Annotated in this window: 56 protein-coding genes and 2 pseudogenes (1 of these 58 running past the window's edge); 23 read left to right on the forward strand and 35 right to left on the reverse strand. The window is 29.2% G+C overall.

Annotated elements, in window-relative coordinates; translation table 11 throughout:
- From L8V79_RS06085 to L8V79_RS06140, 12 genes and pseudogenes are all read right to left on the reverse strand, one after another.
- A pseudogene (locus L8V79_RS06085) lies at positions 1-1,635 on the reverse strand (hypothetical protein); the annotation flags it as partial.
- A 505-nt stretch (positions 1,636-2,140) separates the two neighbouring features.
- On the reverse strand, positions 2,141-2,731 hold the full coding sequence (locus tag L8V79_RS06090; protein ID WP_263702882.1) for a bacteriohemerythrin: 591 nt from the start codon (positions 2,729-2,731) through the stop codon (positions 2,141-2,143).
- Between the two features lie 8 nt (positions 2,732-2,739).
- On the reverse strand, positions 2,740-3,330 hold the full coding sequence (locus tag L8V79_RS06095; RefSeq protein WP_263664140.1) for a bacteriohemerythrin: 591 nt from the start codon (positions 3,328-3,330) through the stop codon (positions 2,740-2,742).
- 184 nt (positions 3,331-3,514) lie between these two features.
- On the reverse strand, positions 3,515-4,219 hold the full coding sequence (cmoA, locus tag L8V79_RS06100) for a carboxy-S-adenosyl-L-methionine synthase CmoA (protein WP_263683142.1): 705 nt from the start codon (positions 4,217-4,219) through the stop codon (positions 3,515-3,517).
- Positions 4,209-5,060, reverse strand: a complete 852-nt coding sequence (locus tag L8V79_RS06105; RefSeq protein WP_263702884.1) for a bifunctional riboflavin kinase/FAD synthetase — start codon at positions 5,058-5,060, stop codon at positions 4,209-4,211. Before L8V79_RS06105 ends, cmoA begins: the two co-directional genes overlap by 11 nt.
- Positions 5,026-5,748: a TlyA family RNA methyltransferase gene (locus L8V79_RS06110; protein ID WP_263702949.1), complete on the reverse strand. Its 723-nt coding sequence runs from the start codon at positions 5,746-5,748 to the stop codon at positions 5,026-5,028. The genes L8V79_RS06105 and L8V79_RS06110 overlap by 35 nt, the downstream gene beginning before the upstream one ends.
- Positions 5,738-7,693, reverse strand: a complete 1,956-nt coding sequence (gene ligA / locus L8V79_RS06115) for an NAD-dependent DNA ligase LigA (RefSeq protein WP_263702886.1) — start codon at positions 7,691-7,693, stop codon at positions 5,738-5,740. Before ligA ends, L8V79_RS06110 begins: the two co-directional genes overlap by 11 nt.
- 2 nt (positions 7,694-7,695) lie before the next feature.
- Positions 7,696-8,838, reverse strand: a complete 1,143-nt coding sequence (gene folP / locus L8V79_RS06120) for a dihydropteroate synthase (RefSeq protein ID WP_263702888.1) — start codon at positions 8,836-8,838, stop codon at positions 7,696-7,698.
- Positions 8,825-9,436: a DNA polymerase III subunit delta' gene (locus L8V79_RS06125; protein WP_263702950.1), complete on the reverse strand. Its 612-nt coding sequence runs from the start codon at positions 9,434-9,436 to the stop codon at positions 8,825-8,827. The genes folP and L8V79_RS06125 overlap by 14 nt, the downstream gene beginning before the upstream one ends.
- A 41-nt stretch (positions 9,437-9,477) precedes the next feature.
- A complete protein-coding gene (locus L8V79_RS06130; RefSeq protein WP_263683147.1) occupies positions 9,478-10,014 on the reverse strand; it encodes a HobA family DNA replication regulator in 537 nt (178 codons plus the stop codon).
- A complete protein-coding gene (locus L8V79_RS06135; protein WP_263702889.1) occupies positions 10,015-11,217 on the reverse strand; it encodes an aspartate kinase in 1,203 nt (400 codons plus the stop codon).
- Entirely contained in the window at positions 11,217-11,687 is a 471-nt protein-coding gene (locus L8V79_RS06140) for an RNA pyrophosphohydrolase (protein WP_263702891.1), read from the reverse strand. The genes L8V79_RS06135 and L8V79_RS06140 overlap by 1 nt, the downstream gene beginning before the upstream one ends.
- 80 nt (positions 11,688-11,767) lie before the next feature.
- Here L8V79_RS06140 and hemW point away from each other — a divergent pair, with 80 nt between their 5' ends.
- A complete protein-coding gene (hemW, locus tag L8V79_RS06145) occupies positions 11,768-12,817 on the forward strand; it encodes a radical SAM family heme chaperone HemW (protein ID WP_263702893.1) in 1,050 nt (349 codons plus the stop codon).
- Here hemW and L8V79_RS06150 read toward each other — a convergent pair.
- Complete coding sequence (locus L8V79_RS06150; protein ID WP_263702895.1) at positions 12,814-13,131, reverse strand: ArsR/SmtB family transcription factor; 318 nt, start codon at positions 13,129-13,131, stop codon at positions 12,814-12,816. The two genes, hemW and L8V79_RS06150, sit on opposite strands and share 4 nt — an antisense overlap.
- A gap of 8 nt (positions 13,132-13,139) precedes the next feature.
- Positions 13,140-14,114, reverse strand: coding sequence for a permease (locus tag L8V79_RS06155; protein WP_263702897.1), 975 nt, complete (start codon positions 14,112-14,114; stop codon positions 13,140-13,142).
- 150 nt (positions 14,115-14,264) lie between these two features.
- On the opposite strand from L8V79_RS06155, the gene tatB reads away from it, so the two are divergent.
- From tatB to queA, 3 genes are read left to right on the forward strand one after another with little or no spacing between them, the layout of a single operon-like run.
- Positions 14,265-14,657: a Sec-independent protein translocase protein TatB gene (gene tatB / locus L8V79_RS06160; protein WP_039618091.1), complete on the forward strand. Its 393-nt coding sequence runs from the start codon at positions 14,265-14,267 to the stop codon at positions 14,655-14,657.
- 2 nt (positions 14,658-14,659) lie between these two features.
- A complete protein-coding gene (tatC, locus tag L8V79_RS06165) occupies positions 14,660-15,400 on the forward strand; it encodes a twin-arginine translocase subunit TatC (protein ID WP_039628251.1) in 741 nt (246 codons plus the stop codon).
- Entirely contained in the window at positions 15,387-16,415 is a 1,029-nt protein-coding gene (gene queA / locus L8V79_RS06170; protein WP_263702898.1) for a tRNA preQ1(34) S-adenosylmethionine ribosyltransferase-isomerase QueA, read from the forward strand. Before tatC ends, queA begins: the two co-directional genes overlap by 14 nt.
- On the opposite strand, the gene mrdA is transcribed toward queA, so the two are convergent.
- From mrdA to L8V79_RS06230, 12 genes are all read right to left on the reverse strand, one after another.
- Complete coding sequence (mrdA, locus tag L8V79_RS06175) at positions 16,408-18,234, reverse strand: penicillin-binding protein 2 (RefSeq protein WP_263702899.1); 1,827 nt, start codon at positions 18,232-18,234, stop codon at positions 16,408-16,410. The two genes, queA and mrdA, sit on opposite strands and share 8 nt — an antisense overlap.
- Position 18,235: 1 nt before the next feature.
- Positions 18,236-18,727: a hypothetical protein gene (locus tag L8V79_RS06180; protein ID WP_263664127.1), complete on the reverse strand. Its 492-nt coding sequence runs from the start codon at positions 18,725-18,727 to the stop codon at positions 18,236-18,238.
- Complete coding sequence (gene yihA, locus L8V79_RS06185) at positions 18,717-19,316, reverse strand: ribosome biogenesis GTP-binding protein YihA/YsxC (RefSeq protein WP_263702900.1); 600 nt, start codon at positions 19,314-19,316, stop codon at positions 18,717-18,719. The genes L8V79_RS06180 and yihA overlap by 11 nt, the downstream gene beginning before the upstream one ends.
- Complete coding sequence (gene lptA, locus L8V79_RS06190; RefSeq protein ID WP_263702901.1) at positions 19,313-19,771, reverse strand: lipopolysaccharide transport periplasmic protein LptA; 459 nt, start codon at positions 19,769-19,771, stop codon at positions 19,313-19,315. The genes yihA and lptA overlap by 4 nt, the downstream gene beginning before the upstream one ends.
- The gene (locus tag L8V79_RS06195) at positions 19,753-20,259 is read right to left on the reverse strand and encodes a hypothetical protein (protein WP_263683158.1); all 507 of its coding nucleotides are present in this window, start codon (positions 20,257-20,259) and stop codon (positions 19,753-19,755) included. Before L8V79_RS06195 ends, lptA begins: the two co-directional genes overlap by 19 nt.
- The gene (locus tag L8V79_RS06200) at positions 20,250-20,738 is read right to left on the reverse strand and encodes an HAD hydrolase family protein (protein ID WP_263702902.1); all 489 of its coding nucleotides are present in this window, start codon (positions 20,736-20,738) and stop codon (positions 20,250-20,252) included. Before L8V79_RS06200 ends, L8V79_RS06195 begins: the two co-directional genes overlap by 10 nt.
- Before the next feature lie 4 nt (positions 20,739-20,742).
- Complete coding sequence (locus L8V79_RS06205; protein WP_263702903.1) at positions 20,743-21,582, reverse strand: septal ring lytic transglycosylase RlpA family protein; 840 nt, start codon at positions 21,580-21,582, stop codon at positions 20,743-20,745.
- Entirely contained in the window at positions 21,518-22,669 is a 1,152-nt protein-coding gene (locus tag L8V79_RS06210; RefSeq protein WP_263702904.1) for a lytic transglycosylase domain-containing protein, read from the reverse strand. The genes L8V79_RS06205 and L8V79_RS06210 overlap by 65 nt, the downstream gene beginning before the upstream one ends.
- Entirely contained in the window at positions 22,669-23,466 is a 798-nt protein-coding gene (locus tag L8V79_RS06215) for a TatD family hydrolase (protein ID WP_263702905.1), read from the reverse strand. Before L8V79_RS06215 ends, L8V79_RS06210 begins: the two co-directional genes overlap by 1 nt.
- On the reverse strand, positions 23,457-24,701 hold the full coding sequence (locus L8V79_RS06220; RefSeq protein WP_263702906.1) for a diguanylate cyclase: 1,245 nt from the start codon (positions 24,699-24,701) through the stop codon (positions 23,457-23,459). Before L8V79_RS06220 ends, L8V79_RS06215 begins: the two co-directional genes overlap by 10 nt.
- A gap of 61 nt (positions 24,702-24,762) precedes the next feature.
- Entirely contained in the window at positions 24,763-26,277 is a 1,515-nt protein-coding gene (locus L8V79_RS06225) for an AAA family ATPase (protein WP_263664113.1), read from the reverse strand.
- The gene (locus L8V79_RS06230; protein ID WP_263702908.1) at positions 26,277-27,107 is read right to left on the reverse strand and encodes an NAD(+)/NADH kinase; all 831 of its coding nucleotides are present in this window, start codon (positions 27,105-27,107) and stop codon (positions 26,277-26,279) included. Before L8V79_RS06230 ends, L8V79_RS06225 begins: the two co-directional genes overlap by 1 nt.
- An 86-nt stretch (positions 27,108-27,193) precedes the next feature.
- Here L8V79_RS06230 and aspS point away from each other — a divergent pair, with 86 nt between their 5' ends.
- From aspS to L8V79_RS06275, 9 genes and pseudogenes are all read left to right on the forward strand, one after another.
- Entirely contained in the window at positions 27,194-28,945 is a 1,752-nt protein-coding gene (aspS, locus tag L8V79_RS06235; protein ID WP_263702910.1) for an aspartate--tRNA ligase, read from the forward strand.
- A complete protein-coding gene (locus L8V79_RS06240; protein WP_263702911.1) occupies positions 28,942-29,514 on the forward strand; it encodes an adenylate kinase in 573 nt (190 codons plus the stop codon). Before aspS ends, L8V79_RS06240 begins: the two co-directional genes overlap by 4 nt.
- Before the next feature lie 10 nt (positions 29,515-29,524).
- The gene (gene ppa / locus L8V79_RS06245) at positions 29,525-30,043 is read left to right on the forward strand and encodes an inorganic diphosphatase (RefSeq protein WP_120759358.1); all 519 of its coding nucleotides are present in this window, start codon (positions 29,525-29,527) and stop codon (positions 30,041-30,043) included.
- A 36-nt stretch (positions 30,044-30,079) separates the two neighbouring features.
- Positions 30,080-31,114, forward strand: coding sequence for a hypothetical protein (locus tag L8V79_RS06250; protein WP_263702912.1), 1,035 nt, complete (start codon positions 30,080-30,082; stop codon positions 31,112-31,114).
- 78 nt (positions 31,115-31,192) lie between these two features.
- Complete coding sequence (locus L8V79_RS06255; protein ID WP_263702914.1) at positions 31,193-33,805, forward strand: valine--tRNA ligase; 2,613 nt, start codon at positions 31,193-31,195, stop codon at positions 33,803-33,805.
- Between the two features lie 3 nt (positions 33,806-33,808).
- On the forward strand, positions 33,809-34,765 hold the full coding sequence (locus L8V79_RS06260; RefSeq protein WP_263702915.1) for a methionine ABC transporter ATP-binding protein: 957 nt from the start codon (positions 33,809-33,811) through the stop codon (positions 34,763-34,765).
- Positions 34,762-35,424: pseudogene (locus L8V79_RS06265) on the forward strand (methionine ABC transporter permease); the annotation flags it as partial. The gene L8V79_RS06260 and the pseudogene L8V79_RS06265, both read left to right, overlap by 4 nt.
- Before the next feature lie 9 nt (positions 35,425-35,433).
- A complete protein-coding gene (locus L8V79_RS06270) occupies positions 35,434-36,639 on the forward strand; it encodes a glycosyltransferase (protein ID WP_263702916.1) in 1,206 nt (401 codons plus the stop codon).
- A 68-nt stretch (positions 36,640-36,707) separates the two neighbouring features.
- Complete coding sequence (locus L8V79_RS06275; protein ID WP_263702918.1) at positions 36,708-37,478, forward strand: MetQ/NlpA family ABC transporter substrate-binding protein; 771 nt, start codon at positions 36,708-36,710, stop codon at positions 37,476-37,478.
- Positions 37,479-37,506: 28 nt separating this feature from the next.
- Here the strand turns inward: L8V79_RS06275 and L8V79_RS06280 are convergent, their stop codons facing one another.
- On the reverse strand, positions 37,507-38,691 hold the full coding sequence (locus tag L8V79_RS06280; protein WP_263702919.1) for an acetate kinase: 1,185 nt from the start codon (positions 38,689-38,691) through the stop codon (positions 37,507-37,509).
- A gap of 8 nt (positions 38,692-38,699) precedes the next feature.
- Positions 38,700-40,169 carry a phosphate acetyltransferase gene (gene pta / locus L8V79_RS06285; protein ID WP_263702921.1) on the reverse strand — a complete coding sequence of 490 codons (1,470 nt, stop codon included), beginning with the start codon at positions 40,167-40,169 and terminating at the stop codon, positions 38,700-38,702.
- An 85-nt stretch (positions 40,170-40,254) separates the two neighbouring features.
- On the opposite strand from pta, the gene flgH reads away from it, so the two are divergent.
- A complete protein-coding gene (gene flgH / locus L8V79_RS06290) occupies positions 40,255-40,956 on the forward strand; it encodes a flagellar basal body L-ring protein FlgH (protein WP_263664106.1) in 702 nt (233 codons plus the stop codon).
- Between the two features lie 11 nt (positions 40,957-40,967).
- On the opposite strand, the gene L8V79_RS06295 is transcribed toward flgH, so the two are convergent.
- The 6 genes from L8V79_RS06295 to L8V79_RS06320 are packed head-to-tail and all read right to left on the reverse strand — an operon-like array spanning position 40,968 to position 46,786.
- Positions 40,968-42,368 (reverse strand): Mur ligase family protein, encoded by a 1,401-nt coding sequence (locus L8V79_RS06295; RefSeq protein WP_263702923.1) that lies wholly within the window; start codon positions 42,366-42,368, stop codon positions 40,968-40,970.
- Positions 42,361-43,104, reverse strand: a complete 744-nt coding sequence (locus tag L8V79_RS06300; protein ID WP_263702924.1) for an alpha/beta fold hydrolase — start codon at positions 43,102-43,104, stop codon at positions 42,361-42,363. The genes L8V79_RS06295 and L8V79_RS06300 overlap by 8 nt, the downstream gene beginning before the upstream one ends.
- 2 nt (positions 43,105-43,106) lie before the next feature.
- Positions 43,107-43,322, reverse strand: coding sequence for a type II toxin-antitoxin system Phd/YefM family antitoxin (locus L8V79_RS06305; protein WP_012661347.1), 216 nt, complete (start codon positions 43,320-43,322; stop codon positions 43,107-43,109).
- A 2-nt stretch (positions 43,323-43,324) separates the two neighbouring features.
- Entirely contained in the window at positions 43,325-44,365 is a 1,041-nt protein-coding gene (locus L8V79_RS06310; RefSeq protein WP_263702926.1) for a D-alanine--D-alanine ligase, read from the reverse strand.
- A 16-nt stretch (positions 44,366-44,381) separates the two neighbouring features.
- Complete coding sequence (ruvA, locus tag L8V79_RS06315; RefSeq protein WP_263678993.1) at positions 44,382-44,933, reverse strand: Holliday junction branch migration protein RuvA; 552 nt, start codon at positions 44,931-44,933, stop codon at positions 44,382-44,384.
- A gap of 5 nt (positions 44,934-44,938) precedes the next feature.
- A complete protein-coding gene (locus L8V79_RS06320) occupies positions 44,939-46,786 on the reverse strand; it encodes a FapA family protein (protein ID WP_263702927.1) in 1,848 nt (615 codons plus the stop codon).
- Between the two features lie 125 nt (positions 46,787-46,911).
- Here L8V79_RS06320 and murJ point away from each other — a divergent pair, with 125 nt between their 5' ends.
- The 9 genes from murJ to rseP are packed head-to-tail and all read left to right on the forward strand — an operon-like array spanning position 46,912 to position 57,219.
- Positions 46,912-48,366, forward strand: coding sequence for a murein biosynthesis integral membrane protein MurJ (gene murJ / locus L8V79_RS06325; protein ID WP_263702928.1), 1,455 nt, complete (start codon positions 46,912-46,914; stop codon positions 48,364-48,366).
- On the forward strand, positions 48,366-49,748 hold the full coding sequence (gene cysS / locus L8V79_RS06330; protein ID WP_263702929.1) for a cysteine--tRNA ligase: 1,383 nt from the start codon (positions 48,366-48,368) through the stop codon (positions 49,746-49,748). The genes murJ and cysS overlap by 1 nt, the downstream gene beginning before the upstream one ends.
- Positions 49,741-51,504 (forward strand): ABC transporter ATP-binding protein, encoded by a 1,764-nt coding sequence (locus L8V79_RS06335; RefSeq protein WP_263702951.1) that lies wholly within the window; start codon positions 49,741-49,743, stop codon positions 51,502-51,504. The genes cysS and L8V79_RS06335 overlap by 8 nt, the downstream gene beginning before the upstream one ends.
- A gap of 51 nt (positions 51,505-51,555) precedes the next feature.
- Positions 51,556-52,614: a quinone-dependent dihydroorotate dehydrogenase gene (locus tag L8V79_RS06340; protein WP_263702930.1), complete on the forward strand. Its 1,059-nt coding sequence runs from the start codon at positions 51,556-51,558 to the stop codon at positions 52,612-52,614.
- On the forward strand, positions 52,611-53,864 hold the full coding sequence (locus L8V79_RS06345) for a M16 family metallopeptidase (protein ID WP_263702931.1): 1,254 nt from the start codon (positions 52,611-52,613) through the stop codon (positions 53,862-53,864). Before L8V79_RS06340 ends, L8V79_RS06345 begins: the two co-directional genes overlap by 4 nt.
- Positions 53,854-54,750, forward strand: coding sequence for a 4-hydroxy-tetrahydrodipicolinate synthase (dapA, locus tag L8V79_RS06350; RefSeq protein WP_263702932.1), 897 nt, complete (start codon positions 53,854-53,856; stop codon positions 54,748-54,750). The genes L8V79_RS06345 and dapA overlap by 11 nt, the downstream gene beginning before the upstream one ends.
- Complete coding sequence (locus tag L8V79_RS06355) at positions 54,750-55,529, forward strand: enoyl-ACP reductase (protein ID WP_087689753.1); 780 nt, start codon at positions 54,750-54,752, stop codon at positions 55,527-55,529. Before dapA ends, L8V79_RS06355 begins: the two co-directional genes overlap by 1 nt.
- 51 nt (positions 55,530-55,580) lie before the next feature.
- Positions 55,581-56,111: a CDP-diacylglycerol--glycerol-3-phosphate 3-phosphatidyltransferase gene (gene pgsA / locus L8V79_RS06360; RefSeq protein WP_257928099.1), complete on the forward strand. Its 531-nt coding sequence runs from the start codon at positions 55,581-55,583 to the stop codon at positions 56,109-56,111.
- Position 56,112: 1 nt separating this feature from the next.
- Positions 56,113-57,219 carry an RIP metalloprotease RseP gene (gene rseP / locus L8V79_RS06365; protein ID WP_263702933.1) on the forward strand — a complete coding sequence of 369 codons (1,107 nt, stop codon included), beginning with the start codon at positions 56,113-56,115 and terminating at the stop codon, positions 57,217-57,219.
- Here rseP and L8V79_RS06370 read toward each other — a convergent pair.
- On the reverse strand, positions 57,216-57,671 hold the 3' portion of the coding sequence (locus L8V79_RS06370) for a hypothetical protein (protein ID WP_263702935.1). It continues 375 nt past the right edge of the window; 456 of the gene's 831 nt are visible here — the last part of the coding sequence; the start codon falls outside the window, past its right edge; the stop codon is at positions 57,216-57,218. The genes rseP and L8V79_RS06370 overlap by 4 nt on opposite strands.

The following is a 57,671-nucleotide window of genomic DNA, read 5'->3' on the forward strand; positions in this document are numbered from 1 at the left end:
ACTTATAAATATAGCTTTGTTGTTTTTATACTCATCTATATTTAAATTATTTATATGAGTATAATTATCATGAGTATTCTTAGCTATACCTGCACTAATTACTATTTCCCCTTCTCTTTTATCAGAAGCTGTACCTAGAGCTAGATTATCAAAGATAAAAGTATTATTAGCACTTTCAGTATTAGCATTAATAACATAAACATTAGAACTAGCTGCACTTGAATAATCTTTAATATTTAAAGTATTATCATTAGCATTTTCATTGGCTCTTAAAATGATTTTAGAACCTTTATCTATATTAGAAGCATTTGATAAAGATTGCACAAGATTATATTTTATAGTGTTTTTTTCTAAATTATCAGCTTCTATAATAGCAGTGAGATTTCTACCTGATTTTACATTATCTAAAACTATACTATTAGCATTAGCACTACTTGCATAATAATCTTTATCATTTAAACTAATCTTGCTTACTCCATATAAATATAAAGGCATAGCAATGTTTGAGTTTTTAATATTAATGCTATTATTATTTGCTTTAGAACTTAGAGTTTGTGCTGCTGTGATTTGAATTTTATCTTGATGATTTTCAACAGTAACACCTTGGGTTAAATCCCCATTGATATGAATACTATTTCTATTAGCTCCTTTAGTAGCTACCCCACCATAAAGATTAAACTCATTTTTACCTGTAAAATTAGAATTAATTTCAAATGGTTTTTTTAGATTAATGCTAATGCTATTATCATTAGCTATACCATTATTAGTTATACCTGCATAAAAGTCTAAAAGTGCTTTTACTTCTACATTAGTATTTAATGCTAATAAGGTTTGTAAGTCTTTTATATCTATGGTGTTTTTATAAGCATTACCTTGTATGATTTTACCCCCATAGATTTCCCCTACTAAGATAGCATTATAAGCTAATGGAGTATTTTTAGTATCCACTCTTAAATCTAGTTTTAAATCATTAATTAATACACTATTATTACTTACTTCATAACTTTGATTATTATTAACATCCACAAAAGCTCCTCCTAAGTGAGTAGCAGCTGATGTTGAATAAGCTCCACTTGGACCATGTACTAATAAAGAAGCTCCATCTATAATAACCTTATTATTTTTAGCATTGGCATCCACGCCAAAAGCACCTAAGATATAAGGAGCACCATTTAAAGGTAAGGTATAGGTGTTTTCAACACCCATATTTACATAGGCATCTTTTAAGAAGTTTAAAGTATTATTACTTACTTCACCTTTTCTAGCTATGGCTGGAGTGATTAGAAAATTATATTTATTATCTAAACCTGTAGCTTTAGGATTAATTACTTCTTTATCAGTAGGTTTTAAATAATATACTGAAGATAATTCCCCTGCTTTTAATACTAAGGTATTATTATTAGCTTTTGCATTAAAGGTGTAAGCAGAAACTAAAAAAGGTATATAGCTGATTTGATTTAGAGTAGTATTAGCTGAGTTAGAACTATGAAAGCCATTAACTACAAAAATATCTTCTTTAATACTTGGAGTGAGTATGTCTTGTTTAAAGTATAAATCATTCATTTTAGAATGAGTTTTATCTTTAGGGTTATCATAGATTAAAGTGATATTTGAAAGGTTTTTATTAGTAGCCATTTGGCCATAGAAGTTTTTACCACTTAAGAGTTTATAAGTATCAAGATTATAATCATATACATCATTATTATTAAATTTATGCTCTTTAATAACATAAGCATTAGAAGCTTTATCATAATTTGCCTGAGTGGCAGCCTCTAAAGAGCTTAGGGAAAAAATAGTAAATAAAGAAAGTTTTAAAAGATTAGAGTTTTTATAGTTTTTTAAAGAGTTTAAAGTGTTTGAGTTAAAACGAAAATTATCGTCCCCCCCCCCGTGAGGTGATTTTTAGATAAATTTATATTCATTGAAAAAGTCCTTTCAAAAAATAGTTAATGTGTTTGATGGGTTATTGTTTATTTGTATATATTTGTAACATTTGTTACTAATATTTTAATAATACAATCGGAATATTAATATTTTATTTATAAATTTTTCCTTAAAAATAATTTAAGATAAAAATTATCTTAAATATTAAATTCAATCCAAAAGCTTAATTTATAGTATTTTACACCAAAAAATATTTTTAACTTAAATTTTCATCCATAAAATTAAAAATTAGCTCTTTTGAACATTTTTTACATTTGTAAGCAATATTTAAATACTTAATTTTTATATGCAAACCATAATCAAGCTTGTGAATCATATCCTTACAAGCGCAAATATACTCAAATTTATCACTGCTCTCTTGCACCTGTTTTTGATTTAAATCTTTTTTATCTAAACTTTTTTTAAATTTACTAATTCTCATGTCATGTTCCACTATATGCTCTAAAAGCCATACTGAAACTATCTTATATAGCTTTTCTTTAAGATCATTTGTACTAGAACATTCACTAAGCAATACACTCATGTCTTTGATAATTTTCTTATGCATTGCTTTGTGTTCTGATAAATACGGATAATTTATAGAATACATATAATCTTCTTCATCTTTAAAATGGGTTCGCATATAATCAAAAAAATCACCCAATAATTCCTTGACTTCTGCTTTATAAATATGTCTATTTAAAAGATTAGCGGTTTTTTCTGCTAAAGCAAAAAGAGTTTGATGTTGCAAATCAATATCTGCATTTTCAATGCTGAATTTTTCATTCCATATTGGAAATGCTTCCATAAGACATCCTAAGCAATGCGAATATTTTTTTTACAAACTTTGCAGTTATATTTTACACCATTAAGAATTTGTAAATGAACACGATGAGGGATTTTATGCTTTTCATTTACACAACCACAAATATAAACAACATATTTTGGTGTTTCTTCAACAAAATGCTCTACAGTTAAATTTTCATCCTTATCAAAATCTACCTCATCGGTTTTTTGTTGTTTTTGTTTTTCATATCTATGATATTTCATATCTTCTTTTAATATATGTTCTACAAGCCATTTTTCTGTAATTACATTAAGTTTTTCTTTGAAATCATTTACAGTTTTAATGTTTTTCACTAAAGAGATTAATGAAGTTGTAATTTCTTGATGGATTTTTCTATGTTGCTCTAATCCAGGATAAGCAATATTTTGCATATGAGCTTCCTCATCTTTAAAATGAGTTTTAATATACTCAAAAAGCTCAATCAAAACACTTTTGATTTCACTAATACTTGCATGATTTTCTGCTATAAGATAAGCCTTTTTGGCTATATCAAATAAAACTTTATGCTGCTCATCAATGGTTTTATTATGCACGCTATATTCTTTCGACCATTTAATCATAAAAGCCCTTTTTTTAATAAAAAAAATACAACCAAAAAATAAACATAAATAAGTATAACAAAATAACCAAATTATATAATAAATTATAAATGTTTGCAATAGTAGAAAAATTAATTTGTAAGATATTTATAATTATAAATATAATTTTTAAGCTAATATTTTTAACTTTTATATTGAAAATATTTTATTTAAAAGCTATGAATGTTTCAAAATTTACCCATTTAAAAACACTTTCTACTTTAGAAAATCCTGCTTTTTTAAGCATGGCTATGTTTTCATTTTGAGTATAAGGTATGAGAACATTTTCCAAAGCTTCTCGTTTGCTTGAAATTTCTAGCTTACTATAACCTTGCTCTAGTTTATACTGCTCATAAATTTGTATCATTTTTTTAGCTATTTTGACATCTTCATAAAGAATTTTTTCGCTAAGCACAAATATACCATTTTCATTTAGGTTTTGATAGATTTTATCAACTAACTCTTGTCTTTTGGGTGGGCGGATAAACTGCAAAGTGTAGGTGGCGATGAAAACATCATTTTTAAAAAACTCAAAATCATCTAAATTTTTTTGATGAAATTCCACCCTAGCTCCAAAGGCTTGGCATTTACTTTTAGCAATCTCTAGCATAGCATTAGCCTCATCAACCCCACTTAAAAGAAAATCTTTTCTTTTTTCATAAAGTGCAAGCAATAAACTAGCCGTAGAACAACCAAGATCACAAATTCTTGCATTTTGCGGTGTAAAATGATCTATGAGTTCGACTATGAGTTTTAAATTTTGCGTATAAAAAGGTACGGACCTTGACACCATATCATCAAAAACACTTGCTACACTTTTATCAAATTCAAATTGTTTTTCTAAGGGTTTTTTAAAAATTTCATCTTTCATTTAATTTTCCTAAAATTTCTTTTGCTTTGTTAATATCTTTACTAATTTGTGTTTTTAATAAGGCTAAATCATTGAATTTCTCATTAGCTCTTATATAGTCAATAAAGCTTAACTCCACTGATTTTGTATTTGTGTTTGTGAAATTTTCATCTAAAATATGCGTTTCTAAAGCAAAATTTTCATCAGTAGATCTTATACCTATAAAACTTACACTATGATAACTTTTATTTTCAATCTTTACCAAAGTCGCATATACACCATCTTTAGGCAAAAAGAAGTCTTTGACGCATAAATTTAAAGTTGCAAAAAGCTCTTTAGCACCTATGCCTTGCCCTTTGATGATATTTGCCTGTATAGTATAAAACCTACCTAGGAAATTTTTAGCTTCTTTAACTTTAGCTTCTTTAAGTAAGGTTTTAATCATACTTGTATGAACGCTTTTGTTTTGAATTTTAAACTCATCTACAATGATAGTGTTTATACCACAAAGGCTTTGTATATCTTTGGCGCTACATTTTCTTTCTTTACCAAATTTAAAATCATAACCTACGATGATTTTTTCTAGTTTGGGAAATTCTTGCTTTAAAAGCTTTAAAAAATCCTCTCCTTTGTAATCTTTGATTTTTTCAAAATCACAAAAAATCAAAGGAAAATCAACCAAATTTACTCTAAAATCCTTAGGTGTTAAGGCTTCTTTTTCCTCTTTAGTGATGATAAACAAAGCTCCATTTTCATCTAAATGCTTAAAAAGCTCATAATGCCCCAAATGCATACCATCAAAACGCCCTATGGCTAAGCTCGTGATTTTAGTTTTTTCTATAGGCGTAGAAAAACTCAACATTACCTTCTTTTCCTTTTAAGTGTGACTCTTGACTTACTTGTAAAATCCAACCAAGCTTTGCACAGGCTTTTTCAAAGCTTTCTTTAGCAGTTTTAATGGCTTTGATATCTTTTACTACTCCGTTTTTATCACGCTTAGCATTTTTACCTACTTCAAATTGAGGTTTAAAAAGTAAAATGATAAGATCTTTAGCAAGTTTATCTATATGAAAAATTAAATGTGTTAAAGATATAAAACTCACATCACAAGTGATAACATCATATAAAATTTCACTTTTAAACTCACGCAAATCGGTGTTTTCGCAAATTTGGATATTTTCTAAATTTCTTAAACTCTCATGAAGTTGATTAGAACCTACATCCAAAGCTGTGATATGTTTAGCCTTGTTTTGATGTAAAATTTGCACAAAACCTCCAGTCGATGAGCCTATATCTAAACAAATTTTATCTTTTATAGTAAATGTATGCTCTTGTAGAAAATGCTTGAGTTTAAAAGCAGCCCTACTTACAAAAAGCTCTTCTAAAAGCGTTAGTTTTAAACTCTCATCTTCTAAAGGATTTAAAGATGTGATTTTAAAAGAGGTTTTTTTAAACTCGCCATTGAGTAAAATTTGCTTGTTTTCTATAAGCTCGCAAGCTTTATTGCGAGAAATGTTTAACTTTGCACTTACAAAGACATCAAACCTCATCATCACCGCCTAAAAGAGCATTAAACTCAGCCTCATTAATACATCTAACCCCTAAACTTTGAGCCTTTTCAAGCTTTGAGCCTGCTTCGCTTCCGTATAATACAAAGTCCGTTTTTTTAGACACACTTGAGCTTACCTTTGCTCCAAAGCTTTCGATTAATTCCTTAAAATGATCGCGTGATTTGCTTAAAGTTCCTGTGATAACAAAGGTTTTATTAGAAATATTTTCATTTATAATAAGCTCTTTTTTCTCATCCTCTAAATGCAAAATTTCATAAAAATGTTTAATGCGGTTTGCATTGACATGGGTAAATTCTTCTAAGCTTTTAGCCATTTGCTCGCCAAAGCCTTCTAAATTTGCATAAGCTTCATAGCTTTGTATAAACCATTCAAAGCCAAAAGATTGTGCTAGCTTTTTAGCTGCTACTTCTCCGATATGCTCTATACCCAAAGCAGTGATAAACCTTGATAAAGGGCATTTTTTTGCATTTTCAATAGCACTTAGAAGATTGTTGATTTTTTTCTCTTTAAAACCTTCTAAACCTTCAAAATCACTATATTTTAAGAAAAATATACTTTCTATGTTAGTGATTTTTCCTTCTTTAAACAAAAGCTCGACGATATTTTCTCCAAGGCCATCTATATTTAAACACTTTTTAGATACAAAATGTATGATAGAATTTACAAGTCTTGCTTTGCAGTCTAGGTTTTGGCATTTTAAAAAAGCGCCCTCATCTAAAAGCTCACTAAAACACTCAGGACAAAGAGTTGGTTTAGTGATCTTACTTTCTAAACCATCACGCCTTTGGGTAAAAACTTTAGTGATTTTAGGTATGACATCGCCACTTCTTATCACACTTACACTATCGCCTATCATCACTCCAAGTCTAGCTATCTCATCAAAGTTATGCAAGGTTGCAGACTTTACTATAACCCCGTCTAAATTTACAGGTTCTAAAACCGCCACAGGAGTGATTACCCCACTTCTTCCAACTTGTAAATTAACCCCGAGTAAGGTTGTAGTTTTTTCCAAAGCAGGAAATTTAAACGCAGACATAAATTTTGGAAATTTCACGGTATAACCCAAAAGCTTACAATGAGCTAAATCATCTACCCTTACAACCATACCATCCATCATCATAGGCTTTTGATCTCTTTTTTCTAAAAGCTCATGGTATTTTTCTAAAACCTCATCTAAAGTTTTTACACAAAAAACAAAATCATCTTTTAAAAAGCCAAGACTTCTTACAAACTCCATCACTTCAGAGTGTTTCTTAAACTCTAAAGAATTCTCCCCCACTCCCCAAGGATAAAATTTTAAATTTCTTTCTTTTGTAATGCTTGTATCAAGCTGTCTTAGCGAACCACTCGCTGCATTACGTGGGTTTGCAAATAAACTTAAGCCATCTTTAGCTCTTTTTTCATTGATTTTTTCAAAATCTTCTTTTAAAATCACTACTTCGCCACGAATTTCTATCTTGTCTTTATAAGGAATTTTTTGAGGTATATTGGATATCTCTTTTACATTTAAAGTAATATCCTCGCCTACTTCCCCATCGCCTCTTGTAGCACCACTGATTAAAATACCATTTTCATAAGTAAGATTTAAACTTGCTCCATCAAATTTAGGTTCTATGAAAAAATCAAACTCACATTTAGCTCTTTTTGCCCAAGCTCTAAGCTCAGCTTCATCAAAAACATCTTCCATAGACCACATTTTTGCACTATGTGCAAGTTTGTGAAATTCACTTTGTATAGTTGGGGCAATATTTTGCGTAGGAGAGTCTTTAGAAATCTTTTCTTGATGAAGCATTTCAAATGCTTTTAACTCTCTTATAAGTTTATCATATTCTTCATCGCTTGCTAAAGGCTCATCATCTTCATAATAAGCCCTCATCCATTCTTTTGCTAATTCTACCTTTTCTAAATACTCTTGATAAGTCATCACTACTCCAAAGAAAGTTCATCCATAGCTTTTGCAAGTTCAAACATTTGTTTATGTTCATACACATCATGTACTCTTATAATACTTGCTCCATTTTTAAAAGCCTCTAAATGCAAATAAAGCGTACCCGCTAGTCTTTGCTCAACACTTGAGCTAAAATAAGCATTTATCATACTTTTCCTACTAGCTCCGATTAAAAGTTCTTTTTTAAAGCGTAAAAAATGCTCTAAATGCTTGATTAACATCATATTATGCCAAGGACTTTTACCAAAACCAATGCCAACATCTAAAACCACATCTTCTAAACCAAGCTCACTTAGCCTTTCTAGCTTTTGCGCAAAAAAATCATCAAGCTCGGCTAACACATCTTCATAATGTGGGTTATCTTGCATATTTTGTGGGGTATTTTGTATATGCATGAGTGTGTAAGTGGCTTTGTATTTTAAAGCCAGTTTGGCTAAATTTTCATTTTTAAAACCGGTAATATCATTAATAAGCTTAAAGCCTTTATTTAAAGCATATTCTAAACAATACTCATCAAAACTATCTAAGCTAAAAATACATTTTTCATAAAGTTTTTCTTTATAGATTAAATCTAAGGTATTTTTTAAACGCTTAAACTCTTCTTCTTTTCCACAATACACACTACCAGGTCTTGAAGAAACCCCGCCTATATCTATATAATCAGCCCCTTGAGAAATCATAAGTTCGATTTTTTCTAAAACTTCATTTTCTTTAACCCTACTTTGAGCATTAAAACTATCTTCATTAATATTAATCACACCCATAATTTTTGCATATTTTGGTTTAGTGAAATTAGACTTTAAAAATAATGCTAAATTTTTAAGCTTAAAATCTTGTAATTTTTCTTTTTCTATAAGCTTTTTAGCTTGATCTTGCGTTACCATAAGCAAGGCATTAGTATGTTCTTTGCCTAGTATAACTTCTTTATGTGTTACAAGCTCAGCTCCAACCCTTAGTGCATCTTGTTTGAGTATGTTTGCAGCAGGTGCTCTTAACTCTTTAATAAGAAAAAAATGAATTTGAGTTTTTTCACTCATAATTTTCTCGCCTGCTTTATGTGGCTTTATATATTTAGAAATTTGCTTAAAGTCTGTATTAGGATTAATTTTAATGATTTTCATTTTTTCTCTCGTGTAAAATTAAAGCTATAGTGCTTAGCAAAATAGTTGGCTTTGCATTTAATTTAGCTAATTCATAAGCTTTATAAAAAAATTCAATTTCTTCATCGTTTAATTTTATATCTTGTTTAAAACATTCATGGCTTAAAGTGCTAATTAACTCTAAACACTCATGCTTGTCTATATTTTCATATTGTTTTAATAATGAAGCAATTTGAGCTAGATCCATTTTTTTAAGATCCAAATTTAAAGACATCTTTTCTTTTTGAATTTTATGTTTTTCTATGATAAATCTTGAAAGTATAGTAGGTAAAAAAACATTTTTTGAAGGAGCTACGATGATAAAATATACATTTTTTGGTGGCTCTTCAAAAAGTTTTAGCAAAAAATTTTGCGCTTCTTCACGAAAAGACTTAGCTAGTATAACAATGATTTTAGCTTGTGCTTCAGCTATATAACTTTCATTCATAATAGCTTTTGCGGTTGCTTGGCCGTTTTTGTCATAAGTTAAGTCATTTAGTCTTAATTCTAAGTCAGGATTTTTGGGTATGAAAAATCTTAGATTTTTTTGACCATATTCTTCTGTGAGCTTTTCTTGCATTAGCTCAAAATCATTATGGATAATGATTTTATTTCTTAGATTCAAATTTCTACCTTAGAAAAAAGCACAGCCTCTAAGCTTTGCTCAAATACTTTATATAAAGAAATGAGTTTATAGTCTAATTCCTTATCACGCGAGGAAAGGTAAAAGCTATTTTGCAATTGCTCATCAAAAAGCCAAAGCATACTTTCAGCTTTGGAATTAGCGATTTTAAATTTAAAACCTGTATTAGTTCCTATATAAAAAAAGGCATAACCATTAGGAAAAGAAATACTTAAAAGATCATTTAACAAATCTATATCTTCTTGGGTATTACAAGTTTTATTATAAATTCCTTTTAAAGACACAAAAGGCACTAAAGGTCTTGTGGAACTAGCGTTAATTTGGCCTAAAAAATACTCTTCAAACCACGTTCTTTGATCATCAGTAATCACAATAAAAGTATAACCTTGTAAAAGCAAAGCTAACTTAGAAGCAATCAAAGGCGACCATTCAAGACGCCTTTCTTCCAACCAACTTGTATAAGTACCATTTTCTCGGATTTGCTCTAGAGTAAATTTTAAAAAACTATTACTCATTTATATATCTAGTTTGTAAACTTCATGCAATACTCTTACAGCTAATTCACCGTATTTTTCATGCACGATAACTGAAATTTTAATTTCACTTGTAGAAATCATTTGTATGTTAATATTTTCATTTGCTAATGCTTTAAAAGCTGCCGAAGCTACTCCAGAATGTGATTTCATACCCACACCCACAACTGAAACTTTTACCACAGCACTATCTGTTTCTATATTAGCATTAGCACCTAAAACTTTTTTCATAGCATTAGTTGCTAAATCAAGCTCGTTTTCAGGCACAGTAAAACCTAAATTTGTAGCTCCATCTACTCCCACATTTTGGATAATCATATCTACATTGATATTTTCATTTGCTAAAGTCCCAAAAATTTCAGCGGCAATGCCTGGCTTATCATCGATATTTCTTAAAGTAACCCTTGCTTGGTTTTTATCTAGTGCTATACCACTAACCAAAGCTTGTTCCATATTTTCCTCCTTAGTAATAATCGTCCCTTCATTTTCATTAAAGCTACTTCTAGTAACTAATTTCACATTTAATTTTTTAGCAAGCTCTACAGAGCGATTTTGTAAAACCTTAGCTCCTAAACTTGCAAGCTCTAGCATTTCTTCATAAGAAATTTTATCTAGCTTTTTAGCCTTTGGTTCAATTCTAGGATCGGTAGTATATACCCCATCTACATCAGTATAAATTTCACATAAATCAGCATTTAAAGCTCCCGCTAGTGCTACCGCACTTAAGTCACTTCCACCACGACCCAAAGTAGTAACATTACCCATTTTGTCAATACCTTGAAAGCCAGCAACTACTACGATATATCCCTCATCTAAGGCTTTATTGATATTTGCAGTATCAATGTGTTCTATTCTTGCTTTAGTATAAACATCATCTGTGATAATTCCTGCATTGCGTCCGGAAAATGCAGTAGCTTTTAAACCCATTTCATTTAATGCAATAGCAAGTAAAGATGAAGTCACGCGTTCGCCACTACTTAAAAGCATATCCATCTCACGACCTGAAGGATTTTTACTAAAATGATGTGCAAAATCAATAAGTTCATTAGTAACCCCACTCATCGCTGAAACTACTACAACTAACTTATCACAAGTTTTTTTACTTTTTGCCACTCTTTTAGCAACTTCATCAATACGCTCAAGCGTTCCTACACTCGTTCCCCCATATTTTTGTACGACCAGCATTAAATATACCCCCTTTCTTTAAAATATTTTAAAACCTTAATATATATAGGTTTTTTAAAATGGTTAATCATATCATAAACATCTTCTAATGAAGCAAATTTATAAGCATCAAATTCAGGATTTTTAGTGTTTAGATTAATAATAGCTTTATTTTTTAATCTAACTAAAAAATATTTTTGGCTTTGACCATCATAAGGATACATTTTTTGTGCAACCTTAGCTGGAAAATCATAATTAATCCACTCAGGATATTCAGCTAAAATTTCAACCTCATCTGTGCCTATTTCTTCTTTTAACTCTCTAAATAATGCACTTTTAACTTCTTCTTCCTCATCTATACCACCTTGAGGAAATTGCCATATATCTTCCATATCATTGCGTTTAGCAAGTAAAATTTTACATTCAAAAGGATAAGCTGATGATAGTACAACAGCGGCTACATTTGGCCTATATTTTTTTTCTTTTTCCATGATTTTCTTATCCTTGACTTTTTAATAATATAATTCTAACAAAAAAATACGAATTTATAATCACATTTTAAAGAAGTTTTATGCATTTATACATACATATACCATTTTGTGAAAGCAAGTGTTTTTATTGTTCTTTTACTTCACTTAAGAAAAAGGACTTTGAAAAAGATTATTTAAATGCTTTAACGCAAGATATAAAATATCAACTAAATTTTTTCAAACTTGATAAAAATTCCATAAAGACTGTTTTTATAGGTGGTGGAACGCCTAGTTTAATGGATGCTAGTTTTTATGAAAAAATATTTATTTTTATACAAAGTTATTTACAAAAAGATAGTGAAATTAGTATAGAAGCAAACCCCAACTCGAGTAATTTTTCTTGGCTTAAAGAGATAAAAAATTTAGGTTTTAATCGTATTTCTTTTGGAGTGCAAAGTTTTCATGAAAAAAAATTACAATTTCTTGGGCGTATTCATGATCAAAAAAGTATTTTTACTAGTATAGAAAATGCAAAAAAAGCAGGATTTAATAATATCAATCTAGACTTAATTTACGATACAAAACTTGATGATAAAAAAATGCTTGATTATGAAATTTCCAAACTTACTCTGCTTGATATTAACCATGTGAGCGCTTATAATCTAACCATAGAAGAAAAGACAAGATTTGCTAAAAAATTTCATTTTAAAAAAAATGCACCGTGCCTTGCAAAGCATTTTATCAAAGCTATCGAAAATCTTGGCTATAAACAATATGAAATCAGTAATTTTGGACAAATTTGCAAACACAATCTTGCCTACTGGCAAGGAAAAGACTATATAGGTTGTGGTTTAAGTGCGGTGGGATTTTTAAAAAATCAAAGATTTTATACTAAAAAAAGTTTAAAAGATTATATAACAAATCCTTGTTTTAGAGAGATTGAAAATTTAAATTCAAAAGATTTACGCTTAGAGCATATTTTCTTAGGACTTAGAAGTATTATAGGCGTGGATGAAACAAAGCTGGAACCTTTAGAAAAAGAAAAAGCGATGTTTCTTAGTAAAAAAGGAAAGCTAGTTTATAAAAATGGAATTTTTTATAATACCAACTACCTTTTAAGCGATGAACTAGCTTTGTATATTAGCACTTAAGCTTTACATTCACAAGAAAACCTTTTAAGCTCAGGAAGCTTTATGGAAAGTTCATTGATGTTTTTTAATATATCATTACAAAAATTATTTAAATTTTCTTTTACTCCATAATACGCCCAAACACCTTGTCTATCTACTTCTAAAAAATTAGCTTCTTTTAAAATTTTTAAATGTCTTGAAAGCCTTGATTGACTCATATTTAAAGAGCTTTGCAAATCACACACACAAAGCTTTCCGTATTTTTGTAAAAAAGCTAGGATCAAAATCCTGCTTTCATCATTAATCGCACTTGTTATTTTTAAAAACTCTTGCATAAAAATCCTTATATAAAAAACATTAAAAGACCGAAACTAATTGCTATAAAAACTATCATACTTGCAAATAAAATTAAAAAGCTTGTTTTAAATATCCTCTTAAGCAATACAAGTTCAGGCAGAGAACATCCTGCTCCTGCTATTAAAAAACTCATCATTATACCAAGTGGAATTCCACTGGTAGTTAAAGCTAGCGCCACTGGTATCATAGCCGTACAATTCATATAAAGTAAAACTCCTATAAAAGCTGCTATAAATACGCCCAAAACTCCATAATCTTTCATATAATTTTGGAAAAAATCTTGTGGAAAAGCACCATGTATAACAGCCCCTATAGCCATACCTATAACAATATAAGGTAAAATTTTTTTATACTCTTTAAAACTTTGTGAAAATAATATTTTGATTTTACTTTCTTTAGCTTTGTTTTTAAAATTTAAAATTTTACTTGTTTTAGAATTTTTAGCAAAAACCAAGCTAGGTTTTTGACAACATGAGCTTTGAAAAGTATTATTAGAACAACATGACTTTTGCTCTAAATCATTTTTTAAAAAGTCTTCATTAAAAAATCCTTGAGTGTTTATTTTAGAAACACAAAAAGCAATAAATAAAATCATACAAAATAAAAATCCCACATAAAATAAAGAGATTTTTAAGCCAAAACTCACCACAAACATCACCACTATAATGGGATTGATTAAAGGTGAGGTGATTAAATAAGCTATGCATACCCCAAGTGGAACTTTAGCTTTTAAAAATGCATTTAAAAGCGGTATGCTTGAACATGAGCAAAATGGAGTTAAACAGCCTAAAAGTATGGCTTTTATATAGCTTGTAAAAGAATCTTTCTTTAAATGCTCATTAAAAAATTTGGCATAGCGCTCATTTAAATAAGCAATAAGCATACTAACTAAAATAAACAAAACAGATATTTCTATAAATAAAATCAAAAAATCTTTTAAAATAAAAACTAATTTTTCCATGCTCTTCCTTTTTTGTTTTTAATCAAATATAACAAAAATATATTAATATATCAAGATATCTTTATATATTAATATAGTAAAAGTAATAATATTTTTAAGTATTTTTATGTAAAATGTAAACCATATATTCAAGCGAAAGAAGATAAAATAATGAGTTTTGGTGAAATTTTAGTTATTTTAGTTGTAGCTATTTTAGTGCTTGGGCCTGAAAAATTACCTTCAACTATAGTTGAAATTGCAAAAATTTTAAAAGCCATTAAAAGCAATATCGATGAAGCAAAAGCAAGTATTAATAAAGAACTAAAAATAGCAGAATTAAAAGATGAAGCACAAAAATACAAAGATGAATTTTCACAAACTAATGAAAATATCAGAAAAAAACTAAGTTTTGAAGAATTTGATCAACTCAAAGAAGATATTTTAAATAATACCAAAGAATTAAAAAGTGAAATTAATGATTTAGAAAAAGATATACAAGAACTTTCTAATCTTGAAGAAAAAATTCAAAAAGATGAAAAAAATACTCAGAAAATGGAAAGCTAAGAATGTTTGAAGAATTAAAACCGCATTTAGTAGAACTTAGAAAAAGATTATTTATAAGTGTTGCTTGTGTTGTTGTGATGTTTTTTGTATGTTTTAGTTTTAATAACTATATCATAGATATACTAAAAGCGCCTGTTGAAGCGGCCTTACCTGAAATTTCAAGACAAATGACCTTCGTTGAGTTGCAAGAGCCTTTGTTTACTGCGATGAAGGTTTCGTTTTTTACAGCTTTTTTGATTTCTTTACCAGTTATTTTTTGGCAGTTTTGGAAATTTGTAGCACCTGGACTTTATGATAATGAAAAAAGACTAGTAGTGCCTTTTGTAAGCTTTGCTAGTATTATGTTTGCACTTGGTGCTTTATTTTGTTATTATATAGTTATACCTTTGGCTTTTAAATTTTTGATTGATTTTGGGGTGCAAACCCAAGATTTTAAGCCTTTAATTAGCATAGGTTTATATGTAGGCTTTTTTACTAAATTAGTAATTGCTTTTGGTTTAGCTTTTGAAATGCCTGTAATAACCTTTTTCTTTGCTAAACTTGGACTGATTGATGATACTTTTTTGAAAAAACATTTTAGAGTTTCTGTTTTAGTGATTTTTGTTTTCTCAGCTATGATGACACCACCTGATGTTATATCGCAATTTTTAATGGCTGTTCCTTTATGCGGGCTTTATGGAATTTCTATTTATATAGCTAAAAAAGTTAATCCTAGTCAAAAAGAAGATGATGAAAATGATTGATAAAGATCTTTTGCTTTCTAGTTATGATTATAACTTACCAAATGAACTTATAGCAAATTTTCCTATTTTACCCAAAGAAAATGCCAAGCTTTTAGTATATGAAAGATGTAAAGATCAAATTTCACATTTGCATTTTAAGGATTTAGCTAAAATTTTACCACCTTGTGAAATCATCTTTAATGATACCAAAGTCATCAAAGCAAGAATTTATGGAAACAAAGAAAGTGGTAGCAAAATAGAACTTTTCATTAACCATCCTTTAAAAAATAATGATTTTTTAGTGCAAATTCGGGGTAAGGTTAAAGAAGGGCAAAATTTATATTTTGAAAATTCTTTAAAAGCTAAAATCAAAAAATTACATGATGATGGTACAAGAGAAGTAGAGTTTTTTAATGATGAAAAAGAACTTAATCATCATGAAGTTTTTGAAATTTTAGAAAAAATAGGTCATATACCTTTACCACCTTATATAAAAAGAGCAGATGAAGCACAAGATAGCATTAACTATCAAAGTATTTTTGCTAAAAATCAAGGCGCAGTTGCCGCACCTACTGCAAGCTTACATTTTGATAAAGCAATGATTGATGAACTTAAAAAAAATCATAATATCCATACTATCACACTACACGTTGGCGCAGGAACTTTTAAAGGTGTAGAATGTGAAGATATACGTGATCATAAAATGCATTCAGAATTTTTTCATATTGATGATGAAACTTGTGCTTTGATTGATTCTTCTAAGAAAATACTAGGTGTTGGTACTACTGTCACTCGTTGTATAGAATATTATCATAGAAAAAAAATAAAAGAAGGTTTTTGTGATTTGTTTTTGCACCCACAAAATACCCCACAAAGACTTGATTATTTACTTACTAATTTTCACTTACCAAAATCAACTTTAATTATGCTTGTAGCAGCATTTATAGGTAGAGAAAAAACCTTAGAGCTTTACCATGAAGCCATAGAAAATAACTATCGTTTTTATTCATATGGTGATGGAATGTTAATTATTTAGTCTTTTTCTTGATATATTTTTTATCAATATAGCCTAAATCTATAAGTTTTTGATAAATTTTAGCCAGTATAGGCCCTCCTGTACTACTACCGCTTTTCCCATGTTCGATTAAAACCACTACTACATATTGTGGTTTTTCATAAGGCGCATAAGAAGTAATCCAAGCATGAGATCTTAAAAAATATTCTAAATCCTCTTCTTTAATACGCTTTTTTTCACTTTGAGAAATTCCAACTACCTGCGCTGTTCCTGTTTTAGCTGCTATAGTGATAGGTGAATTTCTTAAAAATCTTGCCGTAGTTCCACCGTCTTCATTAGCAACTTCATACATAGCACGCCTTAAAAGTGGAAGTTTTGATAGTTCAAAAGTCGTAAAAACACTTTCATTATTATCAAAATTTATCTTAGTAACATTATCATCAACGCTATGTAAAAAATGCGGTGTGATATTTTTAGCCGTAGCAATCATAGCTGTAAATTTAGCCACTTGCATAGGAGTAGCAAGAAAATCACCTTGTCCTATGCTTGTATTTAAAGTTTCACCTTGATACCATGGTTGGTTGTATTTTTCTTTTTTCCATATTCTATTAGGTACTGTTCCTATAAATTCATTAGGTAAATCCACTCCTGTTTTTACACCAAAACCTATTCTTTCAAAAACAGAACTAATAATGTCAATACCAACCTCTAAAGCACCTTTATAAAAATACACATCACAACTTTCCCTAATAGCATCTGTCATATCTACATAACCATGACCTATAGCCTTCCAACATCTAAATTTTCTACCGCCAAGCTCAAAGTTAGAATCACACAAATATTTATGATTTTCACTTACTTTTCCACTATCTAAAAAGGCCAAAGCTGTACCCATTTTTATAACTGAACCTGGAGGATAAAGACCGTTAATAAGTTTATTAGTAAAAGGATGATTTAAATCATTAGAAAGCTTATCCCATTCTTCTTGGCTAATACCCGTAACAAATGGATTAAGATTATACTCAGGAAAACTACCCGCTGCCAAAATAGCTCCGCTTTTTACATCCATTACTATAGCTGCACCTGCTAAATTTTCAAAAATACTGGCTAAGTATTCTTGCAAGTCAAGATCTATGCTTAAAGTGATATTGCTTGAAGTAGGTTTTTTATAAGAAAGTTCTTCTATTTCTTTATTTAATGCATTTACCTTGCTAACCTTTTCACCCTTTTGACCTTGTAAAATATCATTATAAGAACGCTCTATGCCACTACGCCCTACATAGCTAGTCAATCTTGCAATTTCATTTTCATTCATATCATTTAAATTTGCTTTTCCAACATAACCTATAACATGGCTAGCTAAAGCATCATAAGGATAAAATCTTTGAGTAGTAGATTTAACTTGCATGTTTTCGCGCAAATTAAGCTTAGTAAAATGCTTAATCATCGCATCATATTCTACAAATGGAACCACTTCTATATAATCTTGGTTATAATAAGAATCTGCTTTTATATAAGTTCTTTTGAGCTTAGTAGCATTTAAATCCGGAAAGGCTCCTACTATAGCTTGTAATTCTTGCTCTAAAAGAGCTCTGTTTTTCTTTTTTATATGCAAATATGGCTTTATAGAGATCGAAAAACCTAATTTATTTACCGCTAAGGGTCTACCCTTTATATCTAAAATTTGTCCTCTAACAGGTGCTAAAAATTGCGTTTTAATGGCATTTTGTTTAGCTATTTCTTCATAATAAACATTAGATTTAATACTTATATAATACACCCTAGCAAGCAAAAGCAAGAAAAAACAAGCTATAAATCCCATCACCAAACGCATACGCATATTAGATTTTCCCTTTAAAAATAACAAAAGAAATCAAAGCCTCAACAGCAAAAAACCATAGATATTCAATACCAAATTTTAAAATTTCATTATTATCTAAATATGCTAAAAACACATCAAAAAGATAGATAAAAATATAAGCACACAAAGTAAATATAACGAGTAAATAATGACCTAGTTTTAACTTGCTTTTAAACCAATCGACAAAAAGATGATAAAAAACAAAAAAAGCTATCCATGAGCTAAAAAGATAAAATCCATGGATAATATCAACTAGCAAAAGATAAAATAAAGAAAAATACCATCTAAAATCAAGCTTATTAAGAGTTCTTTCTTTTTCTTTTAAAAGCACTATCATATAACAAAAAAACACCCCAAATAAAGGAGGCATCCAATAATACACAGAGCTTAGCACTTGATAAAAAATCAAAGATAAATAAAAAAATAAATAAGAAAAATCAAATCTATTTTTTACTAAATTTCTACTCCTCATACAAACCCAAGCTCTCTAAAATGATTTTTTGTTCTAATTTATCAATACCGCTTTTTTTCAAATTTGACACTAAGATAGCATTTTTATTTGTATTTAAAATTTTTGCTTTTTGACTTTGATTGAGCTTGTCTGCTTTTGTAAAAACTGTTATTTTTTTTTGATCAGCTCTAATAAAAGAATCCAAATATAAATCCAAATTTGCATCAATATCTAAATTTTCATGTCTTGAATCTATTAGATGGATAAAAAGCTTGATAGAACTGCGCTCTTTTAAAAACTCATCTAAATTTTTATTCCAAATAGCCTTAGTTTTTTTGCTCACTTTAGCATAACCAAAACCAGGCAAATCAATAAATATTAGTTTAAATTTATCCTCATCTTTTTTGCAATCAACTTCAAAAAAATTAATAAGTTGTGTTTTACCTGGAGTTGAAGAGCTTTTCGCTAAATTCTTATTTTTGCATAGTGTATTAATCAAAGAACTTTTACCCACATTAGAACGTCCTAAAAAGGCGATTTCAGTGTATATAGGTTGTGGTGCTTCGTCTATTTTGGAAGCAGAAATTAAAAATTTAGCATTTAATATCATTCTTTTACTTCAAATACAAATTTGGCAGGTTTTTTATCTTTACTCACTACTCTATAAGTCATATTTTTTCTATCTACTATGATTTTATCCCCTATGAGTTCTTTTTTTGTTTGCATTTCTGTAATTTTTGCATTGCCATTAATCTCATATGTATCCTTAGCCACATTATAAATAAACTCATCACCGCTTCCATGATAAGTTTTATCTTTCATCATGATTTTAAATTTAGCATCTTTAGTAGCTATATACTTGATGGGTTGTTTGTTTTTCATATAAATAACTAATTTTTGCGAATTTAAAACATCATTACCTTTTTTAACTTCTACATCACCGGTTAATACACTTGTTTCATTTTTTTCATCTAAGTAAAAATCCTTAGCGTAAACTTCTATTTTTTGTGCGCTAAATGCGAACAAATTTAACAAACACAAAAAAATTACTGCTCTAAAAACCATGCTTTTATTCCTTGAATTTTTAATTCTTTTTGATTTACATCATATAAAAAATTATCCCCAAAAACTTCATTTAAACCTATATATGCTTTAAAATTATCATTAGAAAATAAAATTTTATTTTTCATATCATAAGTTGCTTTTTGGGTAAAAATAGAAGTTTGGTTATAATCAAAATAACTTACATTACCTTCTAAAATGGATTTTTCTTCATTTCTTACTAATAAATCTGAACTTAAATTATAATCAAGCGCTTGAACTTTAAAATCATCAAAAATATCTTTGTCTTGATATTTTACCCAACGACTTGCCTGATATGTAGCCTTAATTACACTAGCATTTAACTCATAATCAAGCACATCAAAAGCTTGCATATTTGCCACATCTACCTTTTGTGGTTTTATGGCAAATAAATAAGGATCTTGAGTACTTAAAATCACCATAACAAAGGCAAATAAGCTCATTAATATAGCAAAAATTTTTATCGCCAAAGTTTATCCCATTGAGCTTGCATATTATTATGTTCAATTAAAATTTCAATCATCTCACTCACTGCTCCATTGCCACCTTTTCTATTTAAAACTTTATCAGTTTTTAAAGCCTTGTGTGCATCTTTTGGCTTGAAGCTATATCCAACTGTTTCAAGCAAACTCATATCATTATAATAATCCCCAATAGCGGCACATTGAGAAAAATCTAAATTTAATTTTTCTAAAATTTCTTTAGCGCAAGCTAGTTTATCACTAATACCTTGATAGACTAAATCAATTTTTAAATCCCTAGCTCTAAAATACACACACTCGCTAGTCCTACCCGTAATGATAGCAACTTTTTTACCAAGCTTTTGCCAAGCTTCAATTGCTGCGCCATCTTTTACATTAAATTCTTTAATCTCACCATAGTTTTGTGTATAGATGATTTTACCATCTGTTAGACAACCATCTACATCCAAAAAAATAAGTTCTATCATAATCTTACTCTCTTACTATAAACGCACCTGGGAAAGATCCACTATCGACAAAATCTCTTGCTTCTTGCTCACTTCTAAAACCTTTTAAAAATACTCTATGCAAGCCATCTTTAGCACTTGTTTGTATAGTTGAAGTATAAGAATTATAATTTTTGTATCTACTTGCTATTAGCTCTGCACCACTTTTATTTCTAAATGCTCCAATTTGCACCATAAAAGATCCACCTTGGAAAATATGACCACTATCAGCAATCTCTCCACTGCTGCCTAAATTAGAATTAGTATGAACTGAACCCGAACTTGCACTTGTTCCAAAGCCAATCACTTCAAGTCTTACAGGAGCTGTTCCAGATTGAATCATATCTATATCTCTTGCAGCCATATTAGATAAATCTATAATCCTACCTGCTACAAAAGGTCCTCTATCGTTAATCCTAACAGTGGTTTGACGATGATTTTTTAAATTAGTTACTTTTACTATGGTATTCATAGGTAAAGTTTTATGAGCTGCGGTATATGCGTGTTGATCATAAGTTTCACCATTAGAGGTTTTTTTACCATGAAAACCTGGTCCATACCAACTAGCTATACCATCAGCAGTCTCACCTACTTCTACTACTGTTGGATAATAAGTTTTACCATTAATAGTGTAAGGTTTCATAGTGCCTTTTAAGCTTGTATTATTATGCTTTATACTTTTAAAATCTCTTTCTGGGTAATACACAGTAGGCGTGCTAATAGGCACCATACTACAAGCACTAAATAAAACACCTACACAACTAACGACTAACGACTTTTGTATGAGAGTTTTTTGATATTTTTTGAGTTGTTTTGATTTTTGCATTATTATTCTCCTTAATTTTTAACACAAGTTTTTGATTGATATTGATTAAATTTCCTTTGATTTTATTATATTCTTTAATGCTTTCAACACTTATTTTGTGTTTTCTTGCAATAGTATAAAGACTATCACCTTCTTTTACTATATAAATTTTTGTATGCGGAATGGTTGTATCCACCTTAGCTAATTTTACATTCTCTAATGCCTTTTCTACAGCCACGCTTTTACTTAAAGGAATATACATATAATAATCTTTTTTATCAGGTGGAGTGAAGTCATAATTAAAATGTGGATTATAACGTTTAAATTCATTATAAGACATTTTAGCTACTTTGGCAAGCTCTCTTAAAGAAACACTTGGTGGAACTGAGATTTTTTTAACTTCACTTGATAGGGCATAATTAAGCAAAGCGCTATCTTGAGAAATTAAAAAATCATTATTATTAGCCAAAAATGCCATAGTAAGAATTTTTCTAATAAAAATTCTAGTTTCTAATGGCAAGTATTTTTTATCAGGATCAAGTAAGGTTCTTAAATCATCACTTTTTGCTTTTTTTATAGCTTGACGTAATTTACCATCACCACAATTATAAGCTAAAATAGCCAAATACCATTTTCCAAACTGCTCTTTTAGTTGTTTTAAATAAGTAATAGCTGCATAAGTTGATTTTACTAAATCTTTTCTCTCATCTACATAAGGATCTATCCTTAAACCCAAAGTTTGTGCCGTTGGTTTCATAAATTGCCAAACACCTACTGCTTTAGTTCTTGAAATACTATGAATTTTTAAACCAGATTCTACAATCGCTAAGTATAAAAATTCTTGAGGAATATTTTCTTTTTCTAATATTTTACGGATAATCGGAGTGATTTTATAAAATTCCCTCATCGTATCTACTAAAGTTTTAGAATGCATATCCATGGAAGATTCTTTAAATTCTAAAAAAATCATATCACTGAGATAACTTGCTTCTATATCTAAATTTCTTAAGATTTGTGCTTGTTGCGTGTAATGCTCTGGAGTAAATTGCAAGGCCTTAGCATTTAAACATAATAATACTAAAATAAAAAACAAAAAGCTTTTTTTCATTATAAACCTTGGAAAAACAAACGATTAGCGTTAAAATTAGTAAGTTTTATTATTTCATTTTTTGATAAATTTAAAAGTTCAGCCATTTTTTGAGCTACAAAATGCGTCAAAATAGGATCATTTACCTTGCCACGATGTGGTTCTGGGGTTAAATAAGGTCCATCTGTTTCTAAAACAAGCTTATCTTTTGGAATTTTAGGCAAAACTTCTACTAGTTTTTTTGCATTTTTAAAAGTTAAAACCCCACCTATACCAAAATAAAAACCATCATCTGCTAGCTGAAGTAAAAGCTCACTAGCATTAAAACAATGCAAAACACCACCTTGCAAATCTTTTGCATATGTTTTTAAAATATTAAAACTATCTTCATTAGCTTCACGCACATGAACAATCAAAGGCTTTTTATATTCGATAGCTAGCTGAATTTGAGCTATAAAAACTTCTTTTTGCTTTGCTTTTATTTCATCCTCATCAACCCTTAAACGATAATAATCAAGCCCACACTCACCCACTGCAATGCATTTTTTATCATTTATAAATTCTTTTAAAACATCCAAATCAAAATCATCTATATCATAAGGATGTACCCCACAAGAAAAATACACATTTTCATAATCATGTGCAATCTCTCTTGCTCTTGGCAAATCTTTTATATCCGCTCCAGGTATGATGATTTTATCTACTCCATTAGCAAAGGCATGATTTAACATCTCATCCAAACATCCAAAATAAGCTTGATTATCTAGATGACAATGTGTATCTATGATTTTTTCGCTAAAATCACAATCTAAAAACATACCTCTACCCTATTTTTACCATTAGCCTTAGCTAAATCTAGTGCCTTTTGAGCATTATCAAGCAAATCTTGTATTTGGCTTGTTTTACCTCCAAAAGCAACTCCTACAGAAATACTATAATCAACCTCATCTAAAGCTATTAAAACACTTTCTTTAGCAATATTTACTCTTATATTTGAAAAAGCTTTCAATGCTTCTTTATTATCTGTATTTTTTAAAAGTACGTAAAATTTACCATCTTCAATTCTAGTTGCCAAATCCATACCGCGAATTTGATCTTTGATTTTTTTAGCTGTGTGTTTAATCACTCCATCGCCACAATCATAACTTAGTTCATAGTTAATTGTTGCAAGATTGTCTATATCAATTAATGCTAAAGCTAATTCTTCATTTTCTTGCATATCTTCTAAATAATCTAAAAATCTTTTTTCAAAATTTGCATAATCATCAAGTCCTGTTAGCAAATCTTTACCCAAACTATACTCATCAAGTAAAACACATTTTTGCATATAATCTAAGCAATTATTCACTCTACAATTAAGTGATTCTTTTTGGAAAGGTCTAATCACATAGTCATTTACGCCCTTTCTAAAAGCCCTTGCCTCTAGCGCATCATCTTTATCTCCAACCATGATCACACCAAGTTCTATCTTAGAATATTTTGAGCGAATTTCTACAAGCAAATCTTCTCCATTAATTACAGGCATAGTTGCATCACAAATTACCAATTTTGTATCAGGATTATCACTAAGATAACTTAGCGCTTCTTCTCCATGTGCTGCTGCTAAAACATTGAAAAGTTGATTATTAAGATTTTTTTTCATTTCTGCGCGTAAAGTTACATTAGCGATTGCTAAAATTATCTTAGTTTTATTGTTTTTTTGAAGCATTCTAATGGAACTTAGCATTTCATCAATACAGCTTTCGCTTTCTTTTTGAATATAACCTATAATATCTTTTTCCATAAATTTCTTACGCGTTTGCCCATCACTACTTCCTGTAAGCACTATAGCAGGAATATTTTTTTCTAAAACCACATCCACCACTTCTCCATTGGGAGCATCTGGTAAACAAAGATCTACAAAAGCCATAAAATAATCATTTTTCACTAATTCTTTAGCACTATTCATATCAAAAGCAACATCTACTTTTAAACCCAAAGTATTTTCTACTTTTTTTGCCAAAAGCTTTGTGAGCATTTTGTTATCATCAATAATTAAAATTTTTTCTTCCATAGCCAACTCTCTTTATAATTTCAAAGTATAATTATAACATATAGAAATTTACTTTTTGTTTTTAAAGTAAAGTTCTAGTAAATTCTAAAGCCTCTTGTGTGATATTTTCCCCACTTACCATTCTAGCAAGTTCTCTTACTCTTTCTTCTTTTTCTATTTTTCTTACCCTACTTTCATTTCCTATTTTTTCTACTAAAAAATGATTGCTTGCTTTTGATGAAAGCTGTGGTAAATGTGAAATTGCAAAAATTTGATAAAACTTAGCAAGCTCTTTTAATACTTCAGCTATACTCATAGCTTCTTTGCCACTTAAATTTGCATCAATTTCATCTAAAAATATTATCCCACTAGCTTTATTAGTAACATTGCATTCTGTTGCAATAAAAGAAAGTCTTAGACGGTTTATCTCGCCTGAACTTAAATTTTTTAAACTAGCCTCATTGATATTTAAACTCACTTCATCTTTACCTAAAATACTTAAAGCACAATCTTTAAGTTCTAATTTAACTTCTTTCATATAAAGTTTTTCAAGATAAAAATTCAGTAATTTTTCAAGCTCTTTTAATCTTTTTTTACGCAAAGTACTTAATTTTTGACTTTTCTCATCTAAAAGTATTTTAGTACTTTGTACTTTTTCTTCTAATTCCTTTTTTTCAAAACTTAAATTTTCATAATGAGCTAATTCTGCCTTTTTCTTCTCTAAAGCTTCTAAAGCTTCTTCTATGCTTCCATATTTTGAAATCAAAGAAGAAAGTTTTTCTATCCTATCAAGCACTTCTTCTATATCAAAATCAAAATCATCAAAACTTTGATTTTCCCACACTGCCCTTAGCTCATTTAAACACTCTGAAAAAAATGAACTATCAACATCACTAATTTGCAAAGCTTCAATCACTGCTGATTCTAACTCAAAAATTCTACTTGCCCTATTCCAAGCTGCATCGATTTTGTCTTTTTTTGAAAGCCTTTTTTTAAAACTCATTAATTCATCAAATTCGCCAATTTTTGGATTAATGCTTTGGATTTTTTGTATTTCAAAGCTCGTAAATTCTTTTAATTCTTCTACCTTTTTTTCTTCTTCTTGAATTTTTTCTAATTTAGTTTTATTTTCCATATATTCTTTATAAATATTTTTATATTCATTTAAAAAATCTTGAAATTTCTTATCCTCTTTTGATTGCATAAAATCAAGTAAGTTTAAAAACCTTTCATTTGAGAACTCATTATTTTCCTTAGCTGAAAGATATTTTACAAATTTCTTAGAAAGCAAGGCTAAATTCTTTTTTGAAATAAGTTGATTATTGATAAAATAACGCGAGCTTTTATCTTTTAAAAGTTTAAATACGTTTAATTCTTCATTTTCAATACCAAACTCATCTAATTCAAGCTCATCATTTAACAAAATTTCTACCATTTTAGCTTCACTCTCACTTAGAGCAAATGCTGCCAAAATAGCCTTAAAAAGTACAGACTTTCCAGCACCACTTAAACCAGTAAAGACAGTAAGTCCAGCTTCTAAGTCTAATTTTGCTTGTTTAAAACCTAAATTTTCTTTAATCAAAATACTTTCTATCATCACTTACCCCAATTTAACTTTTCTTTTAAAACTTGGAAATAATCTCTATCTTTTTTATGTATAAAACTAAGTTGTTTTTTACTAAGTCCTATAAGAATTTTATCATATTCTTTAGGATCAATCACTTCTTGCCCATCTAAATACAGTAAACAATGCTCAACTTTTAATTCAAGCTCAAAGCCATAAGGCAAAACTATAGGTCTTTGGGTTAAAGAATGAGAACAAACTGGCGTTAAAACAAAAATTTCACTCCAAGGATGCACTATAGGTCCGCCTGCACTAATATTATAAGCAGTTGAGCCACTTGAGCTAGCTATAATCAAACCATCTCCATAATAAGCATTAAAAAGTTTATTTTCAAAAAAAACTTCCACATTTGCCATTAAAGCATTATCACGAGAAAAAACCGCATCATTAAAAGCAAATTTTTTAATGATTTTGTTTTTTTTACAAAGCGTTATTTGAAGCATTTTGGCTTTTTCTATTTTAAAATCACTTTTAAAAAAATCTTTAAAAAAACTTTCTACCTCATTAAAAGAAAGAGCTGTTAAAAAACCTAAATTTCCTGCATTTATACCCAAAATAGGCTTTTTAGCTTGATAAACTTGTCTACATAAAGACAAAAGCGTACCATCTCCACCCAGAGAAATCAAAAAATCTAATTCTTGTAAATCTTTTAGATTAATTTTTTCTTGCTCTAGCAACACAAGCTCTATATTTTTTTGCAAAAAAATTGCTCTTAAAAAATCAATTTGCTTGTTTAAATTTGTATTTAACCTACAAAATAAGCCTATTTTTTGAATTTTTTCTATATTTATATTTTTTTTCATAAAAAAATTATAACAAAACTTAGCTAAGCAAAAGAATAAAATACTATAATAACAAAATTGAACAAATATTAAGCTAAGGAAAAATTTTGAGAACTCATTATAATACAGAGCTTAACATACAAAATGTTGGCGAGGAAGTAACATTATGTGGTTGGGTAAATTCTTACCGTGATCATGGAGGTGTAATTTTTATCGATCTTAGAGATCGTAGCGGACTTATACAGTTAGTATGTGATCCTGCAGATAATCAAGAAGCACATAATATAGCTTCATCAGTAAGAAATGAATATGTTTTAATAGCACAAGGTAAAATTCGCCCACGCGGTGAAGGACTTGTAAATCCAAAATTAAAAACTGGAGAAATAGAAGTTGTTATAAGCAAACTTACTATTGAAAATGAAAGCGCTGTAGTGCCTTTTGCTATAGGTGATGAAAGCGTAAATGAAGAATTAAGATTAAAATATAGATTTTTAGATTTAAGAAGTAAAAAGCTTTATGATAATTTTGCTCTAAGATCAACTGCTTGTATAGCAGCAAGAAATTCTTTATCAAAAATGGGATTTTTAGAAGTTGAAACTCCTATTTTAACTAAAGCCACTCCAGAAGGTGCAAGGGATTATTTAGTACCATCACGCGTACATCAAGGCGAATTTTATGCCTTACCTCAAAGTCCTCAACTTTTCAAACAACTTTTAATGTGTTCAGGATTTGATAGATATTTTCAAATTGCAAAATGCTTTAGAGATGAGGATTTAAGAGCAGATCGCCAACCTGAATTTACTCAAATAGATATAGAAATGAGTTTTTGTGAGCAAAAAGATATCATAGCTATGGCAGAAAATTTACTTAAAGATATTTTCAAAGCTTGCGGAAAAGAAATTAGCATACCTTTTAGACAAATGAGTTATAAAGAAGCTATGGAAAATTATGGCTCTGATAAGCCTGATTTAAGATTTGATATGAAATTTATTGATGTGATTGATATTTTTTCAAAATCAAATAACGAAATTTTTACAAATATCGCAAAAGATACGAAGAAAAATCGCATTAAAGCTTTAAGAGTTCCAAAAGGCGATACGATTTTTTCTAAACGCCAAATGCAAAGATTTGAAGATTTTGTACGCAAATTTGGGGCAGCAGGACTCGCATTCATACAAATGAAAGAAGATGGTCCTAAGGGTCCACTTTGTAAATTCTTTAGCAAAGAGGATTTAAATGCTTTAATCCAAAGATGTGAATTAGAAGTTGGAGATGTAGTATTTTTTGGTGCAGGAGCTAAGAAAACCGTGCTTGATTATATGGGTAGATTTAGATTATTCCTCGCTGATGAAATGAAAATTATTGATGAGGATAAATTAGAATTTTTATGGGTTATTGATTTTCCTATGTTTGAACAAAATGATGATGGAAGCTATTCTGCAATGCACCATCCATTTACTATGCCAAAAAATATTGACGAGCAAGATTTAGAAGAAATTAATTCTATTGCACATGATGTGGTGTTAAATGGTGTAGAATTAGGTGGTGGTAGTATAAGAATTCATAAAAGCCCTATCCAACAAAAAGTCTTTAAGCTTTTAAATATTAATGAAGAAGAGCAAAGAAAGAAATTTGGTTTCTTACTTGATGCATTAAGCTTTGGAGCACCGCCACATGGTGGTATAGCAATAGGCCTTGATAGACTTATCATGCTTTTAACAAAATCTTCAAGCATTAGAGAAGTCATAGCTTTTCCTAAAACACAAAGAGCACAATGTCTTATGACTCAAGCTCCAAGCGAAGTAAGCAATGAACAAATGAGAGAATTAGGTATAAGATTAAGGGAGAATACTAAATGAAACAATTATTTTTAATTATAGGTGCACCAGGTAGTGGTAAAACAACCGATGCAAGCATCATAGCTAAAGATGATGCAAGCGTTACTCACTATTCTACAGGTGATTTACTAAGAGCAGAAGTGGCTAGTGGAAGCGAACTTGGAAAGACTATCGATAGCTTTATTTCTAAGGGAAATTTAGTTCCTTTAGAAGTGGTAGTTAATACCATCATCACTGCTTTAAAAAATGCACCAACTAATACTATATTAATAGATGGTTATCCAAGAAGTGTTGAACAAATGCTTGAGTTTGATAAGGTATTAAAAAACCAAAGTGAAGTAATTTTAAAAGGTGTTATAGAAGTTAAAGTTAGCGAAGAAGTTGCTAGAGAAAGAGTTTTAGGACGTGCTAGAGGTGCTGATGATAACGAAGAAGTTTTCAATAATAGAATGAAAGTTTATTTAGAACCTTTAGAAGAAATAACAAATTTTTATACTAAAGAAAATATCCACCATATAATCAATGGTGAAAGAAGTATTGAAGCTATCGTAGCTGATATGAAAAATTTAATCAATGATTTATTAAAATAAAGGATAAAAAATGGATATTAGCAAAATCAAAGTTGGAGAAGTACCAAACAAACTTAATGCAGTTATTGAAATTCCTTATGGATCAAACATTAAATACGAACTTGACAAAGAAAGCGGAGCCATCATGGTTGATCGTGTAATGTATTCAGCTATGTTTTATCCAGCAAACTATGGTTTTATACCAAACACTCTTGCAGATGATGGCGATCCTATTGATGTTTTAGTTTTAAATGAATACCCTATCCAAGCAGGAGCTGTGATTCCTTGTCGTTTAATAGGAGTATTATTGATGGAAGATGAAAGTGGTATGGATGAAAAATTACTTGCTGTTCCTGTAAGTAAAATTGACCCAAGATATGATAATATTAAAAGTTTAGATGATTTACCAAAAGCGAGCTTAGATAAAATCAAAAATTTCTTTGAAACATATAAAATGCTTGAACCAAACAAATGGGTAAAAGTAAAAGAATTTGCAGGTATTGAAAAAGCAAGTGAAATTTTAGAAAATTCTATTAAAAATTATAAATAATCAAAGTCCTTTTAAGGACTTCACAAAGGATAAAAAATGAAAAGTATTATTGCTTTTAGTATAGCTTTTGTGGTGCTAATAGGCGCTAGTATTGGTTTTTATATGTGGTATTTTGAAGATGATTCAAATACTTATGTATATGATTATAAAAAAAGTAGTTCTTATCAAAGCTACACTCCACCAAGCACTCAATACAATCAAGAAAGAAATAATATAAGTGATAATACTTACTACCAACCACAGCAAACAAACCAAGAGCCTTTAAAAGAAGAAACTCCGGTACAAAATAATCCTATCATAGATGAAAATACAAGCACTCAAGAAGTTGCTCCAACAACCCAAACAAATATAGCTGAAGTTTCTAAAAATGAAATTACTACACCTAAAGTAGTCCAAAAAGAAGAAAAAACTCCAGTTGAAAACAACAAACAAACAAGCGTAAAAAAAGAAAAAACAACAAAATATAAAAATACCATGCAAGAATACATTGCAAAAGGCAAAACTAGCAGATATGAGCCAAGATTGAGTGATGATTTTGTTAAAGTTTATGTGCTAGATGGAAAAAGCTTAAGTGATTATAGAGTTGATATGCTAAAAGAAATGATTAATCCTATTAAAGTTAATTCCCAAGATTATAATTTAACTATTTTTATCGATATGCTATCAAATGATAATATGAAATTAAGCATATATAATAAAGATATTGTTTTTGCTAAAAATAAGAAAAAATATAATTATGTAGATGTTAAAATTTCTGATTTGAAATTTTTATTTGAAAGAAATGGATATAGCGAATACAGCAATGAAAATTTACTTGAAAAAATCAATCAAAATCTAGCAAGAGAAGATATAATCAAAAGAATTAAATTTCAAGGTTATGCAGACGATAGAGGTAGTACTTTTGCAAACTACATGATAGGATTAAATAGAGCAATGAATGTAGCTAAACATTTCTTTAGCTTTACTGAGGTTATAGAAATAGAATCTTTAGGAAAAGACACCTACCCTACTAAAGATAAATCTGATTCTCAAAGACAAAATAATCGTAAAGTAGAAATTAGTTTTTTATAACTAATTTCTAAAATTCAAAACTTCTTTAACAATTTTAAGCTAACATAACAATTTATTTTCATTCTCAAGGTAGCAATTATGTATGATAAATCACTAGAAAAAGAATATTATAAAATTTGCGAAGAACGCGGATATTTTGAAATCAACGGCAATGAAAAAATTCAAGAAAAAGGTAAAAACTTTTGTATTATGATGCCACCACCTAATGTAACAGGCGTTTTACACATAGGTCATGCTCTAACTTGTACTTTACAAGATATCACGACGCGTTATAAAAGAATGGATGGTTATAAGACTCTTTATCAACCAGGGCTTGATCATGCAGGCATTGCAACACAAAATGTTGTAGAAAAACAACTTTTAGCTCAAGGTATTAAAAAAGAAGAACTTGGTAGAGAAGAATTTATAAAAAAAGTATGGGAATGGAAAGAGCAAAGCGGTGGCACTATAGTTAAGCAAATGCGAATTTTGGGTATCACTCCTGCTTGGAGTCGCTTGCGCTTTACTATGGATGAGGGTTTGGTAAATGCAGTAAAAAAAGCCTTTGTAGATCTTTATGATAAAAAGCTTATTGTGCGTGGAAATTACATGGTAAATTGGTGTACTCATGATGGAGCATTAAGCGATATAGAAGTAGAACATAAAGAAAATAAAGGAAAATTATATTATTTAAAATATTTCTTAGAAAATTCTCAAGAATTCATCGTAGTAGCCACTACAAGACCAGAAACTTATTTTGGCGATAGTGCTGTGATGGTTAATCCAAACGATGAAAGATTTAAACACTTAATAGGCAAAAATGTCGTTTTGCCTTTAATAGATAGAAAAATTCCTATTATTGCTGATGAGCATGTAGATATGGAATTTGGCACAGGCTTTGTGAAAGTAACCCCAGCACATGACCATAATGACTATGAAGTAGGCTTAAGACATAAACTTGAATTTATTACTATCTTTGATGAAAAAGGTATTTTAAATGAACATTGCTTGCATTTTAAAGGCTTAGAAAGATTAAAAGCAAGAGATACTATTATAAAAGAATTACAAGAAAAAGGTTTTGTTGAAAAAATAGAAGACTATACTAATCAAGTAGGATATTGCTATCGTTGTAAAAATGTAGTAGAACCTTACATTTCTAAACAATGGTTTGTAAAAAATGAAATCGCAAAAGAAAGCATAGAAAAAGTTAATCTTGGTGGAAGCAAATTCTACCCTGCACATTGGATTAATAGCTTTAATGCTTGGATGAGAGATTTAAAAGATTGGTGTATTTCAAGACAACTTTGGTGGGGTCATCAAATTCCTGTGTATTATTGTGAATGCTCTCATGAATGGGCAAGCGAAGAAACTCCAAGTCAATGTCCAAAATGCCAAAGCACTAATTTCAAACAAGACCCTGATGTTTTAGACACTTGGTTTTCTTCTGGTCTTTGGGCTATGAGTACTTTAGGTTGGGGTAATAAAGACTGGAGCAAAAACACACTTTGGCGTGAAGATGACTTAAAAGATTTTTATCCAAATTCTTTATTAATCACCGGCTTTGATATTTTATTTTTCTGGGTTGCAAGAATGATGTTTCAAAGTACTAATGCCTTAGGTGAGCTTCCTTTTAAAGATATATATTTACATGCTTTGGTTAAAGATGAGCAAGGTAGAAAAATGAGTAAGTCTTTAGGCAATGTCATTGATCCTGTGCAAAGTGTGGATGAATACAGTGCTGATATCTTGCGTTTTACTCTTGCTCTTTTAGCTATCCAAGGTAGAGATATAAAATTAAGCAATGACAAACTCATACAAGTTAGAAATTTTACCAACAAGCTTTATAATGCAAGCAAATTTTTACTTTTAAATGAAGAAAAATTTGAAGATTTAGATAAAAGCAAAATTCAAACTAACTTGGCAAAATACATACTGTCTCGTTTTGAAGTATGCGTAAAAGAAACAAGAGAAAATTTAGATAATTACCGCTTTAATGATGCTGCAAATACTTTGTATAGATTTTTCTGGGATGAATTTTGTGATTGGGGGATTGAGCTTAGTAAGGCTGAAAAATCAAGCATAAAAGAACTTGGAAGCATTTTTAAAGAAGCATTAAAACTTTTAAATCCTTTCATGCCATTTATTAGTGAGTATTTATACCATGAGTTAAGTAAAACTTCTATCCAAACTCATGAGTCTATAATGATTTCAAAATATCCTAAATTTAATTCTAGAAATGAAAAAATCGAAAAATTATTTAATATCATTATAGAAAGCATAGTGAGTTTACGCCGTGCAAAAACCCTAGTAGAGCTTGCAAATGCAAAAATTCAAAAAGCTTGTATAAAATTAAACGATGAGAGTTTAATAGCTGAGTTAAAAAATTACACTAATTTTATCTCAACACTTGCAAAATGTGAAAACATCGAGTTTATTAGTACAAATTTAGAAAAATCCATTAGAGATGTAAGTGAGAATTTAGAAGTATTTATACCAACTCAAGATCTTGATTTAAGCGGTGTTTTAAATAGACTTAATAGTCAAAAAACAAAACTTGAAAAAGAATTTAACAGGCTAGATGCTATGATGAAAAATGAAAAATTTATCTCTAATGCACCGGCTGCGGTTGTTGAGCAAAATAAAACTCAACTTGAAAGCATTAAAACTCAACTTGAAAAAATCAATGATGAAATTTCTAATTTAGAAGGCTAATAAGTGATAAAAATACAAAATCTTAAAAAATATTATGGCAAAGAATTAGTTATAAATGATGTTTCTTTAGAAGTTAAAGAAGGAGAAATTTATGCTCTTGTTGGACACAGCGGAGCAGGAAAATCAACTTTGCTAAGATGTATTAATGGTTTGGAAAATTATCAAAGCGGTAGTGTGGAAGTTTTTGGTAAAGAAATAGCTACTTTAAAAGAAAAAGAGTTAAGAGTATTTAGAAAAGATATAGGGATGATTTTTCAACATTTTGCACTTATGAGTAGAAAAAATGTATTTGAAAATGTAGCTATGCCTTTAGAAATTCATAATTTTGATAAAAGCACAATTCAAAAAAGAGTTAATGAACTTTTAGATCTTGTGGGACTTTTAGCTAAAAGCAAAGCTTATCCAAATGAGCTAAGTGGTGGGCAAAAACAAAGAGTAGCCATAGCTAGAGCCCTTGCTTTAAATCCTAAAATTTTACTAAGCGATGAAGCTACTTCTGCACTTGATCCAAATACTACAAATAACATTTTAGAGCTTATTGCCAAAATCAATCAAGAATTTAACATCAGTGTAGTATTAGTAACTCATGAAATGGAAGCAGTAAAACAAATAGCTCAAAAGGCTGTATTATTAGAACATGGACAAATCATAGGTCAAGGGAAAATCGAGGATTTATTCTTAAAACCAAGTGAAAAAATGCGTGAATTCTTAGGTGAAAGTGATTTTTTACCACAAAATGGAGTCAATGTGCGCTTATATTTTTGCAAAGAAAAAGCAAACCAAAGCATAATCACTCATATGGCTAGAAGCTTAAATATTGATTTTAATATAGTTTGGGGTAAGATAGAAAAACTAAACAACAATGCTTTAGGAAATTTGGTGATCAATATAGAAGCTAAAGATCAAGAAAGAGTTTTAAATTATTTACAAGAAAATGGCGTTATTTGGGAGCTTGTATAATGAACTTAGAAGCAATTTTAAGAAATTTTGAAAATATACTTTATCCAGCATTACTAGAAACTCTTTATATGAGTTTTACAGCCACTTTTTTAGCCTTTTTAATTGCACTTATCCCTGCAATTGTACTTACTGTTACTGATAAAGGCGGCTTATGGGAAAATAAAAGCATTTATAGTGTGCTTGATTTTATCATTAATATTTTAAGATCTTTTCCATTTTTAGTGCTCATTGTAGTTTTAAGTCCTTTTACAAAATATCTTATTGGCATTAGCATAGGTACAACTGCTACGATAGTGCCACTTACCATAGGAATTGCACCTTATTTAGCTAAAATGATTGAAAGTGCATTTAAAGAAATTGATCCTGCTATCATTGAAGCAGCAAGATCTTATGGAGCTAGCAAAGCACAAATCATCTTTAAAGTTATGTTTAATGAGGCTTTGCCAAGTATTATTAATGGTATTACTTTAATTTTAATTATTGTTATTGGATTTTCCGCTATGGCAGGAACTGTTGGTGGTGGTGGCTTGGGTGATGTGGCTATTCGCTATGGATATGAACGTTTTAGAACTGATATTATGATTCAAACTGTTGTGATTTTAATTATACTAGTGCAAATCATACAATTTATAGGAAATATTCTTTATAAAATCACCAAAAGATAAACAATGAAACATAAACTTGGTATTTTGCTAGCAGCAACTAAAAATTCAAGCTTTACCATAGGAACCTTGCTCATTAATATCATGGATGTTATGGGTGAAAAGGTGGATGTATTTTATATTTTACATGATGGCTTTAGCTTGAATGATCAAAATATCATGCGAAAAATTGTTAAAAACAAAACAATTAAATTTATTCCTTTTACTCAAGAAGATTTTTTAGCCACTCTTAGTAAAAATCAAAATGATATTGATAATTTATTTTTCTTAAAAAGATGGACGCATATGGCTTTTGCAAGATTTGAAGCTTTTAAGTTTTTAGATGAATGCGAGAGTATTATTTATCTTGATTTTGATGTTTTGCTTTTAAAAAGTATAGATGAACTTAGTAAATTAAGAGCTAGAAAATATCATTTTGGTGCAAGATTAGGTAAAACTTTGCTTCTTGAAAGCCTGCCTGCAAAAAAAGAGCATCATCAAAAACGTACGTATTTAACTGGAATTTTAGTCTTTACCGATCTTATACCTAATCCTTTGCAGTGTTATCAATTTATATATAAACATTTAAACGAAAACATTCAAAATTTAAACGATCAAGGATTGTTTACACTACTGGTGCTAGAACACAAATTTAAAATAAAAGATTTAAAAGATACTTATAATGGAAATATTGATTATAGAACCAATTTATCACAAAAAGCTTCTATAACACATGCTGAAGGTAGTAATAATCGTTTTTGGAATAATGTTTTATGCAATCAAACATGGCCTAAATGGCAAGAGTATTATGAAAAATGGTTAAAACTTGGTGGAAGTAGATATTTAGATGGAATAAAAGCTATTAACACTCAAGCAAAAGCAAGAATAAGATATCATTTATCATACAAACTAGGTTATGCTTTTATAGAATGTACTAAAAATAAGAAAAAAATTCCTTTTTTACCTTTTACTCTACTAAAGATTTACTATAAACACACAAAACTTGCCAAGCAATATCAAAAAGATTTAAAAACAAAACCTTATCTTAAACTTCCACCTTTATCAAGCTATGATGATTATAAAAGCGAAGGTATTAAAAATCAAAATACTTATTCTTATAAAATTGGAAAAGCCCTTATTAATGCTCAAAAAAGTTGGTATAAAGGTGGTTATGTAGATTTTATAAAAGAACTTAAACATTTTGCCAAAGAATATAAAAACAAACAAAAATAAAACTTTTCTTATCTTATTAATATTTTTATAATATAATCAAGCATTTTAAACTATAAAAAGGAGTTAAAATGAAATTGTTAAAATTGCTCGCTGCAAGCACAATTTTAGGTGCAAGTTTATTTGCTAATGAAGTTATCACTGTAGGTGCAACACCTGTTCCTCATGCTGAAATTTTAGAACAAACTAAAGATTTGCTAAAAAAAGAAGGTTACACATTGGAAATTAAAGAATTTAATGACTATGTTTTACCAAATCTTAGTACAGATAGTAAAGAACTTGATGCAAATTTTTTCCAACATCAGCCTTATTTAGATGAGTTTAATGCTAATAAAGGTACAAAATTAATTAGCGTTGCAAAAATTCACATCGAACCAATGGCAGTTTATTCTAAAAAATATAAAAACATCCAAGATCTTCCACAAAATGCTACCATAGCTGTACCAAATGATCCGACAAATGAAAGTAGAGCTTTAGATATTATCGCTAGCACCAAGCTCGTTAGTTTTGAAAATAGCACATTAAAAACTCCACTTGATATTAAAGATAATCCAAAAAATATCAAATTTAAAGAGTTAAAAGCAGCACAACTTCCAAGAGCTTTAGATGATGTTGATTTTGCAGTGATTAACTCAAACTATGCCTTATCAGCAAACTTAAATCCTGTGAAAGATTCTATTTTAATAGAAAGCAAAGAAAGTCCTTATGCCAATATCTTAGTAACCACTCAAGATAATAAAGACAATCCTAAAATCAAGGCTTTAGTAAAGGCTTTACAAAGTCAAAAAGTAAAAGACTTTATCAATGAAAAATACCAAGGTGCAGTAGTCCCTGCATTTTAAAACAAACCTTGAGTTTTAAAACTCAAGGTTATTTATTTTTAATAAGCTCTGTGGTAATTTTAGCTATTTCTAATTCTTCTTCTGTTGGAATAATTAAAATTTTAATTTTAGAGTCTTTTTTACTAATCTCACCATTTCTAAGTTGTGCATTTTTATCTAAATCTATATCAAATCCCAAATGCGCTAGTCTTTGGCATACTTTTGCTCTAACAATATTATCATTTTCGCCTATACCAGCTGTAAAAATCAATGCATCAACTCTAGGCAAAATCGCAAAATAAGAACCGATATATTTACTTAAACGATAACAAAACATATCAAGAGCAAGTCTTGCTTTTTCGTTATTTTGTTCAATTTGAGCTTCAATATCTCTAAAGTCATTAAACCCACAAATTCCATAAACCCCACTTTTTTTATTCATTATAGTGTCTAAATCAGATGGGTTTAAATTTAATTCTTTTGCTAAAAATGGTAATACAGCAGGATCAATATCTCCACATCTAGTTCCCATAATCAAACCTTCTAGCGGTGTAAAGCCCATAGAAGTATCTACACATTTTCCATTTTCTATAGCACAAACACTCGCACCATTTCCAAGATGAGCGCTAATTGCATTAAATTCATTAATATTTTTACCAAGTATATGTGCAGCTTGCTTGCTTACATAAGAATGTGATGTACCGTGAAAGCCGTATTTTCTAACTTGGTGTTTTTCATAAAACTCATAAGGTAAAGCATACATATAAGCATAATCAGGCATACTTTGATGAAAAGCTGTGTCAAAAACTGTCACATTAGGAACTTTTGGAGCAGCTTTTATCATAGTTTTAATACCTATTAAATGCGCAGGGTTATGTAAAGGTGCTATGTGAGCAACTCTATCAATTTCTTTTAAAATTTCATCATCTACCAAACAATGCTTGGTTAAATTTGGGCCTCCATGAACTATCCTATGTCCACATCCATCAAGCTCATTTAAATCATGTAAAATTCCACTTTGAGCAAATAGTTCATTTACTAATTCAATACCTTGTTCATGATCTTTAATCGCTAATTCTTTTTTATATTTTTGACCACTTTTTAGATCTTTTAACTCTATTTTAGAGCTTTGCTCGCCTATTTTTTCCACCAAACCAGATGCTAAAGCCTCATCTTTTTCAAAAAGCTTAAATTTAATTGAAGATGAACCTGAATTTAAAACCAATATTTTCATTTTTCTCCTTATTCTTGTGCTTGAATAGCACTTAAAATCACAGTATTAACAATATCTTCTACCAAACAACCTCTACTTAAATCATTAATCGGCTTTTTAAGACCTTGTAAAATCGGACCAATCGCTAAAGAATTTGCCGTTCTTTGAACTGCTTTATAGCAAATATTTGCCGCATTTAAATCAGGAAACACATATACATTTGCTCTTCCTGCTACTTTAGAATTTGGCATTTTACTTTTTGCTGTTAGCATATCATATGCTGCATCAAATTGTATAGGACCTTCTAGCTCAAGTTGAGGATATTTTTCTTTAGCTATTTTAGTAGCTTCTTTAATTGCATCCACGCTAGCCCCGCTTCCACTATCTCCACTAGAATACGAAAGCAAAGCCACTTTAGGTTCAAGCCCAAAAGCTTTAGCGCTATTTGCGCTCACATAAGCAATTTCAGCAAGTTGCTCAGGAGTTGGATTTGGCATAACAGCACAATCAGCAAAAACCAAAACCTTATCTTCTAAAGACATAAAAAACATACCAGAAACTAAACTCACATCAGGTTTTGTTTTGATAATTTGCAAGGCAGGACGAATAGTTTCAGCAGTAGTTGTACTCGCACCACTTACCATAGCATGCGCTTTTTGAGTATGTACAAGCAAGGTTGCAAAATATGTTTTATCTTGCACTAATTTTTTAGCTTCTTCTTTACTCATACCTTTACTTTTTCTAGCTTCATACAAAAGCTCTTCAAATTCTTCATTATATTGAGAATTTTTAGGATTTATAATACGTACACCATCGATGTTAATATTTAAACTATTAGCTTTAGCACAAATTTCATTGCTATCGCCTAGCAAAATCAAATCAACAATCTCATTTTGCATTAAAAACTCACTAGCTTTTAATACTCTTTCATCAAAACTTTCAGGCAAAACCACTACTTTTTTATCTGCTTTTGCTTTTTCAAAAAGCTCATAAGAAAATCTTGCCTGAGTTTTATAGGTATATTCTTGTAATAAATCTTGAGTAAAATCTTCATTTTCTTTTAACAAAACAAAGTCGCTAAGCTTTTGACTTAGTAAAAAATTTAACATAGTATGATTTTCATCTTGACTTTTTGCATATAGTGGAGCATTTAGCTCTTTAGCTAAGGCTATATTTAAACTCAAATCTCCCATCAAACCAAAATCATCTACTCCAACCACTATAACAAAATCATTTTCTTTTTTTAATTTTTCATAATCTTGAATTATTTTTTTAAAAAAATCATTTGAATTTTGAGCAAATTTGCTTTGATAATTATTTTTTTCAAAACTACTAAAAAAATCTAGCTTAAAATTGGTTTTTGAACATATTAAAGCAATTTTTTCTTTATTTTTTTCACAAAAAACAGGAAAGTAAAAGGCTATTTTACCTTGAACTTTTTCTAAAGACTGTGTTAAAAATTTCTCATCAACACAATTTAATAAAAACATGGATTTCATTTTTTCCTCTTTTTTAACAAAATAATTGTTTTTTTGTAATATAATAATTTTAAAATTCATCACAATAATATAAGGTTATAAAGCTATGAAATTTAAAAATGTTAATTTTTACTTGTTACCTTTTGTAATGTTTGGTTGTAGCGCCACAGTCGATCCACATATTAACATGAAACCTCCAACTTATGTAGAAGAATTGGCTCCAAAACAAAATCATAACACCCAAAGCAATCCTGGATCGCTATTTGGTAAAGGAGATAATCCTTTATTTTCTGATAAAAAAGCAATGAATGTAAATGATTTAGTAACCGTAGTCATTAGAGAAAATGCTACACAAAACTCACAAGGCTCTAAAGCTACAAGTAAAAACAATAATGTTAATTTAGGCGGAGGACAAGTAACCACTGGTGCTGGACTTAGTAAAGCTAGAGATTTTATCAATGATTATACAAATATAGGCTATACTACAGCAAGTACTTCACAATATCAAGGCACAGGAAGCCAAACTAGAAGTGAAAATTTCCAAACCACCATTTCTGCTAGAGTGATTAAAGTTTTATCTAATGGAAATTATTTTATAGAAGGAAGTCGTGAGCTTTTAATTAACGGTGAAAAACAAATCATTCAGCTAAGTGGGGTTATAAGACCTTATGATATTTCTCAGGATAATATGATAGATAGTAAATACATAGCTGATGCAAAAATTCTTTATAAAACAGAAGGTGATATAGATAAATCTACACGCAAGCCTTGGGGGACAAAATTCATGGAAACCATTTGGCCTTTTTAAGCTAAATGGTTTTACATAAAACTTGGCGCATCATTAGAAAATAAAATCAAATCTCCATTTTGGGTTAATTTTGATAAAGTTTGCACAAGTTGAGATTTTTCTTTTAATACATAAAAATCTAATGTAATATATTTTTGCAAAATCGTGCTATTAGCCTCTGAAGTAATAATTACAAAATCAAAACATTCATTGATTATCTTGCATAATTTTATATTTTCTTCTTCATTAACTTCAACTATACCAGGAGTTACCAAAACTTTTCTTCCTTGATAGCTTTTACAAAGCTCATAGCTTTGACTCATACCTTTAAAATTTCCATTAAAACCATCATCTATAATAAATTTAGGCTCTTTAGAAATCACTTGCAAACGATGCTCTACTGCTTTTAAATTTAATACACTTTTTATAATATTTTCTATTTTTATTCCTAAATAATGAGCAAGTAAAATACACACGCTAATATTATAAGCATTAAAAGCACCTAATAAATTCGCATGAAAATCATAAATATTACCATCTAATCTTATTTTAAAATCTAAACCTTCTAAACTTGCCCTAACATCACTTAAACAATTATCATAAAATTCATTTTCATATAAGGTGCTTGAGTGTAAAAAGTATTTTTCCAAACGTTTGGATTTTAAAGCTTGCAACTTAGCACTGCGGATATTATCTTGAGTTTTAAAATACTCCAAATGCGCCAAACCAATCTCACCTACTATACAAATTTGAGGATTTAAAAACTCTGTAATTTCTAAAATATCATTCTGCTCTCTTGCGCCAGCTTCTACAATATAAATTTCAGTATTATTTTCTAAATTTTCATTGATATCTTTTACTATACCCATGAAAGTATTAACACTTCTTGGAGTTTTATAGCACTTAAACTCATCTTTTAAAAGTTCGTATAAAAAATTTTTTATACTTGTTTTTCCAAAACTAGCAGTAATTAGAATAATTTTTAAATTTGGATTATCACAAATTTTTTTATTTGCTTTTTTTATAAATGTATTTTGGTTTATTTTTTCTACTAAAAAGCTTAATAAAAATGCAGCTACTAAAGCTTCTAAACCTATCCAAAAAAATGGCATAAATACTAAAGTAAAAAGCGACAAAAATAAAAAATAACGCTTAATCCTAGCAGTAAAAACCAGCTTTTTATCTAAATTTTTATATAAGTACCCACCATATAACAAAGATAAAGCAAAAACTATAAAATATAAATAAAAATTTCCGCTATACAAAGAAAACACAAAAGCAAAATAAGGAATTATTAAAAAATATAAATGCCACAAAAGCTTAGCAAAATGTAAAATTATGCGTGAGAATTTATAAGAATACCATTGCAAAGCTAAAATCAGGTAAAATCCAAGTAAAAAATTCAAACTTGAAAAGGCTATCATACTAATCATTTTTTAAAAATTCCTCATGTATTTTTTCATTTATAAAATCAGCATGTTTTAAAAAGAAAAAATGATCCCCATCTAATGCAAAAAAATTTCCTTTTTGTGCTAGAGAGTGGATAATCGCTCCACTTTTTAAAGGCGTAGCCTTATCTTCATTACCCCAAAAAATCAAAATAGGGTTTTTAAGCTTTTGAAATTCATTTTCTAAATTTTCATTAACAACCTTCTTAAAGGTTTCATACATCACCTCACTCATGCCTTGAGCATCTTTGCTAATAAAAAATTTCCTCCAAAAATCCCCATAAGGAAGATTTTTTAAAATTTTAAACAAGGCTATTTTAAACCTCACTTTAAAGCTTTTTGGCAAAACCACACCTGCGCTAGAAAGTAAAATCAAACCCTGAAAATTAGCATTTTGACACATAATAGTCGCAACTTTTCCACCAAAAGAATGCCCCATTAAATAATCTGTTTTTTGCTCAATTGTAGTTAAAAAGTCTTCTACAACCTTGGCATAAGCATAAGAATCCATAGGCGCATCTATGCTTGAATTTCCAAAACCAGGCAAATCTAAATAAATTTGTTTAAAATCATTTAAAGGCTTTTCAAAAGCTTGTTTCATAAGCTCTTTATTAGCACCCCAACCGTGTAAAATAAGAATTGTTTTTTCACATTTTGGATTGATGATTTCATAACTTAAATTATAAAAATATCCATTAGAATATACTCTAGTTTTTGCCATTTCTAGCCTTTTTTATCTTTATAAATCTTTTCTAAAAGCATTACAGCTTCATTTAAACGCTCATATTCTTCAAAACTTAAAAGCACGGCTTCAAATTTATTATTTTTTACTATCACCACTCTACCATTTTCGCTCTTTTTTGTTTTTTCAAGCATAGTACTGAAATTTCTTACTACTTCAGTTGCGGTATAAATTTCATCTTTGCTAAAAGTAGCCATGATTATAACTTACCTTTTTGCCCATTAATACTGTGAATAAAAGCATAATCAATCTTAATTTGCTTTTCTAGCTCTATATTTTTTGCTAAATTATCAACTGTGTTAGTAAAATCTTCAAATAAATAATTTGCCAATGATCCTGGATTTGGATTGATCTCATTTAAATAAACCTCATCACCTATCACAAAAAAATCACAGCGAATCAAAGCTCCTTTAAATAAAGGATTGTAAATTCTCGTAAAATTATCCCTTAGTTTTTGCTTTAATTCTTCACTAATATCCGCTTCACTGACTTTAGAACTTTCTGAAAAACCTAAATATTTTTGTTCAAAATCTAAAATTTCATTTTTTCTAGGCTCTTCAATGATAGAAAATTCCATTTTTTCACCTATCATACAACCTGCTAAGTTATATTCTTTAATATTGCTTACAAATTTTTCAACCACAACATCCTCATCAAATTCAAAAGCAACATCTTTAGCATATTTAAGCTCACTTTCATCTTTAACTATACTTATACCTATGCTACTACCTAATCTTGCAGGCTTTAAAATACAAGGAAAGTCTAAAGAAACATTTTGCTCTTTATGCAAATTTAAAACCTTATAATCAAGTGTTTTTACCCCTACACTTTGTGCATAAAGTTTAGTTAAAACCTTATTAAAAGATAAAACACTAGCTTCTATGCGCGGTCCTATGTATTTTATACCATAAAAATCAAGCAAAGCAGCTATTTTGCCATCTTCGCCATCTTTTCCATGTACGATATTTACCGCTACATCAATGTCAAGTTTTTTCTCGCCTAACATAGTTTTTATAAAAAACCCACCCTGCTTTAACACCAAGGCTTTTTCTTTTTTATAAGCACCACTACTAAAAGTTTTTGCATTCATTTTTTCTTCATCTATAAGAAAAAATTCTTTATTTTTATCACAAAATATAAATTTTTTTTGCGCTTTAAGTACTTTTTTTAATACCACAGCACTCACAATGCTAATTTCATGCTCATAAGAATTTGCACCAAAAATTACACCATATATCATTATATTTTTCCTTTTATTATGCTAATTTTTTCAAAGCCTCTTTAATAAGCTCACTAGTATTTTTACTCTCACAAGTTCTTAAAACCTTTAAAATATTTTCTTGTTTAAAACCAAGTGAAAGTAAAGCTGCCAAAGCTTGTGCTTGGTCTTGATTAGAATTTTCTATATTGATTTTTGCATCACTTAACTCAGCTATAATTCTTTTTGCGCTCTTTGGACCAATACCAGGAACCTTTTTAAATACACTCTCATCACCACTTTGCAAAGCTGCATAAAAAGTATTAGTATCTAAGCTTGAGCAAAGTGCCATAGCAGTAGTTGCTCCTATACCACTAATTTTAATTAATAATTCAAACATTCTTTGCTCATTAATATCTAAAAATCCATATAATTTATGAGAGTCTTCTTTGATAATTTGTGTGATTAAAAACTCAACCTTTTGATCTTTTTCAAAATTACTTGAGCAAAAAAGCGACACATAAACACCATAACTTACCCCACTTGAAGTTTTTAAAACAACAAAAGTAGGTTCTTTTTTACTCACTATTCCTTCAATTGCCACTATCATTTAGCTTATTCCTTGTAATTACTAATAGAGCGAATTTCATAAACACTCATCCCGTTTTCAGTATCTATTTTTTCAAGCTCAAAACATTGAATTTTTTCTTCACTATGAGGATGATAGCTTAATTCTTTCCTAGGATTTAATAAAACAAATTTAACCTCGTTTAAATCCATCCATTTTCCACTTTTATTAATAATTTTTGATTTTAAAAGTTCATCTTGAATTTTTTTAAGTTTTTCTATATTTGCTTTTTCTTCTTCTTTTAAGGTTTCTATTTTATTAGCTAAAATATTTAAATTTTCAATCTTTTGATTAAAATCTTTAATAGTAATCTTATAAGCTTGCGGTATAGCTCTTTTTGCACTCATTAATTCTTTTGCCTTTTGCTGTAAAATTCTCACAGAATCTTTACTCACATGGATAGTATGCTTGGTTTCTTCAATTTCTTTGACTAAATTTTCTTGTTCTTTTTTTAACTCTTCAATATGCAAAAGTATCTCTTCTCCACTTTTTTCTTTATCAAAAGCTTTGAGATCTTGAATTACAAGTTTATTACCACTTCCTTGAACTTTTTCAACATGAATCAAGCTTTTAGCAATACACAAACAATTACCACCAAGCTCTTGTATGTAAATTTCATCCGCAATAATCTCTCCACCCACAGCCTTTTTAATATTTACTTTTTTAGCCTTAATAGAACCATTTTCTAAAGTTTCAGCAAAAACTTCCTCGGCCTCACAATATCCTCTTAAGATATTAACCTCAACCTTTTGCCCTATAATAGTGCTTTTATGATGCATATTACCTTTAAGAATTACTTTTTTACCTCTTAAAACAGAATCTTGAGCCATATTACCAGTAACTTCTAATTCTTGAGCCTCAACAGTAATCCTAGGACCTATTGCATCTTCTAAACTATTTGTATTTTTAATCACAATGATAACTTGTTTATCAAAACCCGCCCAAATAGAACCCGTACTTTTAAAATCAACCTTATTAAATTCTAAATAATTTTCTATCTCATAAATAGATTTTTTTTGGATAATAAAGCCATCTTTTTTGGCAATATATTTTATGCTTTCATCATCTTCTTTAACTTCAAAATTATCCGAACAAACAACTTTTTCTTTATTTGTTTTTGGTGGAAGTGCTTTTAAAATTTTAAATCTTAAATCCTTGCCATCACTACCCTCTTTTGGTTTAATCCTCTCAATAGCCACCTCATCTTTTCCTATGGGTGCTACATAGCTTCTATTCATCACATCATTGTGCTTTTTTAGATTTTCTAGGTAGTGATATTGAATTTCTTCATTTGTAGGCTCTTGAGGATTAACTCCCTTGCATACTTCAAATTCAACTTCAAAATCAAATTTTTGCTTTTCTTTAACTTTAGTATTAAAATCAATAATTTGCTTTTTAAAATCAAAAATTCTAAATCCGAGCAAATATTTCTCTTTTATCATCGCTTTGTAAATAGCTTCTAAAAGTTCTAGCGCCAATTTATCATGAAAAGCAATAATTTCACTGGCTTTAACACTAGCTTTTAATAAAGTACAAATTTCATTAGTGTATAAACTGATCTCAAAAGCTGGTGAGTGTGCAAATTTTTTAAAATAAATTTCTATTTTATACTCTTGCTCTATACTTAAATCATGAATTAAAAATTTTTCATCTTCTTCAAAAATTTTTAATTCTTTTTCATTAACTTTTATCCATTCTTGATTATCATAAGTATAAGAAGTACTAAAACTTAATAATCTAAAATCAAGTTCATCAACTTCGCATTTATTTTCAGAAGCAAATATCAAAAGCTCTTTATAAGGGTCTTTAGTATATAAAATTTTCTTCTCTTCCATAGCTTAAGCTTCCTTATTGTGTATAAAATTTTGATTTTAGCAAAAATAAAATCAAAATTTAGTTAAAATTATTGCTACTAAAAAATTTTATAATACTCAAACTAATATTTAAAGAATGAAAATTAATGAGAAAAAATATTATTTTTAAAAATTTTATCATCAATGCCTTAGGAATTTTATTTTCTAGGATTATGGGTGTTTTAAGAGATATTGTTTTAGCCTTGTATTTAGGGGCTGGAATTTATAGTGATATTTTCTTTGTAGCTTTAAAAATGCCTGCTTTTTTTAGAAGAATTTTCGCTGAAGGAGCCTTTGGACAAGCCTTTTTACCAAGTTTTTTAAAAGCAAGTAAAAAAGGTGCTTTTTGTATAAATGTCTTATTGCAATTTAGTATTATAGTGTTTTTAACCTGTGTTTTAGTGAGTTTTTTTGCTGAATTTTTTACAAAGATTTTTGCCTTTGGTTTTAACAAAGAAACGATCATTCTAGCCGCGCCTTTAGTTTCTATTAATTTTTGGTATTTGTTTTTTATTTTTTTAGTAACTTTTTTAGGCTCTTTGTTAAATTATAAACAAAATTTTTTCATCACTTCTTTTTCTGCTTCATTTTTTAATCTTTTTGTCGTGATTGCCGGATTTTTTGTTAGTCAAGATGAACCTTTAGAAGCTTTGTATTATTTTTCATATGCGACTGTTTTAAGTGGTCTAGCTCAACTTATATGGCATATTTTTGCTTTAAAAAATACTAGAATTTTAAAAAGTATGTATTTAAGCATAAAACTTAAAAAAACAAAGACTAATTTAGATAAGTTCCACTCTACATTTACTCATGGACTTTTAGGCTCTTCGGCAAATCAAATTAGTTCTTTATTAGATACCACTATAGCTAGTTTTTTAATGGCTGGAAGTATTTCGTATTTGTATTATTCTAACAGAGTTTTTCAGCTTCCTTTAGCTCTTTTTGCAATCGCTCTAAGTCAAGTAAGTTTTCCCAAAATACTAAGACATTTAAAAGCAAATGAAGAACAAAAAGCCTTGGCTTTTATGCAAAAAGCTTTTGAGTATTTAAGCGTGCTTTTAATTTTAGCTAGTATAGTTGGGATTATTTTAGCTAAAGAAATTGTGGAGTTTTTGTTTCAAAGAGGAAATTTTAATCAAGAAGATACAAAAATCACTGCATTTTTATTACAAGCTTATCTTTTAGGACTTTTACCTTTTGGTTTGCAAAAACTTTTCTCTTTGTGGCTTTATGCTAAATTTAAACAAAAAATAGCCGCTATAATAGCCTTTAAAACACTTTTTATATCAGCATTTTTTAGCATAGTGATTATTTTACTTATTAAAGAAGAAGCTTATAAGAGCTTAGGCATTGCATTAGCTTCATCTATTAGTGCTTTTTATTTATTATATGCTAATATAAAAGAATTTGGCTTTAAAAATCTTTGGGGTATTTTTAGGGTTAAATTTTGGTTTATCAGCATAGTATTTTTAAGTTTATTTGCTTTAGGCTTATTTGAAATTAAAGATATTTTAATACAATTTTTAATTGAAATTTATCATTTTTTTAAAGGTTTGTTTTAATGATTTTTTTTGATAGTGTTTTAAAGAAAAAATGCGAATTTATCCCACATGAGGCAAAAAAAGTAAATATTTATCTATGTGGGCCTACTGTATATGATGATGCGCATTTAGGACATGCAAGAAGTAGTGTGTGTTTTGATTTTTTAAGAAGAGTTTTGATAGCAAATGATTATGAAGTAGTTTTTGCTAGAAATTACACTGATATTGATGATAAAATCTTAAAAAAAATGCAAGAAAGTGGTAAAAGCTTAGAAGAAATTACAAATTTTTATATTAAAAGATATGAAGAAGATATGCAAGCGCTTAATATCTTAGAACCTGATTTTAAACCAAAAGCTACAACTTATATTGAGCAAATGATTACATATATAGAAAAACTTTTAGAATTAAACCTAGCTTATAAACTTGAAGATGGGATTTATTTTGATACCAGCAAAGATGATAAATACTTTTATATCTCTAAAAGAAATTTAGAAGACAATCAATCACGCCTTGAAGAAAGCGTGGCTAAAAAAAACGATAGCGATTTTGTTTTATGGAAATTTGATGAAAAATTTTATCCTGCAAGTTTTGGCAAAGGAAGACCAGGTTGGCACACAGAATGTGTTGTGATGATAGAAAGTATTTTTAAAGATAAACTTGACATTCACGCAGGGGGCATAGACTTACTTTTTCCTCATCATGAAAATGAAGCTTGCCAGTGTCGTTGTAAAAACAATCATGAATTAGCTAATTTTTGGTTGCATAATGGCTTTGTACAAATTAATGGTGAAAAAATGAGCAAAAGCCTGGGAAATAGCTTTTTTCTAAAAGATTCTTTAAAACTTTTTAGTGGAGAGGTTTTGAGATTTTATCTTTTAAGTGTGCATTATAGAGCGCATTTTAACTATGCTTTAGAAGACTTACAAGCTGCTAAAAAAAGACTTGATAAATTTTACCGCTTAAAAAAACGCTTAAATTTAAATGTTTTTATAGATGAAAAAACTACCATAGAAAGTGAAGTAGCTAAAAATATCTTAGAAGTTTTAAATGATGATTTAAATGCCTCTAAAGCCTTAGCTTTACTTGATGAGTTTATCAATGAAAGTAATATTTACTTAGATCAAAACCCAAAAGATAAAACTTATAAAATACAAGTAGAAAAAACCTTAAAAGAACTTGCTTTTATTTTTGGTATAGGCTTCATAGATACCATAAAATATTTTCAATTTGGCATTAGTGAAGAAAAATGTCAAGAAATAGAAGAAAAAATCACTCTACGCAACAAGGCAAAGCAAGAAAAAAACTATGCCTTAGCAGATCAAATTCGTGATGATTTAGCTAAAGAGAATATTCTTTTAATGGATACACCAAATGGTGTGGTATGGGAGAAAAATGGATAAAAACTACAAAGAAATGAAGCTTAAAGAGGTTTTTACTCGCTTTAAGCCTTATTATAAAGATTATTGGTTTTATTTTGTTTTAGCTATTATAGGTATGCTTTTAACTAGCGGTGGCACAGCAGCTAGCGCATACATCATAGAGCCTATTTTAAATAAAATTTTTATAGAAAAAAATGTTAATTTGCTTTACTACATGCCTTTACTTGTTGTTTTAATTTATGCTTTAAAAAATCTTGGTGCTTATATGCAAGTTTATTATATATCTTATGTTGGGACAGATATCTTAAGAAGATTAAGAGAATTAGTTCTTGGCAATCTTTTGCGCTTAGATATGAGTTTTTTTCATAAATACAGAAGCGGGGAATTAATCAGCAGGTGTACTTCTGATATTGGAGCTTTGCAAAATATAGTTTCTACTATCATACCTGAAATTTTAAGAGAAAGTTTAACTGCCATTGGACTTTTAAGCGTAGTGATTTATCAAAGTCCAAAACTTGCTTTTTTTGCTTTAGTAATTTTACCTTTAGCAATTTACCCTCTTGTTATTTTTGCTAAAAAAATCAAAAAAATAGGACGCAATACCCAAGAAAAAAATTCTGATCTTACTTCAAGATTAAGTGAAATCTTTTCCAATATAGAACTTATTAAAGCTTCCAATGCAGGCAAAAATGAAATGCAAAAATTCAGCCAAACTAATAGCGAAGTTTGTAAACTTTCCTTAAAGGGCATTAGAATCGAAGCTTTGAGTAGCCCTTTAATGGAATCTATGGGTTCAATTGGCTTTGCAATAGTAATTATAATAGGTGGTAAAGAAGTAATCGATGGAAGTTTAAGTATAGGTTCTTTTTTTAGTTTTACTACAGCTTTATTTATGGCTTATACTCCTATTAAAAGACTTTCTTCACTTTATACAAGATTACAAAATGCAGTAGCAGCTAGCGAGAGAACTTTTTATTTAACTGATTTAGAACCACAAATTAAAGGTGGTGAAGAAAAACTTACAGAAAATATCCAAAATATCCATTTTAAAAATGTCTCTTTAAGCTATCAAAAAGATAAAATGGTATTAAAAGATGTAAATTTTTCTTTTAACAAAGGAGAAATTCTAGCCTTAGTTGGATCAAGCGGTGGCGGGAAATCTTCTATTATCAATCTTTTGATGTATTTTTTTGAAAAAGATAGTGGTGAAATTTTAATCAATCAAAAAGACATTAGCTCTTTTGATATTGTTAGTTTAAGAGAAAATATCTCTTTGGTAACTCAAAATATTTATATATTTAATGACACTATAGCTCAAAATATAGCTTATGCTAAAGAATATGATGAAGCACGTGTAGTAGAGGTTTTAAAACAAGCTAATGCTTATGATTTTGTTCAAGAACTTGGTGGTATACATACTGAATTAAAAGAACATGGAAAAAATCTCTCCGGCGGACAAAAACAACGCATTGCTATAGCAAGGGCTTTATATAAAAATCCTCAAATTTTAATTTTTGATGAAGCAACTTCAGCACTTGATAATGAAAGCGAAAAAGCCATAGTAAGAACTATAGAAAGCTTAAAAAAAGATCGTTTGATACTCATCATCGCTCATAGACTTAGCACCATAGAAAATGCCGATAAAATCGCTGTGCTTGATAAAGGAAAAATAACTTCTATAGGAAATGATGCTTATTTAATGCAACATTGTGAAATTTATCAAAAATTAAAACAAAAAGTACAAAAAACTGATAAAGTCAAAGAAAATGAAAACTAAAAATTATCATTTTTTTAGTACAATATGCTATTTTGCAAATAAAGGAAAAATATGACTTATGAAAGCTTAAAACCTTTAATATATAAATTAGATCCAGAAAATGCTCATGCTCTGGCTGAATTTAGTATGCGGACGCTAGATTGTATATTTCCTGGAGGGCTTAGTTTTTTTGCAAAAGACTGTGTAATAAATGATGAAATTTTAAATCAAGAAATTTTTAATCTGAATTTTTATAATCCTGTGGGTTTAGCAGGTGGTTTTGATAAAAATGCAACTATGATAAGACCACTAAGTGCTTTAGGTTTTGGTTTTTTAGAGTATGGAACTTTTACTCCAAAACCTCAAAATGGTAATGAAAAACCTAGACTTTTTAGACTTGTTGAACAAGAAAGTATTCAAAATGCTATGGGTTTTAATAATAAAGGTAAAGACGCCATTGCAAAAGAAGTAAAAAAAGTCTATCCTTTTAGCATACCTTTAGTGGCAAATATAGGTAAAAACAAAATCACCCCAAATGAAGAAGCTATTAATGATTATATTATTTTATTAAAAGAATTTAAAGATTTATGTGATTTATTTGTGATTAATATATCCTCTCCAAATACCAAAAATTTAAGAGATTTACAAAGTGAGGAATTTGTAAGTACTTTATTTAACCAAGCAAAAGAAATCACAAATAAACCTGTGATTTTAAAAATTGCTCCAGATATGAATATAGATAGCGCAATTTCACTTTGCAAAAGTGCTATTAAAGCAAAAGCTGATGGTATTATCATGGCAAATACTAGTATAGATTATTCTTTAATTGATAATACAAGAACCTTTGGTGGAATTAGTGGTAGATTAATCACTCAAAAAAGTGCGACATTTTTTAAAGAAGTAGCTAAAGAAATTTATCAAGATACTATTTTAATAGCAAGTGGAGGCATAGATAGTGCTGAACTTGCTTATGAACGCATTAAAAATGGGGCTAGTTTGGTTCAAATTTATACAGCTATGATTTTTAAAGGACCAAGCATTGTTAAAAATATCAATCAAGGATTAATTGAACTTTTAAAACAAGATGGTTTTAATCATATTAGTCAAGCTATAGGAGTTAATTTTAAATGATTAATTATAAAAAAATCACCCTTGAAAATGAACTTGAAATTTACACTTTACCTGTAAATAAAAAAAGCGGGGTTATAAGTGTAGATATTTTTTATAAAGTTGGCTCAAGAAATGAAAAAATGGGAAAAAGCGGCATAGCTCACATGCTTGAACATTTAAATTTTAAAAGTACAAAAAATTTAAAAGCAGGCGAATTTGATGAGATAGTCAAGGGTTTTGGTGGAGTGGATAATGCAAGTACTGGTTTTGACTATACGCATTATTTTATAAAATGCTCTAGTGAAAATTTAGACAAATCTTTGTGGCTTTTTGCTGAATTAATGCGTAATTTAAATTTAAAAGATGATGAGTTTCAGCCTGAAAGAAATGTAGTTTTAGAAGAAAGGCGTTGGAGAACTGATAATAATCCTTTAGGATATTTATATTTTAGATTATACAATCATGCCTTTTTACATCATCCATATCATTGGACTCCAATAGGCTTTTTTAAAGATATACAAAATTGGAAAATAGAAGATATACAAGATTTTCATCAAACTTTTTATCAACCCAAAAATGCTATTTTGCTTGTGAGTGGCGATATTAATGAAGATGAAGTTTTCAATCTTGCTAAAAAACATTTTCAAGATATAAAAAACACCAAAGAAATCCCTATAGTTCATGAAAAAGAACCTGAACAAGATGGTGCTAAACGCGTGATCTTGCACAAAGAAAGCGATACGCAACTACTAGCACTTGCATACAAAATTCCTGCATTTAATCATGAAGATATGCCAAAACTTTGCGCATTGAGTGAGCTTTTAGGAAATGGAAAAAGTTCTTTAATAAGTGAAATTTTAATTGATAAATTAGAACTTATCAATGAATTTTATGCTTATGCAAGTGAAAATATAGATGAGAATTTATTTATATTTATTTGTGTTTGCAATGAAGGTATAAAAGCAGAAGATGTTGAAAAAGAGCTTTTAAAAATTCTTGAAGATGTAAAAAATGCTAAATTTGATGATACTATCATGGAAAAAATCAAAAACACCGTAAAAAGTGATTTTATTTTTTCACTAAGCAATGCAAGTAGCGTTGCAAATATTTATGGATCTTATCTTGCTAAAGGCGATTTAAAACCTTTACTTGATTATGAAAAAAATATAGAAAATCTAAGCAAAGATGACTTAATTCATTGTGCTAGAAAATATTTCAATGAAAACAAATCTACTACAATAATCTTAAAAAGGGGTGAAAATGGACAATAAAATCATTATAGGAGCAATGACAGCTTTAATAACTCCATTTAAAAATGGAAAATTAGATGAACAAACTTACCACAAACTCATCAAAAGACAAATAGCAAATGGGATTAATGCAGTAGTGCCTGTTGGAACAACCGGAGAAAGTGCCACCTTAACCCATGAAGAACATAGAATTTGTATAGAAATAGCATTAGATGCTTGCAAGGGAAGTTCTTGTAAGGTTTTAGCAGGAGCAGGAAGCAATGCTACCCATGAAGCTGTAAGTTTGGCTAAATTTGCACAAGAGCATGGAGCTGATGGTATTTTAAGCGTTACTCCATACTATAACAAACCTACACAAGAAGGTTTGTATTTACATTATAAAGAAATAGCAAAAAGCATAGATATACCTGTACTTTTATATAATGTCCCAGGAAGAACAGGTTGTGAGCTTCAAACAGAAACCATTATAAGATTATTTAGAGATTGTGAAAATATTTATGGGGTAAAAGAAGCTAGCGGGAGCATTGATAAATGCGTTGATTTGCTAGCACATGAGCCTAGAATGATGCTTTTAAGCGGAGAAGATGCGATTAATTATCCTATACTTTCAAATGGCGGTAAAGGTGTGATTTCAGTTACTTCAAATTTACTTCCTGATATGATTTCAAAATTAACTCATCTAGCTTTAGAAGAAAAATACATCGAAGCTAAAAAAATTAATGATGAGTTGTATAATATCAATAAAATTTTATTTTGCGAAAGCAATCCTATACCTATTAAAGCAGCAATGTATATAGCAGGTTTAACTCCTACCTTAGAATATCGTTTGCCACTTTGTAAACCTAGTGATTGCAATTTAGCAAAAATAGAAGCGATTATGAAAAACTATAATATCAAAGGATTTTAATGGATACTTTTTTTCAAAATAAAACTTTAGTAATTAGCGGTGGAACAAGAGGGATTGGTAAAGCTATTGTATATGAGTTTGCAAAAGCAGGAGCCAATGTAGCTTTTACTTATAATTCTAATGCAGATTTAGCTCAAGAAATTGTAAAAGATTTAGAAAATAACTATAAAATCAAAGCAAAGGCTTACGAGTTTAACATACTTGAACCAGAAACTTATAAAGAATTATTTGAAAAAATCGATCAAGATTTTGACAGAATAGATTTTTTCATCTCTAATGCTATTATCTCAGGTCGTGCTGTTGTAGGTGGATATACTAAATTTATGAAATTAAAACCAAAAGGTATTAATAATATTTTCACAGCAACTGTAAATGCTTTTGTTGTTGGAGCACAAGAAGCAGCAAAAAGAATGGAAAAAGTTGGTGGAGGTAGTATATTATCTATTTCTTCAACAGGAAATTTAGTACATATTGAAAACTATGCAGGACACGGTACAGCTAAAGCAGCAGTTGAGGCTATGGCAAGATATGCTGCAACTGAACTTGGTTCTAAAAACATCCGTGTAAATGTAGTAAGTGGTGGACCAATTGACACTGACGCGCTTAAAGCATTCACAAATTATGAAGAAGTTAAAAATGCAACTATTAATCTTAGTCCATTAAACCGTATTGGACAGCCTCAAGATTTAGCAGGAGCATGTTTATTTTTATGTTCTGATAAAGCAAATTGGATCACAGGACACACCTTAATCGTAGATGGTGGTACAACTTTTAAATGATTCATTACCCCATTTTGGGGTATTTTCTTTAAACACAAGGATTAATAAACAATGAATTTACCTAATATCTTAGCATTTATAAGGATATTATTAGCTCCACTTTTGTTTTTTTTGCTTATTAATGATTTTGAAAATATTCATCCTAGTTGGGTAAATTATTTTGCTTGTGTTGTTTTTGGTATAGCTGCCTTGACTGATTTTTTTGATGGTTATATTGCAAGAACTTGGAATCAAACTACAAAACTTGGAGCTATTATAGATCCACTAGCAGATAAAATGCTTGTTTTGGCTGCTTTTTTAGGATTATTACTCACCCAAAAAGCCGATCCTTGGATGATTTATATTATTCTAGTAAGAGAATTTTTTATAACCGGTTTTCGAGTGGTTATGGTGAGTGAAAAATTTGACGTAAGTGCTTCTTTTGCAGGAAAAATAAAAACAACCTTTCAAATGATAGCCATTATATTTTTAATCATGCAATGGCCTTTTGCTAATACATTGTTGTTTATTGCCTTAGTACTTACACTTTATTCAGCTTTTGAATACATACTAGCTTATACAAAACATTTAAAAAAGGTATAATTTGAAATCATATTTATTTTTATTTATCATCTTAGCTATTGGCTTTAAATTTTATTCTTTTAGCTTTTTAATAACGCTTTTGGTTATATCTTTTTTAATTTTTTTTCACGAATTAGGACATTTTCTAGCCGCAAAACATATGAAAGTAGATGTAGAAATTTTTAGTATAGGCTTTGGAAGAGCTGTTTTTAAAAAAACTTACAAAAACACAGAATATCGCTTATCTGCTCTACCTTTTGGTGGTTATGTTAAACTCAAAGGACAAGATGATTTAAATCCTAGCGAAAAAAATTACGAACCAAATAGCTATAACACTTTAAGTCCTTTAGCTAGAATTTACATACTTTTCGCAGGACCATTTTTTAATTTCTTTTTAGCATTTTTACTTTATATAGCCATAGGTTTTTTAGGAGTTCAAAAACTTGCGCCTGTTATTGGCAATATAGCACCAAACTCAGCTGCACAAAAAGTAAATTTACAAATTGGAGATAAAATCCTAGCTATAGATGGAGTTAAAATTCAAAGCTTTGAAGAAATCGGTAAACTTGTGCATATAAAACCAACCTTACTTAGTATAGAACGCGATGGTAAACTCATCAACATCACCCTAACCCCACAAATTGATCAAGGTTATAATGAGTTTTATCAAAAAGTTCAAAAACCACTAATTGGCATAGCACCTAAGGGTGAGTTTGTTACTATTTATCATCCAGGAATTAATAGTTTAAAATATGCTTATGAAGAAAGCATAGAAGCTTCTTTACTTATTTTTAAAGGTCTTGCTAAAATCATCAGCGGGGAATTAGACGCTAAAAATATGGGTGGAATCATCACTATGGTGGATATAACTTCCAAAGCAGCAAATACTAGCATAGTGGTTTTATTTTTAATCACTGCTTTAATTTCTATCAATCTTGGAGTATTAAATTTACTTCCCATTCCAGCGCTAGATGGAGGGCATATACTTTTTAACCTTTATGAGTTAATCTTTAAAAAAGAAGTGCCAAAAGTATGTTTTGAATATCTTAGTTATTTTGGCATGGCTTTGCTTTTAAGTTTAATGGTGTTTGTAACTTATAATGATATTGCTCGTTTTATGAGTAATTAATAAGTCCTAGTAGCAAAATCATAGCGATTAAATTTACTTATATTGTTTTTACGATAAAAACTATTATAAAATTGCTTACTTAAACTTTGCTCATAATTTAGTCTAAATCTTACCCACATTGCTGTTTGATCTTTGGCACTAGTTTTTTCATCTTGATAATTAAGTGATAAATCTAAAATAGAAATTGGAGAATAAGTAATGTTATATTGATTTTGTAATTCTTTTATATTAGAATTTACATTTAAAACATTCAAATAAGGCAAATCAAACATCAAACCAAGCTCTGTGCTATCTTCACTATCATTTTCCTTTATATTATAGTGATTAGCATATGCTTTAAAATAATGACTAAATTGAAATTCAGCACCAAAACTATTTTTTTCATAAGCTTCTTTATACTGATCATTAAAATAATTAAAACCTAAATTAAACTCATCAAATTCATAACGATT

This window comes from Campylobacter sp. IFREMER_LSEM_CL2194, assembly GCF_025771685.1.
GTDB lineage: Bacteria > Campylobacterota > Campylobacteria > Campylobacterales > Campylobacteraceae > Campylobacter_D.

Excerpts from the sequence above, each read along its gene's own strand:
- pta (WP_263702921.1), bottom strand. The coding sequence starts at position 40,169 with ATGAAATCCATGTTTTTATTAAATTGTGTTGATGAGAAATTTTTAACA.
- L8V79_RS06215 (WP_263702905.1), bottom strand. The coding sequence starts at position 23,466 with ATGTTTTTAGATTGTGATTTTAGCGAAAAAATCATAGATACACATTGT.
- L8V79_RS06345 (WP_263702931.1), top strand. The coding sequence starts at position 52,611 with ATGATTAATTATAAAAAAATCACCCTTGAAAATGAACTTGAAATTTAC.
- tatC (WP_039628251.1), top strand. The coding sequence starts at position 14,660 with ATGTTTGAAGAATTAAAACCGCATTTAGTAGAACTTAGAAAAAGATTA.
- L8V79_RS06155 (WP_263702897.1), bottom strand. The coding sequence starts at position 14,114 with ATGGAAAAATTAGTTTTTATTTTAAAAGATTTTTTGATTTTATTTATA.
- ligA (WP_263702886.1), bottom strand. The coding sequence starts at position 7,693 with ATGACTTATCAAGAGTATTTAGAAAAGGTAGAATTAGCAAAAGAATGG.
- L8V79_RS06200 (WP_263702902.1), bottom strand. The coding sequence starts at position 20,738 with ATGATAGAACTTATTTTTTTGGATGTAGATGGTTGTCTAACAGATGGT.
- L8V79_RS06220 (WP_263702906.1), bottom strand. The coding sequence starts at position 24,701 with ATGGAAGAAAAAATTTTAATTATTGATGATAACAAAATGCTCACAAAG.
- L8V79_RS06105 (WP_263702884.1), bottom strand. The coding sequence starts at position 5,060 with ATGTTGAGTTTTTCTACGCCTATAGAAAAAACTAAAATCACGAGCTTA.
- L8V79_RS06270 (WP_263702916.1), top strand. The coding sequence starts at position 35,434 with ATGAAACATAAACTTGGTATTTTGCTAGCAGCAACTAAAAATTCAAGC.
- L8V79_RS06135 (WP_263702889.1), bottom strand. The coding sequence starts at position 11,217 with ATGCTGGTCGTACAAAAATATGGGGGAACGAGTGTAGGAACGCTTGAG.
- L8V79_RS06305 (WP_012661347.1), bottom strand. The coding sequence starts at position 43,322 with ATGGCTACTTTTAGCAAAGATGAAATTTATACCGCAACTGAAGTAGTA.
- L8V79_RS06230 (WP_263702908.1), bottom strand. The coding sequence starts at position 27,107 with ATGAAAAAAAATATAAATATAGAAAAAATTCAAAAAATAGGCTTATTT.
- L8V79_RS06140 (WP_263702891.1), bottom strand. The coding sequence starts at position 11,687 with ATGGAAAAAGAAAAAAAATATAGGCCAAATGTAGCCGCTGTTGTACTA.
- L8V79_RS06255 (WP_263702914.1), top strand. The coding sequence starts at position 31,193 with ATGTATGATAAATCACTAGAAAAAGAATATTATAAAATTTGCGAAGAA.
- L8V79_RS06280 (WP_263702919.1), bottom strand. The coding sequence starts at position 38,691 with ATGAAAATATTGGTTTTAAATTCAGGTTCATCTTCAATTAAATTTAAG.
- folP (WP_263702888.1), bottom strand. The coding sequence starts at position 8,838 with ATGAAAATCATTAAAATTAATCCTAATACAGACTTTAAGCAAATTTCT.
- L8V79_RS06210 (WP_263702904.1), bottom strand. The coding sequence starts at position 22,669 with ATGAAAAAAAGCTTTTTGTTTTTTATTTTAGTATTATTATGTTTAAAT.
- L8V79_RS06180 (WP_263664127.1), bottom strand. The coding sequence starts at position 18,727 with ATGAGGAGTAGAAATTTAGTAAAAAATAGATTTGATTTTTCTTATTTA.
- flgH (WP_263664106.1), top strand. The coding sequence starts at position 40,255 with ATGAAATTTAAAAATGTTAATTTTTACTTGTTACCTTTTGTAATGTTT.
- L8V79_RS06205 (WP_263702903.1), bottom strand. The coding sequence starts at position 21,582 with ATGCAAAAATCAAAACAACTCAAAAAATATCAAAAAACTCTCATACAA.
- tatB (WP_039618091.1), top strand. The coding sequence starts at position 14,265 with ATGAGTTTTGGTGAAATTTTAGTTATTTTAGTTGTAGCTATTTTAGTG.
- L8V79_RS06295 (WP_263702923.1), bottom strand. The coding sequence starts at position 42,368 with ATGATTAGTATGATAGCCTTTTCAAGTTTGAATTTTTTACTTGGATTT.
- murJ (WP_263702928.1), top strand. The coding sequence starts at position 46,912 with ATGAGAAAAAATATTATTTTTAAAAATTTTATCATCAATGCCTTAGGA.
- L8V79_RS06355 (WP_087689753.1), top strand. The coding sequence starts at position 54,750 with ATGGATACTTTTTTTCAAAATAAAACTTTAGTAATTAGCGGTGGAACA.
- L8V79_RS06275 (WP_263702918.1), top strand. The coding sequence starts at position 36,708 with ATGAAATTGTTAAAATTGCTCGCTGCAAGCACAATTTTAGGTGCAAGT.
- L8V79_RS06240 (WP_263702911.1), top strand. The coding sequence starts at position 28,942 with ATGAAACAATTATTTTTAATTATAGGTGCACCAGGTAGTGGTAAAACA.
- L8V79_RS06310 (WP_263702926.1), bottom strand. The coding sequence starts at position 44,365 with ATGATATATGGTGTAATTTTTGGTGCAAATTCTTATGAGCATGAAATT.
- L8V79_RS06340 (WP_263702930.1), top strand. The coding sequence starts at position 51,556 with ATGACTTATGAAAGCTTAAAACCTTTAATATATAAATTAGATCCAGAA.
- L8V79_RS06225 (WP_263664113.1), bottom strand. The coding sequence starts at position 26,277 with ATGATAGAAAGTATTTTGATTAAAGAAAATTTAGGTTTTAAACAAGCA.
- yihA (WP_263702900.1), bottom strand. The coding sequence starts at position 19,316 with ATGATATTAAATGCTAAATTTTTAATTTCTGCTTCCAAAATAGACGAA.
- dapA (WP_263702932.1), top strand. The coding sequence starts at position 53,854 with ATGGACAATAAAATCATTATAGGAGCAATGACAGCTTTAATAACTCCA.
- pgsA (WP_257928099.1), top strand. The coding sequence starts at position 55,581 with ATGAATTTACCTAATATCTTAGCATTTATAAGGATATTATTAGCTCCA.
- mrdA (WP_263702899.1), bottom strand. The coding sequence starts at position 18,234 with ATGCGTATGCGTTTGGTGATGGGATTTATAGCTTGTTTTTTCTTGCTT.
- L8V79_RS06335 (WP_263702951.1), top strand. The coding sequence starts at position 49,741 with ATGGATAAAAACTACAAAGAAATGAAGCTTAAAGAGGTTTTTACTCGC.
- L8V79_RS06250 (WP_263702912.1), top strand. The coding sequence starts at position 30,080 with ATGAAAAGTATTATTGCTTTTAGTATAGCTTTTGTGGTGCTAATAGGC.
- L8V79_RS06320 (WP_263702927.1), bottom strand. The coding sequence starts at position 46,786 with ATGGAAGAGAAGAAAATTTTATATACTAAAGACCCTTATAAAGAGCTT.
- queA (WP_263702898.1), top strand. The coding sequence starts at position 15,387 with ATGAAAATGATTGATAAAGATCTTTTGCTTTCTAGTTATGATTATAAC.
- L8V79_RS06125 (WP_263702950.1), bottom strand. The coding sequence starts at position 9,436 with ATGCAAGAAAAGCTCACAGAAGAATATGGTCAAAAAAATCTAAGATTT.
- L8V79_RS06095 (WP_263664140.1), bottom strand. The coding sequence starts at position 3,330 with ATGATTAAATGGTCGAAAGAATATAGCGTGCATAATAAAACCATTGAT.
- lptA (WP_263702901.1), bottom strand. The coding sequence starts at position 19,771 with ATGGTTTTTAGAGCAGTAATTTTTTTGTGTTTGTTAAATTTGTTCGCA.
- L8V79_RS06090 (WP_263702882.1), bottom strand. The coding sequence starts at position 2,731 with ATGGAAGCATTTCCAATATGGAATGAAAAATTCAGCATTGAAAATGCA.
- L8V79_RS06110 (WP_263702949.1), bottom strand. The coding sequence starts at position 5,748 with ATGAGGTTTGATGTCTTTGTAAGTGCAAAGTTAAACATTTCTCGCAAT.
- cmoA (WP_263683142.1), bottom strand. The coding sequence starts at position 4,219 with ATGAAAGATGAAATTTTTAAAAAACCCTTAGAAAAACAATTTGAATTT.
- ppa (WP_120759358.1), top strand. The coding sequence starts at position 29,525 with ATGGATATTAGCAAAATCAAAGTTGGAGAAGTACCAAACAAACTTAAT.
- hemW (WP_263702893.1), top strand. The coding sequence starts at position 11,768 with ATGCATTTATACATACATATACCATTTTGTGAAAGCAAGTGTTTTTAT.
- L8V79_RS06300 (WP_263702924.1), bottom strand. The coding sequence starts at position 43,104 with ATGGCAAAAACTAGAGTATATTCTAATGGATATTTTTATAATTTAAGT.
- ruvA (WP_263678993.1), bottom strand. The coding sequence starts at position 44,933 with ATGATAGTGGCAATTGAAGGAATAGTGAGTAAAAAAGAACCTACTTTT.
- cysS (WP_263702929.1), top strand. The coding sequence starts at position 48,366 with ATGATTTTTTTTGATAGTGTTTTAAAGAAAAAATGCGAATTTATCCCA.
- L8V79_RS06130 (WP_263683147.1), bottom strand. The coding sequence starts at position 10,014 with ATGAGTAATAGTTTTTTAAAATTTACTCTAGAGCAAATCCGAGAAAAT.
- L8V79_RS06150 (WP_263702895.1), bottom strand. The coding sequence starts at position 13,131 with ATGCAAGAGTTTTTAAAAATAACAAGTGCGATTAATGATGAAAGCAGG.